The sequence below is a fragment of the Pseudomonas sp. TUM22785 genome (genome assembly GCF_028198105.1).
Classification (GTDB): Bacteria; Pseudomonadota; Gammaproteobacteria; order Pseudomonadales; family Pseudomonadaceae; genus Metapseudomonas; species Metapseudomonas solani.
Genome location: NZ_CP116239.1, coordinates 5,860,203 through 5,915,996 on the forward strand (window position 1 = coordinate 5,860,203; position 55,794 = coordinate 5,915,996).

At 67.0% G+C, this 55,794-nt stretch carries 54 protein-coding genes, 1 pseudogene and 1 riboswitch (2 of these 56 running past the window's edge); of the genes and pseudogenes, 27 read left to right on the plus strand and 28 right to left on the minus strand.

The features are described from left to right. Positions 1–411, minus strand: partial view of a TetR/AcrR family transcriptional regulator gene (locus PI990_RS26680; protein ID WP_021222286.1) — the 5' portion only. It extends 255 nt beyond the left edge of the window; 411 of the gene's 666 nt are visible here — the first part of the coding sequence; its start codon is at positions 409–411; its stop codon lies beyond the left edge, outside the window. An 89-nt stretch (positions 412–500) separates the two neighbouring features. On the opposite strand from PI990_RS26680, the gene PI990_RS26685 reads away from it, so the two are divergent. After that, positions 501–1,355, plus strand: coding sequence for a hypothetical protein (locus PI990_RS26685; RefSeq protein ID WP_043239871.1), 855 nt, complete (start codon positions 501–503; stop codon positions 1,353–1,355). 3 nt (positions 1,356–1,358) lie between these two features. On the opposite strand, the gene PI990_RS26690 is transcribed toward PI990_RS26685, so the two are convergent. The 4 genes from PI990_RS26690 to PI990_RS26705 all read right to left on the minus strand — a co-directional run bounded on the left by PI990_RS26690 (position 1,359) and on the right by PI990_RS26705 (position 9,464). Further along, complete coding sequence (locus tag PI990_RS26690; protein ID WP_271658979.1) at positions 1,359–4,097, minus strand: LuxR C-terminal-related transcriptional regulator; 2,739 nt, start codon at positions 4,095–4,097, stop codon at positions 1,359–1,361. A gap of 148 nt (positions 4,098–4,245) precedes the next feature. Continuing rightward, on the minus strand, positions 4,246–5,613 hold the full coding sequence (locus tag PI990_RS26695) for a DUF1329 domain-containing protein (protein ID WP_021222283.1): 1,368 nt from the start codon (positions 5,611–5,613) through the stop codon (positions 4,246–4,248). A gap of 25 nt (positions 5,614–5,638) precedes the next feature. Beyond that, entirely contained in the window at positions 5,639–7,537 is a 1,899-nt protein-coding gene (locus PI990_RS26700; RefSeq protein ID WP_271658980.1) for a DUF1302 domain-containing protein, read from the minus strand. Positions 7,538–7,781: 244 nt separating this feature from the next. Further along, entirely contained in the window at positions 7,782–9,464 is a 1,683-nt protein-coding gene (locus tag PI990_RS26705; protein ID WP_271658981.1) for a fatty acid--CoA ligase, read from the minus strand. A 181-nt stretch (positions 9,465–9,645) separates the two neighbouring features. Here PI990_RS26705 and PI990_RS26710 point away from each other — a divergent pair, with 181 nt between their 5' ends. Continuing rightward, on the plus strand, positions 9,646–10,821 hold the full coding sequence (locus PI990_RS26710) for a thiolase family protein (protein WP_271658982.1): 1,176 nt from the start codon (positions 9,646–9,648) through the stop codon (positions 10,819–10,821). 81 nt (positions 10,822–10,902) lie between these two features. On the opposite strand, the gene PI990_RS26715 is transcribed toward PI990_RS26710, so the two are convergent. After that, on the minus strand, positions 10,903–12,087 hold the full coding sequence (locus PI990_RS26715) for an MFS transporter (RefSeq protein WP_271658983.1): 1,185 nt from the start codon (positions 12,085–12,087) through the stop codon (positions 10,903–10,905). Between the two features lie 89 nt (positions 12,088–12,176). Here PI990_RS26715 and PI990_RS26720 point away from each other — a divergent pair, with 89 nt between their 5' ends. Then, on the plus strand, positions 12,177–12,959 hold the full coding sequence (locus PI990_RS26720) for an AraC family transcriptional regulator (RefSeq protein ID WP_271658984.1): 783 nt from the start codon (positions 12,177–12,179) through the stop codon (positions 12,957–12,959). 109 nt (positions 12,960–13,068) lie between these two features. Here PI990_RS26720 and PI990_RS26725 read toward each other — a convergent pair whose 3' ends face one another. Beyond that, positions 13,069–13,698: a LysE family translocator gene (locus PI990_RS26725; protein WP_271658985.1), complete on the minus strand. Its 630-nt coding sequence runs from the start codon at positions 13,696–13,698 to the stop codon at positions 13,069–13,071. A 79-nt stretch (positions 13,699–13,777) separates the two neighbouring features. Here PI990_RS26725 and PI990_RS26730 point away from each other — a divergent pair, with 79 nt between their 5' ends. The 5 genes from PI990_RS26730 to PI990_RS26750 all read left to right on the plus strand — a co-directional run bounded on the left by PI990_RS26730 (position 13,778) and on the right by PI990_RS26750 (position 18,752). Next, positions 13,778–14,743, plus strand: coding sequence for a 2-hydroxyacid dehydrogenase (locus PI990_RS26730; RefSeq protein WP_271658986.1), 966 nt, complete (start codon positions 13,778–13,780; stop codon positions 14,741–14,743). 49 nt (positions 14,744–14,792) lie between these two features. After that, positions 14,793–15,788: a class I SAM-dependent methyltransferase gene (locus PI990_RS26735; protein WP_271658987.1), complete on the plus strand. Its 996-nt coding sequence runs from the start codon at positions 14,793–14,795 to the stop codon at positions 15,786–15,788. Positions 15,789–15,951: 163 nt separating this feature from the next. Continuing rightward, entirely contained in the window at positions 15,952–17,349 is a 1,398-nt protein-coding gene (locus PI990_RS26740; RefSeq protein WP_271661362.1) for an amino acid permease, read from the plus strand. Between the two features lie 50 nt (positions 17,350–17,399). Beyond that, positions 17,400–17,519, plus strand: a riboswitch (yybP-ykoY riboswitch). 94 nt (positions 17,520–17,613) lie between these two features. Then, a complete protein-coding gene (locus PI990_RS26745; RefSeq protein WP_271661363.1) occupies positions 17,614–18,192 on the plus strand; it encodes a TMEM165/GDT1 family protein in 579 nt (192 codons plus the stop codon). A gap of 113 nt (positions 18,193–18,305) precedes the next feature. After that, positions 18,306–18,752 (plus strand): ketosteroid isomerase-related protein, encoded by a 447-nt coding sequence (locus PI990_RS26750; RefSeq protein WP_184487395.1) that lies wholly within the window; start codon positions 18,306–18,308, stop codon positions 18,750–18,752. A gap of 57 nt (positions 18,753–18,809) precedes the next feature. Here the strand turns inward: PI990_RS26750 and PI990_RS26755 are convergent, their stop codons facing one another. Next, the gene (locus PI990_RS26755) at positions 18,810–19,793 is read right to left on the minus strand and encodes an NAD-dependent epimerase/dehydratase family protein (RefSeq protein ID WP_271658988.1); all 984 of its coding nucleotides are present in this window, start codon (positions 19,791–19,793) and stop codon (positions 18,810–18,812) included. Positions 19,794–19,870: 77 nt separating this feature from the next. Continuing rightward, the gene (locus tag PI990_RS26760) at positions 19,871–20,686 is read right to left on the minus strand and encodes a M48 family metallopeptidase (RefSeq protein ID WP_271658989.1); all 816 of its coding nucleotides are present in this window, start codon (positions 20,684–20,686) and stop codon (positions 19,871–19,873) included. Positions 20,687–22,032: 1,346 nt separating this feature from the next. Between PI990_RS26760 and PI990_RS31655 the strand changes: the two are divergent. Together PI990_RS31655 and PI990_RS31660 are read left to right on the plus strand one after the other, a co-directional pair. Further along, positions 22,033–22,089, plus strand: a pseudogene (locus PI990_RS31655) (hypothetical protein); the annotation flags it as partial. A 201-nt stretch (positions 22,090–22,290) separates the two neighbouring features. Then, entirely contained in the window at positions 22,291–22,995 is a 705-nt protein-coding gene (locus tag PI990_RS31660) for a methyl-accepting chemotaxis protein (RefSeq protein WP_442969352.1), read from the plus strand. A gap of 685 nt (positions 22,996–23,680) precedes the next feature. Here PI990_RS31660 and PI990_RS26770 read toward each other — a convergent pair. Genes PI990_RS26770 through PI990_RS26780 form a run of 3 tightly spaced genes read right to left on the minus strand, consistent with a single transcriptional unit; the run spans position 23,681 to position 24,760 of the window. Continuing rightward, complete coding sequence (locus tag PI990_RS26770; protein ID WP_271658991.1) at positions 23,681–24,295, minus strand: SOS response-associated peptidase; 615 nt, start codon at positions 24,293–24,295, stop codon at positions 23,681–23,683. A gap of 22 nt (positions 24,296–24,317) precedes the next feature. Further along, positions 24,318–24,578, minus strand: coding sequence for a DUF2007 domain-containing protein (locus PI990_RS26775; protein WP_265169714.1), 261 nt, complete (start codon positions 24,576–24,578; stop codon positions 24,318–24,320). Next, complete coding sequence (locus PI990_RS26780) at positions 24,578–24,760, minus strand: CPXCG motif-containing cysteine-rich protein (RefSeq protein ID WP_271658992.1); 183 nt, start codon at positions 24,758–24,760, stop codon at positions 24,578–24,580. Before PI990_RS26780 ends, PI990_RS26775 begins: the two co-directional genes overlap by 1 nt. Positions 24,761–24,864: 104 nt before the next feature. Here PI990_RS26780 and PI990_RS26785 point away from each other — a divergent pair, with 104 nt between their 5' ends. Next, a complete protein-coding gene (locus PI990_RS26785) occupies positions 24,865–26,028 on the plus strand; it encodes a 1-acyl-sn-glycerol-3-phosphate acyltransferase (RefSeq protein WP_271658993.1) in 1,164 nt (387 codons plus the stop codon). A gap of 79 nt (positions 26,029–26,107) precedes the next feature. On the opposite strand, the gene PI990_RS26790 is transcribed toward PI990_RS26785, so the two are convergent. Further along, the gene (locus PI990_RS26790) at positions 26,108–26,395 is read right to left on the minus strand and encodes a hypothetical protein (RefSeq protein WP_043246545.1); all 288 of its coding nucleotides are present in this window, start codon (positions 26,393–26,395) and stop codon (positions 26,108–26,110) included. Between the two features lie 178 nt (positions 26,396–26,573). Continuing rightward, the gene (locus tag PI990_RS26795; RefSeq protein ID WP_021222263.1) at positions 26,574–27,158 is read right to left on the minus strand and encodes a YajG family lipoprotein; all 585 of its coding nucleotides are present in this window, start codon (positions 27,156–27,158) and stop codon (positions 26,574–26,576) included. Positions 27,159–27,331: 173 nt separating this feature from the next. Between PI990_RS26795 and PI990_RS26800 the strand changes: the two genes are divergently transcribed. After that, the gene (locus PI990_RS26800; RefSeq protein ID WP_271658994.1) at positions 27,332–27,565 is read left to right on the plus strand and encodes a hypothetical protein; all 234 of its coding nucleotides are present in this window, start codon (positions 27,332–27,334) and stop codon (positions 27,563–27,565) included. A 337-nt stretch (positions 27,566–27,902) separates the two neighbouring features. After that, a complete protein-coding gene (gene mqo, locus PI990_RS26805; RefSeq protein WP_271658995.1) occupies positions 27,903–29,426 on the plus strand; it encodes a malate dehydrogenase (quinone) in 1,524 nt (507 codons plus the stop codon). 121 nt (positions 29,427–29,547) lie between these two features. On the opposite strand, the gene PI990_RS26810 is transcribed toward mqo, so the two are convergent. From PI990_RS26810 to PI990_RS26820, 3 genes are all read right to left on the minus strand, one after another. Further along, entirely contained in the window at positions 29,548–30,855 is a 1,308-nt protein-coding gene (locus tag PI990_RS26810; RefSeq protein ID WP_271658996.1) for a WD40 repeat domain-containing protein, read from the minus strand. Between the two features lie 94 nt (positions 30,856–30,949). Continuing rightward, positions 30,950–31,237 (minus strand): PA4642 family protein, encoded by a 288-nt coding sequence (locus PI990_RS26815; protein WP_271658997.1) that lies wholly within the window; start codon positions 31,235–31,237, stop codon positions 30,950–30,952. A 63-nt stretch (positions 31,238–31,300) separates the two neighbouring features. Beyond that, a complete protein-coding gene (locus tag PI990_RS26820; protein ID WP_271658998.1) occupies positions 31,301–31,825 on the minus strand; it encodes a hypothetical protein in 525 nt (174 codons plus the stop codon). Positions 31,826–31,954: 129 nt separating this feature from the next. Between PI990_RS26820 and dauA the strand changes: the two genes are divergently transcribed. Beyond that, a complete protein-coding gene (gene dauA / locus PI990_RS26825; protein WP_271658999.1) occupies positions 31,955–33,679 on the plus strand; it encodes a C4-dicarboxylic acid transporter DauA in 1,725 nt (574 codons plus the stop codon). Here dauA and PI990_RS26830 read toward each other — a convergent pair. Further along, complete coding sequence (locus PI990_RS26830) at positions 33,667–34,137, minus strand: WbuC family cupin fold metalloprotein (RefSeq protein WP_184487383.1); 471 nt, start codon at positions 34,135–34,137, stop codon at positions 33,667–33,669. The genes dauA and PI990_RS26830 overlap by 13 nt on opposite strands. Positions 34,138–34,141: 4 nt before the next feature. After that, positions 34,142–34,699: a hypoxanthine-guanine phosphoribosyltransferase gene (locus PI990_RS26835; protein WP_021222255.1), complete on the minus strand. Its 558-nt coding sequence runs from the start codon at positions 34,697–34,699 to the stop codon at positions 34,142–34,144. 267 nt (positions 34,700–34,966) lie between these two features. Here PI990_RS26835 and upp point away from each other — a divergent pair, with 267 nt between their 5' ends. Both upp and PI990_RS26845 read left to right on the plus strand, forming a co-directional pair. Beyond that, positions 34,967–35,605, plus strand: coding sequence for a uracil phosphoribosyltransferase (upp, locus tag PI990_RS26840; RefSeq protein WP_021222254.1), 639 nt, complete (start codon positions 34,967–34,969; stop codon positions 35,603–35,605). A gap of 3 nt (positions 35,606–35,608) precedes the next feature. Then, positions 35,609–36,886: a uracil-xanthine permease family protein gene (locus tag PI990_RS26845; RefSeq protein ID WP_021222253.1), complete on the plus strand. Its 1,278-nt coding sequence runs from the start codon at positions 35,609–35,611 to the stop codon at positions 36,884–36,886. 57 nt (positions 36,887–36,943) lie between these two features. Here the strand turns inward: PI990_RS26845 and PI990_RS26850 are convergent, their stop codons facing one another. The 3 genes from PI990_RS26850 to PI990_RS26860 all read right to left on the minus strand — a co-directional run bounded on the left by PI990_RS26850 (position 36,944) and on the right by PI990_RS26860 (position 40,361). Next, a complete protein-coding gene (locus tag PI990_RS26850) occupies positions 36,944–38,302 on the minus strand; it encodes a spinster family MFS transporter (RefSeq protein WP_271659000.1) in 1,359 nt (452 codons plus the stop codon). Positions 38,303–38,427: 125 nt separating this feature from the next. Beyond that, complete coding sequence (hemH, locus tag PI990_RS26855; protein WP_271659001.1) at positions 38,428–39,453, minus strand: ferrochelatase; 1,026 nt, start codon at positions 39,451–39,453, stop codon at positions 38,428–38,430. Beyond that, positions 39,450–40,361 carry a TIGR01777 family oxidoreductase gene (locus PI990_RS26860; RefSeq protein ID WP_271659002.1) on the minus strand — a complete coding sequence of 304 codons (912 nt, stop codon included), beginning with the start codon at positions 40,359–40,361 and terminating at the stop codon, positions 39,450–39,452. The genes hemH and PI990_RS26860 overlap by 4 nt, the downstream gene beginning before the upstream one ends. Positions 40,362–40,561: 200 nt before the next feature. Between PI990_RS26860 and PI990_RS26865 the strand changes: the two genes are divergently transcribed. From PI990_RS26865 to PI990_RS26915, 11 genes are all read left to right on the plus strand, one after another. Then, positions 40,562–41,545 (plus strand): NAD(P)/FAD-dependent oxidoreductase, encoded by a 984-nt coding sequence (locus tag PI990_RS26865; protein WP_271659003.1) that lies wholly within the window; start codon positions 40,562–40,564, stop codon positions 41,543–41,545. A 142-nt stretch (positions 41,546–41,687) separates the two neighbouring features. After that, positions 41,688–42,650 carry a YbgA family protein gene (locus PI990_RS26870; protein WP_271659004.1) on the plus strand — a complete coding sequence of 321 codons (963 nt, stop codon included), beginning with the start codon at positions 41,688–41,690 and terminating at the stop codon, positions 42,648–42,650. Between the two features lie 2 nt (positions 42,651–42,652). Further along, positions 42,653–43,612: a MerR family transcriptional regulator gene (locus PI990_RS26875; protein ID WP_184487380.1), complete on the plus strand. Its 960-nt coding sequence runs from the start codon at positions 42,653–42,655 to the stop codon at positions 43,610–43,612. Next, positions 43,600–45,033, plus strand: a complete 1,434-nt coding sequence (phrB, locus tag PI990_RS26880) for a deoxyribodipyrimidine photo-lyase (RefSeq protein ID WP_271659005.1) — start codon at positions 43,600–43,602, stop codon at positions 45,031–45,033. The genes PI990_RS26875 and phrB overlap by 13 nt, the downstream gene beginning before the upstream one ends. Further along, the gene (locus PI990_RS26885; RefSeq protein WP_021222245.1) at positions 45,030–45,452 is read left to right on the plus strand and encodes a nuclear transport factor 2 family protein; all 423 of its coding nucleotides are present in this window, start codon (positions 45,030–45,032) and stop codon (positions 45,450–45,452) included. The genes phrB and PI990_RS26885 overlap by 4 nt, the downstream gene beginning before the upstream one ends. Further along, positions 45,449–46,213, plus strand: coding sequence for an SDR family NAD(P)-dependent oxidoreductase (locus PI990_RS26890; protein ID WP_021222244.1), 765 nt, complete (start codon positions 45,449–45,451; stop codon positions 46,211–46,213). Before PI990_RS26885 ends, PI990_RS26890 begins: the two co-directional genes overlap by 4 nt. Beyond that, positions 46,210–47,457: an NAD(P)/FAD-dependent oxidoreductase gene (locus PI990_RS26895; RefSeq protein ID WP_021222243.1), complete on the plus strand. Its 1,248-nt coding sequence runs from the start codon at positions 46,210–46,212 to the stop codon at positions 47,455–47,457. Before PI990_RS26890 ends, PI990_RS26895 begins: the two co-directional genes overlap by 4 nt. Next, positions 47,454–48,254, plus strand: a complete 801-nt coding sequence (locus tag PI990_RS26900) for a DUF1365 domain-containing protein (RefSeq protein WP_271659006.1) — start codon at positions 47,454–47,456, stop codon at positions 48,252–48,254. Before PI990_RS26895 ends, PI990_RS26900 begins: the two co-directional genes overlap by 4 nt. Then, positions 48,241–49,512, plus strand: coding sequence for an SAM-dependent methyltransferase (locus PI990_RS26905; protein WP_271659007.1), 1,272 nt, complete (start codon positions 48,241–48,243; stop codon positions 49,510–49,512). Before PI990_RS26900 ends, PI990_RS26905 begins: the two co-directional genes overlap by 14 nt. Then, entirely contained in the window at positions 49,505–50,014 is a 510-nt protein-coding gene (locus PI990_RS26910) for a DUF2878 domain-containing protein (protein ID WP_271659008.1), read from the plus strand. The genes PI990_RS26905 and PI990_RS26910 overlap by 8 nt, the downstream gene beginning before the upstream one ends. A 47-nt stretch (positions 50,015–50,061) precedes the next feature. Then, positions 50,062–50,385 carry a YkgJ family cysteine cluster protein gene (locus tag PI990_RS26915; RefSeq protein WP_184487373.1) on the plus strand — a complete coding sequence of 108 codons (324 nt, stop codon included), beginning with the start codon at positions 50,062–50,064 and terminating at the stop codon, positions 50,383–50,385. A gap of 678 nt (positions 50,386–51,063) precedes the next feature. Here PI990_RS26915 and PI990_RS26920 read toward each other — a convergent pair. From PI990_RS26920 to hemA, 6 genes are all read right to left on the minus strand, one after another. Then, the gene (locus tag PI990_RS26920; RefSeq protein WP_031287208.1) at positions 51,064–51,579 is read right to left on the minus strand and encodes an acyloxyacyl hydrolase; all 516 of its coding nucleotides are present in this window, start codon (positions 51,577–51,579) and stop codon (positions 51,064–51,066) included. A gap of 111 nt (positions 51,580–51,690) precedes the next feature. Next, positions 51,691–52,488, minus strand: a complete 798-nt coding sequence (murI, locus tag PI990_RS26925; RefSeq protein WP_271659009.1) for a glutamate racemase — start codon at positions 52,486–52,488, stop codon at positions 51,691–51,693. Beyond that, positions 52,481–53,236 carry a molybdopterin-synthase adenylyltransferase MoeB gene (locus PI990_RS26930; protein ID WP_043245626.1) on the minus strand — a complete coding sequence of 252 codons (756 nt, stop codon included), beginning with the start codon at positions 53,234–53,236 and terminating at the stop codon, positions 52,481–52,483. Before PI990_RS26930 ends, murI begins: the two co-directional genes overlap by 8 nt. Then, on the minus strand, positions 53,230–54,060 hold the full coding sequence (gene prmC / locus PI990_RS26935; RefSeq protein ID WP_271659010.1) for a peptide chain release factor N(5)-glutamine methyltransferase: 831 nt from the start codon (positions 54,058–54,060) through the stop codon (positions 53,230–53,232). Before prmC ends, PI990_RS26930 begins: the two co-directional genes overlap by 7 nt. A 1-nt stretch (position 54,061) precedes the next feature. After that, positions 54,062–55,144, minus strand: a complete 1,083-nt coding sequence (gene prfA, locus PI990_RS26940; protein WP_021217947.1) for a peptide chain release factor 1 — start codon at positions 55,142–55,144, stop codon at positions 54,062–54,064. After that, positions 55,141–55,794, minus strand: partial view of a glutamyl-tRNA reductase gene (gene hemA, locus PI990_RS26945; protein ID WP_031287209.1) — the 3' portion only. The gene runs 621 nt beyond the window's last position; only the last 654 of its 1,275 coding nucleotides appear in the window; its start codon lies off the right edge, out of view — the gene reads right to left on this strand; its stop codon occupies positions 55,141–55,143. Before hemA ends, prfA begins: the two co-directional genes overlap by 4 nt.

Consider the following 55,794-nt stretch of genomic DNA (forward strand, 5'->3'; position numbering starts at 1 on the left):
TTCCTGCATCAGGCGGATGATGGGCCCCACGGCCAGGTGATAGTCGAAGAAGCAGCGCACCATGTCGCGCAGCCAGGCCTCGTCGCTGCCGGCCGCGGCGCGCATGCCACGGAAGCGATTGAGCAGCAGCACCACGGCGGTCTGGTAGATGCTTTCCAGCACATCCATCTTGTTGGAGAAGTGCTTGTAGAAGGTGCGCCGCGAGACCTGGGCCGCTTCCAGCAGGTCATTCACCGTGGTCTCGCCGATGCCCTTGCGGGCGAACACCGGAATGGCCGCCAACTGGATGTTGGTGCGCAGCAGATGCCCCACCAGCGGGCCTTCCGCCTCGGCCTGCTGGCGCGCCACGGCACCGTAGCCACCGAGGTCTTCGAATACCGCGAAGATCGCCCCGCGCTCGCTCTCGTCCATCACCCTCACCCCAACCAAGGCGCGGGTGACGGGGCGCCACCGCCCCGCTACTCTTGGCGCGCCCCTTCCCGCTGGAATCTTCCGTGTCGATGAAGCTATCACGCCGCCTGCCCTGGCCGCTGGCCATCCTTTTGCTGGTCCTGGCGCTGCCTGCCCCGGCCGCCGAGCTGTTCTACCTGGGGCAGAAGATTCCCGACATCCAGCGCCCGTGGAACAGCCACGACTACCAGCAATTGATCGATGCCCTGGACAAGGTCGACCGCACCCAGGTCAACGCCCTGCCCCGCCGCAGCGGCGAGTTCACCGGGCCCATCTACACGCGGATGATCAGCGAGGAGAACTTCAAGCCGCAGCTGAACATCTACGCGCCCCTGGAGCTGCGCCAGAACGAGGCACGCGAGGTGCTGTTCCGCCTCAAGGAATTGATGCGCCTGTACTTCGACTTCAAGGCCGCGCAGCAGCCCTACGGGGCCGAAGCCCTGGGGCTGATGAGCTATTCGATGCGCCAGCAGGCGATCCTCTTCACCCTCACGGTGGAGTTCTGGATGACCCTGTCGGAGAGCGAGCAGAGCAAGCCGGTGCGCTTGCAAGGCCTGCAGGAAACCAAGGACGCCGCGGCGATGCTGACCTCCAGCGCGCTGGACTACCTGGGGCTGACCAAGCAGTTCAACCGTGAGGACCTGGTGCTCTACGCCGCCGAACTGGGCAAGCAGATGCCCGAGCTGTTCATCCACCTGCGCAGCGACGTGCGCGCGCAACTGATGGCTCGGGTGGGCGAGTTGGCGGAAAAGCACCCCTACGCGGAGGTGCGCAGCAGCATGGCCGACCTGCTGCCGATGCTGGCGGCCATCCAGCAGGATGTGGAGCGACAGCTGGCCCAACCACTGCCGGCCGGCAAGCCCAAGCCGGCGCTCGATCTCTCGGCACCGGCTGCGCCGCAGTAGCCCTCAGCGCAACAGGCCGAGGGCCTTGGCCCGCGCCACCGCCTGGGTGCGCCGCTCCACGCCGAGCTTGCCGTTGATGTGGCGGGCGTGGGTCTTGACCGTGTGCAAGGAGATGAACAGCCGCTCGCTGATTTCCTGGTTGGAGCAGCCCTGGGCGATCAGTTGCAGCACCGCCAGCTCACGCGTACTCAACGCATCGCTCCCGGCCAGTGGCGCCTCGCTGGCAGCCGGCGCTTGCGCTTCCGGCAACAATGCCAGCAATGCCGCGGCCTCAAGGGCCGAGCGCACCAGCAGTTGCTCACGCAGCCAGGGGCCTTGGTGCGACAACAGCTCATGGAAGGGCAGCAACGCGCCACCGGGCAGGGATTCCAGGGCACTGCCCAGCAATGCGAGAGCGTCCTTGTCGCGCCCTCCGACACGCAGCAATTGCGCCAGGTGCAGCTGTGCCACCTGCGCCATGAGCGCGCCGCCACTTTCCTTGGCCCGCTGCACCAGCGCACGTAAACGCCGTTCGGCTTCGCCGCTGCGCCCTTCGATCCGGGCCAGGGCGGCCTGCTGCAATTCGATGTGCAGCGGCAGCTGCGGATGGAATTCGGGGGCAGCGGCGGCCTGCTCGCCGCTGTAGGTTTCCGCCAGGCGCGAAAGCCAGGCCGAGGCCAGCTCGACCTGCCCCTGCACCAGCCAGAGTTCGCACTTCACCAGGGTGATCATGGCCAGGTAGTACACCGGCGGCACGTCCCAGATGTGCATCAACCGCTCCGCTTCGGCGAGCAGGGCGAAGGCCGCCGACAGGCGCCCTTCACGGCCTTCCAGGCTGGCCAGCACGCTGTAACCGATCAGCAGGCTGATGTCGCGGCAGGCACGCGCCTCGGCGATCCCGGCCAGCAGGCGGCTGCGCGCCGCCTGGGGTTGCAGGCGCACGCAGAGCAGGTAGCCCTCGTAGATGGCCAGCCGCGCCCGGGCGGCATAGAAGCGCTGGGACGGCAGGCCGCGCAGGCGCTCCTGGCCCTGGCGCACCTCATCCAGCGCACGAAGGATTTCGCCACGGGCCTGCAACACCCGCGCGCGGTCGTAATGGGCCAGGGCTTCGAACAGCGGGTTGCCAACCCGTTGCGCCAACTCCAGCGCCTCGCGGTTGAGGCCCCGGGCACGCCACAGGTCGCCCCGGGCGACGGCGATGTTGGCCAGGGTGGACAGGCACAGCAGGCGCTGGCCATAGCGCTCCTGGGACAGCGCGGTCAGCGCCTCGGCGCAGTGCCGCTCGGCCAGGACGATATCGCCACGGCCCCGGGCGATGACCCCGCTCAAGGCCAGCCACTGGGCGATCAGCCCCTGCTGCGCCTGGGCGTTGGGGGCTGGCAGGAAGCGTACGAGCTGGGCGCCTAGCTCCTCGGCGGCGTCCAGTTGGCAAGCCAGGGCCAGGGCCAGGCTGTAGAGCATGATCAGCCGCGGCGTGCTGACCAGCAGGCTATCGGGCAGGTCCATCTTCCAGCGCAGCAGCATGGCGATGTTCTGCTCGGCCAGCAGTTGTTCTTCGGAGAGGTTCTGCACCAGGCTGGCAGCGACGTCCGGCTGACCGGCGCGCAGGGCCTGTTCGATGGCTTCGTCCAGCAGCCCCTGGGCACTGAACCAGCGGCAGGCGCGCAGGTGCAGGCTGGCCTGGGGAATGGTCGCCGCGTGGGCCGGCCGGGCCCGCAGCAAATCGGAAAACAGGTGGTGATAGCGGAACCAGTGGCCGTGCTCGTCCAGCGGTACCAGGAACACCTGGTGGGCCTGCAGGTGCTGGAGGATGCCGGCGCTGCCATGGCCGTCACGCACCGCATCGCACAGCTCGGCACAGAAGCGGTCGAGGCAGGCGGTCTCATAAAGGAAGGCCTGCACCTCGGCACTCTGCCGTTCGATCACCTCTTCCAGCAGGTATTCGCGGATCAGCCCCTCGTCACCGTGGGGGCCACGCGCCAGGGCATCGGCGTCGCCTTCGTCCTGGCTGGCCAGCAACCACAGGCGCAGGCCGGCGGCCCAGCCCTCGCTGCGTTGCAGCAGGTTCTCCAGGTGGGCGCCATCCAGGCGCGCGCCCTGGGCCTGGAGCAACGCGGTGCTTTCGGCGTCGGTCAGGCGCAGGTCATGTTCGTTGAGTTCCACCAGTTGCCGCGACAGGCGCAGGCGCGCCAGGTGCCAGTCGGGGCGCTGACGGCTGGTGACCAGCAGCACCAGGCCTTCCGGCAGGTGGTTGAGGAAGAACTGCAGGCAGCGGTCGAGCACCGCGCCCTGGGCCAGGTGGTAGTCGTCGAGCACCAGCAACAGTGGCTGCTGGCGGTCCAGGCGCTGGCCAAGCTCGTCGAGCAGGCCGTCGATCCACTCCTCGAAGGCGAAGGGCTGGTGGCGCTGGCGCATCTTCAGCAGGCCCATGGCCTCCTCGCCCATCCCCGGGAAGAACTGGCGCAGCCCTTCCAGCAGGCGTTCGAGGAAGCGCCCGGGGTCGTTGTCACGACGCCCGAGCCCGAGCCAGAGCGCCTGCCAGCCCTCCGGCAGGCCTTCGCAGAATTCGATGGCGAGCGAGCTCTTGCCGAAACCGGCGGGGGCGCTGACCAGCAGCAGGCGGCCGCCCAGGCCGGCGGCCAGGCGGTCGCACAGGCGCGGGCGCGAGAGGTGCCCGGCCGGCAGCGGAGGGCGGAAAAAGCGTTCGCCGGCTACCGGTACGGCAGCGGGCGCGAAGGAACGCGAACTGGATAGATCGGTCATCAACCCGGCTTCTAGGAATGGTTATGCCGCGGGGGCGTGAGCGCTGAGGCAGCCTAGCCTTTCGGTCCGCCCATTTGTAGTCCCTTGGGAAAGTACAGACAAGAAAAAGCCGGCCCGAAGGCCGGCTTGTTTACGCGGTATTACAGGATCAACGCACGCCAGCCTGACGCAGAGCGGCCGGGGTGTAGTCGCTTTCCGATGCGCTGTAGTTGAAGTCGTAGGATTGTTTCTCCTCGTTCTTCATGCCCAGGGCCAGGTAGCGACCGGACAGCAGGTCGTACAGAGTTTCCACGGCGTACCAGGGTACTTGCTTGTCGTAGTAGTACTCCGAGTGGGCCTCGGCTACGCGCCACAGGGTGCCACGGCCGTCGTAGTGGTCGATGGCGGCGGCTTGCCAGGTGTCTTCGTCGATGTAGAAGTCACGCTTGGCGTAGATGTGGCGCTCGCCGGACTTGAGGGTCGCGACGACATGCCACACGCGGTGCAGCTCGTAGCGGGTCAGGTCCTGGTTGATGTGGCCGGCCTTGATGATGTCGGCGTACTTCAGCTTGGGCGAGTCCAGGCGGTAGCTGTTGTAGGGGATGTAAATCTCCTTCTTGCCTTCCAGCTTCCAGTCGTAGCGGTCCGGCGCACCGTTGTACATGTCGAAGTTGTCGGAGGTACGCAGGCCGTCGGCGGCGGTACCCGGGCCGTCGTAGGACACCTGCGGGGCGCGGCGTACGCGGCGCTGACCGGCGTTGTACAGCCACGCCAGGCGAGGTTCCTTCACCTGGTTGAGGGTCTCGTGCACCAGCAGCACGTTACCGGCCAGGCGCGACGGAGCGGTCACACGCTGCTTGAAGTAGAACAGCACGTTGCTCGGCTTGCTCGGGTCGTAGTCCTTCAGCTTGTCGCGGAAGGTGAACTCGTCCTGGAAGTACACCAGGCTGTAGGAGCCGTTGGGCTGCGGGGTCGCCTGGGTCACCAGACGGCGCACGCTGCCACCGCGGTAGCGGGTGATGTGGTTCCAGATCGCTTCCAGGCCGTTCTGCGGGATCGGGAAGGGGTTGGCGGTCTTGAAGTTCTCCAGACCGTTACCGCCCTCCACCAGCTTGGTGTTGGCCGCGTTTTCCTTGGCTGCCGCGATCACGTTCGCCGGTACGGTGGCCGTACGGTGGGTGGTGAACACCGGCATCTTGTAGGTTTCCGGGTAGCGCTTGAACATCGCGTACTGGCCGGGGGTCAGCTTGTCCTTGTACTGCTCGACGTTCTGCGCGGTGATGGTGAACAGCGGTTGCTCACTGGCGAAGGGATCGGAAACGAAGCCCTTGTCGTCCACCGGGCCGGCGTTCTGCGGCAGGCCGCCGGTCCACTCGGGGATGCTGCCATCGGCGTTACCGGCCTTCTCGGCGCCCAGCGGGGTCAGGGTGGTGCCGATCTTGGCCACCTGGTCGGCCGGGGCCGCCGCCATGACGGCGGTGGCCAGCAGGGACAGCGCCAGCGCACCGGTTTGCAGCAGGTTCTTTGTTGTTTTCATAGGTGATTCCTTAGTTCCGGGCCGCTTAGAAGTTCACGCCAAAGCTGAGCGCGAGGAAGTCGCGATCGGTCAGGGTGTTGTACTTGCCGTCGAAGAAGTCGGTGTAGGCAACGCTGGCGGTGTAGGTGTTCTGGTACTCGGCATCCAGACCTACGCTGACGGCTTTGGCGCCCTCGGTGAACAGGCCGTTGGGGCCGTAGCCATTCACGTCATGCGACCAGACGATGTTCGGCTTCAGGTTCACACCAGCGAAGGCATCGTTGTAGTCCCAGACAGCGCGGATGCGATAACCCCAGGAGGTGCTGGTGGTGAAGCCATCGTCTTCGCAGTACTTGCTGACGTTGGCGCCCGAGGTGCCAGCGCCGGAACCGTTCAAGGTGCCTTTGTTCAGACCCACACAAGTCGCGTTCGCCGCGCTGGCACCGAATACCGGGCCAGCAGTGTTGCCCAGGCTGCCAGGCAGCGGGCCGGGGCCGAACACGGGGTCACGGCCGTAGCGAACATCGGAGCTGCTTTCCAGCCCACCGACGTGAACAACACCGACCTCACCGATCAGCGTCATCCGGGAAGCACCCATGACTTGATCGAAGAAGTGAGTGAAGGTGGTCTGGAACTGAGTGATTTCCTTGCGGCGGTAGCCGTGCTGGTCCTGCCCAGGCGTTCCCTGCAGCAGGGAAACGTTACCCCGGCCCGGCAGTGGCGTCAGACCGGAATACAGAATGTCGGTGCTGTTCAGCTGTACCGGAGCATTCGGGCGATAGCTCAACTCGCCACTCCACGCGGTACCGGTGGGCAGGGTGGTGGAGAAGCTCAGGCCGTAGAGCTGGATGTCCTCGGGGTACTCCATGAAGTACTGCGATCTGCCTGCCACGACCAGCGGAGTGAACGCACCACCCGGACCTGCGGAGGCGTATGCACTGGCAGGTGCGCCCGTTGCGCTAAAGATCGGCGCACGGCTGTGGTAGTTCATGAAGTAGGCGCCGAATTCGGTATCCAGCGGCTCGAAGAAGTAACGGAACGCGGTGCCCCACTGGCCACCATCCCGTGCATCACGGTCAGCACCACGGCGAACAAGAACACCTTCCTGGTTGATGTCCACACCCAGTGCAGTTAGAGCGGGAATGGCGGCAGACAGAGTCGAGGCCGTGTTGAGCACGCGGAGATTGTTGCTGCAACCGTCAGCGACGATATCCGGCTGAGCGAAGAAGGTGCCGCAGTTGTCCACTACGGTCTGGTCCCACTCCAGCTGATAGAAGGCTTCAGCCGAGAGGTTCTCGGTCAGGCTCTGGGAGATGTAGAACATGTTGACCGGAATCAGGCCTTCCTTGATCTCGGCGCCAGGGCGACGGAACGCGGAAACGTCGATCGGGTTGATCGAGTTGATGCTGTTGCCGATGAAGGTGCTCTCACCCCAACTTACGACCTGCTTGCCGAGACGCACCGAGCCGGGCATGTCTGCAATGTCGTAGTTGTGATAGACGAAGGCGTCGAGAATCTGCGCGCCGGAGGACTGAGCGCCTTCCTTGCGGTTGTGATCGTCGATGTCCTTGAACAGACGGCTTTCGTCCTTCAGCTCGAAGTCGTACCAGTACTTGCCACGGACGAAGACGCCGGTGTCACCGTACTTCAGCTCGAGGTCGTGGATGCCCTTGAAGATCTTCGAGAAGGTTTCGCCCTTCTTGAAGTTCAGGTGGGAGTCATCGGAGGTCTGCGACAGGCCGCGACCGCCGTTGTTGGAACCGATCAGGTCCTTGTCCGGGCTTGCCATGGACCAGCTTGCACCGACCGACAACGAGGAATCGAACTGCCCCTCGATCTCGCCGATATTGAACGTTACGCCGAATGCCGGGGCGGCGAGAGTGGATGCGAGGCTGACGGCCAGTGGCAGTCGTGCCAGGCGCCAGAACGGTTTTCTTGTTGTCATCGACGCTACTCCATGTGTGTTTTTTTGTTATGGATTGGTGCGGACTATAGCCAGGAGGTAGTAGTGCTTGATCCCTCTAAAGTGTGATTTGCAGTCCGGCGAGCACTCTGGCTCGCAGGTTTGCAGACTAGCCCGATCTGGCGATTGGTAAAGCCGGGGTGAGCTGGCGCGGAGCCAGCAAATAACAAGCCAAGCGTTTGCTTGGTAGACAGGCCGGGCCTTGCGGGACCCGGCCAAAAGCGGCTCAGAGAGCGGAGAGGAAGGTGCTGCCCGTGGCCTGCCACTGGGCGATATCGACGCGGATGCGTTTCTTGTCCAGCTTGCCTACGCTGGTCTTGGGAATTTCAGTAACAACGGCGATCTGGCTGGGAATAGCCCACTTATTGATGTGACCTTGCTCTACGAAAGGCTTGAGGTGCTCCTTCAGCGTCTTGGCATCCAGGGCCTGCCCGTCACGCAGCACCAGCAGGGCGAAAGGCCGCTCGCCCCACTGCGGATCGGGCACCCCGACCACCGCCACTTCGCGCACCGCCGGGTGGCGGCTGACCAGGTCCTCCAGCTCCAGGGAGGAGATCCATTCGCCGCCGGTCTTGATCACGTCCTTGATGCGGTCGCGGATGTCGATGAAGCCCATGCCGTCGATGGTGGCGACGTCGCCGGTGTGCAGCCAGCCACCCTCCCACAGCTCCTGGCTCTTCTCCGGTTCGCGGAAGTAACCCTGGGTCAGCCAGGGTGAACGCAGCACCAGCTCGCCCTGGGACTCGCCATCCGCCGGCAGGAACTTGCCCTCGGCGTCGATGATCGCCGCGTCCACCAGCGGCACTGGTACGCCGGCCTTGATGCGGTAGGTGGTGCGCTCGTCTTCGCTGCCGGCCAGCAGTTCGTCGTTCATGTGCGCGCAGGAGATCATCGGGCAGGTCTCGGACATGCCATAGGCCGCCGTCAGGTGGATGCCCCGCGCCTTGGCCGCTTCATACAGCGAACGGTTCAGCGAGCTGCCACCGATGATCAGCTTCCAACCATTGAAATCCACGCCCTGGGCGGCCTTGGCGTTCATCACCATCTGCAGGATGGTCGGCACGCAGTGGGAGAAGGTGACCTTCTCGCGACGCCACAGCTCCACCAGCAGTTCCGGATCGTAACGCCCGGGGTAGACCTGCTTGACCCCCAGCATGGTGGCCACATAGGGCACACCCCAGGCATGCACGTGGAACATCGGGGTGATGGGCATGTACACGTCGTCGTTGGCCATCAGGCTGGGGCTGTGCACCGAGCCCATCATGCTGGCCATGGCCATGGTGTGCAGCACCAGTTGGCGGTGGGTGAAGTACACGCCCTTGGGGTTGCCGGTGGTGCCGGTCGTATAGAAGGTGGTGGCGAGGGAGTTCTCGTCGAAGTCGGGGAAGTCGTAGCGGGTGGAGGCGGCGGCCATCAGGCTTTCGTATTCGCCGACGAGGTTCGGCAGGTCGGCACTCTTGTCGGCGGCGTCGGTCAGCAGGAGGGTCTTCTCGACCGTGGTCAACTGGCCCTCGATGGCCTTGTAGATCGGCACGAACTCGCTGTTGACCAGCACGAAGCGGTCCTCGGCGTGGTTCATGGTGTAGAGGATCTGGTCCGGGGACAGGCGGATGTTGATGGTGTGCAGCACCGCGCCGATCATCGGGATGGCGAACATGCATTCCAGGTAACGGTGGCTGTCCCAGTCCATCACCGCCACGGTGTCACCCGCCTTTACGCCGGCATCGGTCAGCAGGTTGGCCAGGCGCGCGACGCGCTCGTTGAAGGTGGCGTAGTTGTAGCGGACCAGATCGCGGTAGACGATTTCCCGGGTCTTCTCGTAGCGGCTGCCGGAGAGCAGCAGGCCTTTGATCAGCAAGGGGTACTGGTAGGCGTTGTCGGCCGGTTTGATGACTCGGGTCTGCACCATGGAAATGCACCTGCGCGCGAGGGATGTAGTTATTGATTTCTCCGCACTCTAGGGCCCTGCGTCCAGGCATAAATCAGTCAAAAGAATGATTTGCACGTGACCCTTTGGCCACTTTCGGTCACGAGATAGAATCCGCCCCATCGGCCAGTCTCGGCCCATCACCCGAAGAGGTAGGAACAAGATGTCTGAGATCGTAATCGTCAGCGGCGCCCGCACCCCGATGGGCGGTTTCCAGGGCAGCCTTTCCGGCGTTTCCGCCGTGGACCTGGGCGCGGCGGCGATCCGCGAAGCGGTGGCCCGTGCCGGCATCGACGCCGCCGACGTGCAGGAAGTGATCATGGGCTGCGTGCTGCCCGCCGGCCTCAAGCAGGGCCCGGCCCGCCAGGCCTCGCTGAACGCCGGCCTGCCCGCCGCCACCGGCTGCACCACCATCAACAAGCTGTGCGGCTCCGGCATGAAGGCCGTGATGCTGGCCCACGACCTGCTCAAGGCCGGCAGCAACAGCGTGATGGTCGCCGGCGGCATGGAGAGCATGTCCAACGCCCCCTACGTGCTGGAGAAGGCCCGCACCGGCCTGCGCATGGGCCACGGCGAGATCAAGGACCACATGTTCCTCGACGGCCTCGAAGACGCCCGCACTGGCCGCCTGATGGGCTCCTTCGCCCAGGAAACCGCTGACACCTACAAGGTCACCCGCGAGGAGATGGACGCCTACGCCATCGAGTCCCTCAAGCGCGCCCAGGCCGCCATCGCCGACGGCTCCCTGGCCGCCGAGATCGTGCCGATCACCGTCACCACCCGCAAGGGTGAGACCCTGGTGAAGGACGATGAGCAGCCGCTGACCGCCAACCTCGACAAGATCCCCGGCCTGCGCCCGGCCTTCCGCAAGGACGGCACCATCACCGCCGCCAACGCCAGCTCCATCTCCGATGGCGCCAGCGCCCTGGTGCTGATGACCGCCGAGGAAGCCCAGCGCCGTGGCCTCAAGCCCCTGGCCAGGATCGTCGGCCACGCCACCCAGAGCCAGGACCCGAGCGAATTCACCCTCGCACCCATCGGCGCCATGACCAACCTGTTCAGGAAGACCGGCTGGAGCAAGGACGACGTGGACCTGTTCGAAATCAACGAAGCCTTCGCCATGGTCACCATGCTCGCCATGCGTGAACACGGCCTCGACCACGCCAAGGTCAACGTCTACGGCGGCGCCTGTGCCCAGGGCCACCCGGTGGGCTCCACCGGCTCGCGCATCATCCTCACCCTGATCAACGCCCTGCGTAACAAGGGTGGCAAGCGCGGTGTCGCCTCGCTGTGCATCGGCGGCGGCGAAGCCACGGCCGTGGCGGTCGAGCTGCTGTAAAGCGCTTCCTCGGGAAACGCAAAGGGGCTCCCGGACCACGGTCCGGGAGCCCCTTTTCATTCAGTCTTCATGTCGGCACGCTCAGGCGGGTACCGCCTTCGGCGCATGGGCCGGCGTCCTCGGGAAGACCAGCGCCGCCGCGAAGGTCAGCGCACCGAACACCGCCAGCACCAGGTACAGCCCCACCAGCCCGTGGCGAGGTTCGATGAAGGCGATCATCGGGATGGCCGCCGCACTGGCGCCGAAGGACAGGAAGTAGCGCAGGGCGAAGACCCGCGCCTGCCACTGCGGCGCGACGAAGTTCGCCACCATCGCATCGTTCACCGTCACCTGGCCGAACACCGCGAACATGAAGGCGGCGCCCAGGGCGATCACCGCCCAGCCATCGGCATAGGCCATGGCCACCAGCAATGGCCCCTGGCAGAGGGTCATCACCACGAAGGGCAGTTTCAGGCTGCAACGGTCCAGCACCCGCCCCATCAGCAGTTGCGCCACGGCGCCGAAGGCATAGGCGATGCTGACCACGATGCCCAGGCTCTCGGGCGACGAGAACAGCTCCACCAGGCGCTCCTGGAACAGCTTCGGGTAGGTCATGGTCGAGGCGTTGAAGATCACCCCGCCGGTGGCGGTCACCAGCGCCAGCACGCCGAACACCAGGCGCATCGACACCTGCCCCGTACCGGCACCGCGCTTCGCCCCGGCGGCCGCGACGGGGGCTGCCTCGTCCCGCACGCAGAAGGCGAACCAGACACCGATGGCCACGGCCAGCGCCCCGGGCAGGATGAAGGCCGCGCGCCAGCCGAAATGGGCGGTGAGAAAGCCCGTCAGCAGCGCGGAGAAGGCCACGCCCAGGTTGCCCCACATGCCATTGATGCCGATCTCGCGGCCACGGTTCTGCGCATGGGCCACCAGCATCGCCGTACCCACCGGGTGATAGATGGCGGCGAACACACCCACCAGCGTCAGCCCCAGCACCAGCATCGGCGTGCTGTTGCTCAGCCCGGTGAAGATGGCGGCGGCACCGATACCGATGAAGAACGCCAGCATCATCTGCCGGCGGCTCCATTTGTCCCCCAACCAGCCGGCCGGTAGCGAGCAGGCCCCGAAGGCGATGAAGCCCCCCAGGGACAGGCCGATCAACTCGGCATAGGACAGCCCGAAGGTGGCGGTCATGCCCAGCACGGCGGCGGGGAAGATGAGCATGAACATGTGGTCGATGATGTGGGCGGCGTTGATGAAGCGGATGACGGTACGCGGTCGGTTCATGGCAGTTTCGCTGCTGTTTGGTTGTTGTGGACCGCCATGCTAGGTTGGCCGACCAGCAGCTTTCTGCCAAAAAGATCATCGGATCAGCCATGTTCATCGATCATCTACCGCTGGGCCGGATCGGCGCCGTTGCCCTGGACTATCCCGACAACGCCCATGTCGACCTGCACCTGCACAGCCAGGCGCAGTTCCTCTATGCCGCCCAGGGGCTGATGCGCCTGGTCACCGAGGCCGGCGCCTGGGTCATCCCGCCGACCCGCGCGGTGTGGATTCCGCCGGGCATCGAGCACCAGATCTTCATGTCCGGGCAGGTGCAGATGCGTACCCTGTTCATCGCCGCCGAGGCCGCGCCGCCAGCGCTGGATACCTGCTGCGTGCTGGCGGTGCCGCCGCTGTTGCGCGATTTGATCCTGCGCCTGGTGGAACTGGAGGCACGCGACGCCGACGACGAGCACCGCACCCTGGTGCAACGCCTGATCCTCCACGAGATCGCCGCCCTGGAGCGCATGCCGCTGCACCTGCCGATGCCCCGCGACCGCCGCCTGCAGGCCATCTGCCTGGCACTGCTGGAAACCCCAGAGAGCAGCCGCACCCTCGACGACTGGAGCCTGCAGGTAGGCGCCAGCACCCGCACCCTGTCCCGCCTGTTCGCCCAAGAACTGGGGATGAACTTCAACGACTGGCGCCAGCAGCTGCGCCTCACCGAGGCCCTGCCGCGCCTGCTGGCCGGGCACAGCGTGCAGAAGGTCGCCAGCGACCTGGGCTACGGCAGCGGCCGCGCCTTCAGCGCGATGTTCCGCCGTCTGTTGGGGGAAAACCCGAGGGAATACGTCGCCAGCCTGGGCTTGCTGGCGACGCTGGAGAAGGAGTGAAGCCTGGACTTCGGAGGGTTCAGTGCGGATCGCGGTGATGGGTTTCGCGGAGCTCTACCCATCCTACGAATACGTGCGCCGTGCGGTGCGATGATCGGAGCGCGCTCCCTTACTTCATCGAAGTGAACGCCAGCTTGACGCCGAACCCCACCAGCACCGCGCCCATCAGCCGGTCGAACCAGTGGCCCATGCGGGCAAAGCCGCTACGCACCCGTTGCTGGCTGAACAGCAGGGCCACCAGGCAGAACCAGATGGCCGTGGCGCAAGCCAGGTAGAGGCCGTAGCCGGCCTGGATGGTCAGCGGCGTGTGCGGGTTGATGACCACGGTGAACAGCGAGAGGAAGAACAGCGTCGCCTTGGGGTTCAGGCCATTGGTGATGAAGCCGGTGACGAAGGCCCCGCGCGGGCTGCGCTCGGCGACGGTGAGGTCGGCCTCGGTGGCGACCGGGTCCATCGGCTTGGCGCGCAGGGCCTTGATGCCGATGTACAGCAGGTAGGCCGCCGCCAGCCATTTCAGGGCGTTGAAGGCGACGATGGACTGGGACACGATCAAGCCGATGCCCAGCAGCGAATAGGCCACGTGGACGAAAATGCCGGTGCCCACGCCTATGGCCGTCCAGGTGCCGGCGCGGCGACCGTGGGCAACGCTTTCGCGCACGACGATGGCGAAATCCGGGCCGGGGCTGGCCACGGCCAGCAGGTGGATCAGGGCAACGGTGAGGAATTCCGCCCAGTACATGGGACCTCCGAATAATGGGAAAGGCTCTGATAGGCTGGCAACCTTACGCCTACCTCTGCTTTGGAAAAAGGTACAGCTGATGACCAACAGCCTCCGCGCGGTCTTCCTCGACCACGCCTCCCTCGACCTCGGCGATCTCGACCTCGCGCCGTTGCGCCAGCAGTTCGCCGACCTGCAGCTGCACGACCAGACCGGCCACAAGGATGTCGTCGAGCGCCTGCGCGGCGCCCAGGTCGCCATCAGCAACAAGGTGACCATCGATGCCGCCGCCATCGCCGAGCTGCCGGAGCTGAAGCTGATCCTGGTCAGCGCCACCGGCACCAACAACATCGACCTCGCCGCCGCCCGCGCCCACGGCATCACCGTGTGCAACTGCCAGGGCTACGGCACGCCCTCGGTGGCCCAGCACACCCTGATGCTGCTGCTCAACCTGGCCACCCGCTTCCCCGACTACCGCCACGCCGTGCGCCACGACCAGTGGCAGAAGGCGACCCAGTTCTGCCTGCTGGACTTCCCCATCGTCGAGCTGGAGGGCAAGACCCTCGGCCTGCTCGGCCATGGCGAACTGGGCGGTGCCGTGGCGCGCCTGGCCGAAGCCTTCGGCATGCGCGTGCTGCTCGGCGCCCTGCCCGGCCGGCCGCCTCGCGAAGACCGCCTGCCCCTGGCTGCACTGCTGCCCCAGGTGGACGCCCTGACCCTGCACTGCCCGCTCAACGAGCACACCCGCAACCTGATCGATGCCGAGCAACTGGCACTGATGAAGCCCGGCGCCTTCCTGGTCAACACCGCGCGCGGCGGCCTGGTCAACGAACACGCCCTGGCCGACGCCCTGCGCAGCGGCCACCTGGGCGGTGCCGCCACCGACGTGCTGACCCAGGAGCCACCGAAGGACGGCAACCCATTGCTGGCCGTGGACATCCCGCGCCTGATCGTCACCCCGCACAACGCCTGGGGCAGCCGTGAAGCGCGGCAGCGCATCGTCGTCCAGATGGCGGAGAACCTGGATGCCTGGCTGAAGGGAACACCTCGCCGCACGGTCAGCTAAGGCCTAAAAGATTCTGATAAAATTCGCGGTTTTTATCAGGATCTACCCAATGGACCCGCGCAGCGAAGTACTGCTCCGACAGGCCGACCTGTTCCTTGGCCCGCTGCTTCTGGCGGGCCTTCCCGCTGACGACCTGCTGGGCGAACTGCCCCAGGCCCGCGGCTGGACCTGGCACATCGGCGAGCAGACCGCCCTGGAAGCGCGCTTCCCCGGGCGCTGCGAATTCAGCGTCAACGCCCCCGAAGCCCCCTTCGAAGCCGCCGTGCTGTTCCTGCCCAAATCCCGCGAACTGACCGACTACCTGCTTACCGCCCTGGCCGCGCGCCTGCCCGGCAAGCCGCTGTACCTGGTGGGCGAGAAGCGCGCGGGCATCGAACGTGCCGCCCGCCAGCTGGAGCCCTTCGGCAAACCGCGCAAGCTCGACAGCGCCCGCCACTGCCAGCTCTGGCAGGTGCAGGTGGAGCAGGCGCCGGCGGTGCCGGACCTCGAAGCCCTGGCCCAGCGCTACAGCCTCGACCTGGCCGACGGCCCGCTGCAGGTGGTGAGCCTGCCCGGCGTGTTCAGCCACGGCCGCCTGGATCGCGGCAGCGCCCTGCTGCTGGACAACCTGGCCAAGCTGCCCACCGGCAAGGTGCTGGATTTCGGCTGCGGTGCCGGGGTGCTCGGTGCGGCGCTCAAGCGACGTTATCCACAAAGCCAGCTGGTGCTGCTGGATGTCGATGCCTTCGCCATCGCCGCCAGCCGGCTGACCCTGGCCACCAATGGCCTGGAAGCCGAGGTGATCGCCGGCGACGGCATCCACGCGGCGCCCAAGCTGCTCTCGGCCATCGTCAGCAACCCGCCCTTCCACCAGGGCGTGCACACCGACTACCAGGCCAGCGAAACCCTGCTGCGCGAATCCGCCCGCCACCTGCTGGTGGGCGGCGAACTGCGCCTGGTGGCCAACAGTTTCCTCAAGTACCAACCCCTGATCGAACAGACGCTCGGCGGTTGCCGCACCCTGGCCGAAGGGGAGGGTTTCCGCATCTACAGCGCCCGCCGCTGACGGGCGGGCACCCGCGCACCATCCATACTCGAGCGGCACCCGATAGCCGCAACACGCCCGGCGAAGCACCGGGCACCTGGAGTTTTTCTTGACTGACCTCGACACTGCCGCCCCTACCGCCAGCAGCGGCCTGCACCGTTCGCTGAAGCCCCGCCACCTGAACATGATCGCCATCGGCGGCTCCATCGGTACCGGCCTGTTCGTCGCCTCGGGCGCCACCGTGGCCACAGCCGGCCCGGGCGGTGCCCTGCTGGCCTACGCGCTGATCGGCGTGATGGTCTACTTCCTCATGACCAGCCTCGGCGAGATGGCCGCGCACATGCCGGTTTCCGGCTCGTTCAGCACCTATGGCAGCCGTTTCGTCGACGATGGCTTCGGCTTCGCCCTGGGCTGGAACTATTGGTACAACTGGGCGGTGACCATCGCCGCCGAGCTGGTGGCCGCGCAGCTGATCATGAGCTTCTGGTTCCCCGACACGCCGGGCATCTACTGGAGCGCACTGTTCCTGGCGCTGATGTTCCTGCTCAACGTCATCTCGGTGAAGGGCTTCGGCGAGAGCGAGTTCTGGTTCGCGCTGATCAAGGTGGTCACGGTGGTGATCTTCATCATCATCGGCCTGGCCACCATCTTCGGCGTGATGAGCGGCATGGAATCCCCCGGCTTCAGCCACTTCACCCAGGGCGAGGCGCCCTTCGTCGGTGGCCTGCAGGCCATGGTCGGGGTGGCGATGATCGCCGGCTTCTCCTTCCAGGGCACCGAGCTGATCGGCATCGCCGCCGGCGAGTCGGAGAACCCGCGCAAGAACATCCCCATCGCCATCCGCCAGGTGTTCTGGCGCATCCTGATGTTCTACATCCTGGCGATCTTCGTGATCGGCATGCTGATCCCCTACACCGACCCGAGCCTGCTGCAGAACGACGCCAGCGACATCAGCGTCTCGCCCTTCACCCTGCTGTTCGAGCGCGCCGGCTTCGCCGCCGCCGCCGGGGTGATGAACGCGGTGATCCTCACCGCCATCCTCTCGGCCGGCAACTCCGGGATGTACGCCTCCACGCGCATGCTCTACACCCTCGCCACCCAGGGCAAGGCCCCACGCCTGTTCGCCCGCGTCTCCGCCAGCGGCGTGCCGCGCAACGCCCTCTACGCCACCACCCTGGTGGGCGCGCTGTGCTTCTTCACCGCGGCCTTCGGCGAGTCGACCCTCTACACCTGGCTGCTCAACACCTCGGGCATGTGCGGCTTCATCGCCTGGCTGGGCATCGCCATCTCCCACTACCGCTTCCGCAAGGGCTACCTGCTCCAGGGCGGGCGCCTGGAAGACCTGCCCTACCGCGCCAAGCTGTTCCCCTTTGGCCCGCTGTTCGCCTTCGCCCTGTGCCTGGTGATCACCCTCGGGCAGAACTACGAGGCCCTGGTGGGCGAGCGCATCGACTGGGCCGGGCTGACCGCCACCTACATCAGCCTGCCGCTGTTCCTCGCCATCTGGTTCGGCTACCGCCTGAAGAACGGCAGCCGCACCGTGCGCTACGCCGAGATGGACGTGCGCGCCACCGACAGCTGACGAACAGCGCAACGGCGGGCTTGCCCGGCACGCCCGCCTTGTGCAAAATGCGCCCCGTCCTAGGGGAGTAGTCTCCCGCGAGCGCCCTGCTCGCCAGGCACGCGTCAACATACTTGGTCCACAGACCATGGCGCGTGCGACCCAAGCCTGCCTAGACAGGCCAGCGGTTTGACAAGACCTATGACACGAACAACCTGGCCCGGGGCGGGCAGGCTGTACGTGTCATGGTGATTAGTCGAACCCGCCCCCGTAGGAACCCTGATGCTGGAATCCCTGTTCGTCCCCACACTGATCGTCGCCCTGGCGGAAATCGGCGATAAGACCCAATTGCTCGCCCTGCTCCTGGCCGCGCGTTTCCGCAAACCCTGGCCGATCATCTGGGGCATAGTCGCTGCCACCCTGGCCAACCACTTCGCCGCCGGCGCCGTGGGCAACTGGGTCGCGAGCTTCTTCTCCGCCGCCACCCTGAGCTGGATCCTCGCTGCCTCCTTCGTCGCCGTGGCGCTGTGGACCCTGGTGCCCGACAAGCTGGACGACGACGAAGAATCCGGGCTGAAGAAATACGGCCCCTTCCTCACCACCCTGATCGCCTTCTTCCTCGCCGAGATGGGTGACAAGACCCAGGTCGCCACGGTGATGCTGGCCGCCCAGTACCCGCATTTCATCCTCGTGGTCGCGGGCACCACCCTGGGCATGCTGGTGGCCAACGTGCCGGTGGTGCTGGCCGGCAACTTCGCCGCCGACAAGCTGCCTCTGACCCTGATCCGCCGCCTCGCCGCCCTGGCCTTCGGAGCCCTGGCCCTCTACGCCGTGTACAAGGCGCTGACCCTCGGCGCGGCCTGAACCGCGTCACCGGCCTGACGCCAGTTCGCTGGCGTTTCGGCCAATGGCAGCGCCGCGCCAACTGGTAGATTCCTCGCCCTACTGCCGGCCCGGCCAGGGAAGAGGAAAAGCAGATGACGTCGACCGACGACCGCAAGCGCGTGGCGCGCCAGCATATCGACCTGTCCTGGAACAAGGGGCGCGTGGCGCTGGCCGAGCAGCTGCAGAGCAAGGACTTCCTCTACAAGAGCTCATTCATGCCCGGCCCGCTGGACGGCGAGGGCTACCGCGAGATGGTGCTGAAGATCCGCGACGCCATGCCCGATCTGGAAGTGGTGGTGGAGGAATGCATCGCCGAGCAAGCCCACGTCTTCACCTGGTGCACCCTGATCGGCAGCATCCACAAGCCGGCCCTCGGCTACCCGCCCAGCGACCGCATCCTCAGCATCTCCGCCATGGCCTTCTGGACCTTCAACAGCCGGGGCGAAGTGCAGGAGATCTGCACCATGTTCGACATGGAAAGCTTCCGCGCCCAACTCGGCCTGAGCAACCGCGCCTATGCGGAAAAAGCCCTGCCCTGATCAGCCCTCCACGGGAAGCCCGGGCTTCAGCCCGGGACGCACCTGACGAGCCCTTCCTCAGAGATACCCGTTCTCACCGAACCAGCGGATGGCCCGGCGCAAGGTGTCGTCCAGCGCCACCTCCGCCTGGAAACCCAGCTCGGCTGCAGCCTTGGCGCCATCTAGAAACTGCCCGCCGGCCATGGCGGCGATGCTGGTCGGGTCGATTTTCGGCGCCTCGCCGCTCATGCGCTGGCGCAGGCGCTGCAGGGCCGCCATGCCCCGGGCCACCGCCAGTGGCATTGGCGTGGGCGCAGCCACCTCCAGCAGCCGGGCGATGTGCGCGGTCAGCTCGGCCATTTCGATGTTGGTCCCGGTGATCAGGTAGCGCTCACCGAGACGGCCCTTCTCCAGGGCCAGCAACAATCCACGCCCGGCCTCACCCGCATCGATGACATTGCGCTGACCCTCCACGTAGCGGCTCATGGCGCCACTGGCGATGGCCGTGATCAGGCGCCCGCTGGAAGGGCCGGCATCGAACTCGCCCAGGGCCATGCCGGGAATTCCGATCACCACCGGCAAGCCCGCACGGGCCTGCTCGCGGGCCTGTCGGTCCAGCGCCCATTTGCACAGCAGGTAGGGGTTCTTCCAGCGCGGCATCTCGTCGTAGAACAACCCCTCGTGCCCCGGCTCACCGTCGGGATGGCGCGGCAACGCGACCGATGCACCGACATGGAGGATGCGCGGCACATGGGCCGAGAGACAGTCGGCGTAGAAATGGTTGGTTTCGTCGAGGGCGCTGGCCACGGCATCCTGCCAGCGCCGGTGCCGGGCGGGTGCGTCGTCGGGGCAGAACACCACGCCGTCCAGGTCGGCCAGGGCGCGGCTCAGTTGCGGGTGGTCGAACAGCGCGGCGGAACGCAGCTCCGGGTCGAGGTAGCCCAGGCGCTCGATGCGCGAGTCGGGGTGATGGATCAGCACCAGCTCGTGGCCCGCCGCACGGATGGCGCGAGCGGTGTGATGGCCCAGCAGGCCGGTGGCGCCAAGGACTGCGATCTTCACGGGAGACCTCCAGTACACGCCGCCTGCGTCATGCAGGCGGCGAGCCGCCTAGGACGGCCTTTACAAGGCCGCCGGCCTCACTTGCCCTTGGCTTGCTGATAGAACGGCATGACCTTGGGAATGGCCGCCTGGAGGGACGAAATACGCGAGCTGGAAGACGGGTGGGTGCTCATGAATTCCGGCGGCGCGCCTTCGCTGGCCTTGCTCATCTTCTGCCACAGGGTGATGGCGGCGTTGGGGTTGTAGCCGGCACGGGCGGACAGCTCGAGGCCGATCAGGTCCGCCTCGTTCTCGTTGCCACGGCTGTTGGGCAGGGTCATCAGGTATTCGACACCCTGGTTGGCCATCTGCAGGCTCTGGTCGCCGGCCCCCAGCAGGGAACCGAGCTGGGTGGCCATCTGCACGCCGTAGGCCTTGGACATGGCTTCACGGCCGTGCTCGCGCAGGGCGTGGGCGATCTCGTGGCCCATCACCGCCGCCAGTTCGTCGTCGGTGAGCTTGAGCTGATCGATCAGGCCGCTGTAGACGATGATCTTGCCGCCCGGGCCGCAGTTGGCGTTGAGCTCTTCGCTGTCGATCACGTTGGCTTCCCAGGCCCAACTGCCGGCATCGGGGCGGAACACCGTGGTCTGGGCGATCAGCCGCTTGGCGATGGCCGAGACGCGCTTGGCGTCGGCGCTGTTCTTGTCCAGCACGCCCTGCTGCGACGCCTCGGACAGGGTCTGCTGGTAGGACTGGGCGTACATCTGGTTCACCTGCTGTTCGGACAGCATGCTGAACATGTACTGCTTGCGCTCGACGCCGACTGCGCCGCCGCTGGTGGTGTTCACTGCCTGGCATCCGGCCAGCAGCAGGGACAGCGCGAGGCTGCCGAGGATGTGAGACTTCGTCACTGTGACTCTCCTGTGAAAACTGCGCCGTACTCTATGCCTGCGCCACACCCCGGAGCAACCGCAGGCCTTGCCATCCAGCGACTTGCGTTCTTTTCTTGTGAAGCAGGCTCATGCTTCGCCGACTGTCGGCCGATATGTCATGGACCAAGGCTGTACCTGAGACTCCGGGAGTTCCCATGAAATTCAGATCGATCCAGTTTTCGGTCGCGACGCTGGCCGGTGCCAGCGTGCTCGCCGTGGTGGTGGCCCTCGTCCTCTACGCGCTGTTCGCCGGCGCCCGGACCCAGGAGCTGGTACAGACACGAACCCAGGCGCTGCTCGAGCAGATCATCAGCGAGCGCCTGCTCAGCCTCGCCGCCTCCCAGGTCTCGGACATCCAGCGCGAACTGGCCTACCCGATGACCGTGGCCAGCAGCCTGGCGCAGACCAACGCCCTGGCCGGCGAGACCGACGAGAACGGCGCCGTGGCGATGGAAAGCAGCCGCAAGGAGATGATCAACCTGTTGCACCACATCCTCGCCAACAACCCCAAGCTGCTGGATGCCTATATCGGCTGGGAACCCAACGCCTTCGGCGAAGACGCCGCTTCCATCGGCCAGCCCGGGCAGAACGAGGGCGGCCGTTTCATGCCCTGGTGGTACCGCGACGCCGCCGGCAAGCTGGTGATGGAGCCCATGGGGGACACCCTGGAAAGCACCAAGGTGTTGCCCACCGGCGTACGCGAGGGCGAATACTACCTGTGCCCGCGCGACACCAAGCGCCCCTGCGTGGTCGACCCGGCGCCCTACGAGATGGGCGGGAAGATGGTGATGCTGGCGTCCTTCAACGCGCCGATCATGGTCAAGGGCCAATTCCGCGGCATCGCCGGCGCCGACCTCTCCCTCGACTTCATCCAGCAACTGCTCACCAGCGCCAACCAGAAGCTCTACGGCGGCGTGGGCGAGATGGCCCTGCTCTCCAGCAACAAGCGCCTGGTGGCCTACACCGCCGATGCCAGCAAGAACAGCGAACCGGCCGACCGCGTGCTGGGCAGCGCCGTGGCCGAGAGCCTCAAGTCCCTGCAGGGCGACCAGCCCGTCTACCGCGTCGATCGCGACAGCGGCCGCATCCTGCTGCTGGTCCCCTTCAAGGTCGCGGGCACCGACGCCACCTGGACCCTAAGCCTGAACATGCCGCTGGACACCGTGATGGCGGACCTGCACAAGCTGGAAGCCGACCTTTCCACCCAGCGTGACGAGGACATCTTCGGCATGTCGGTGGTCGGTCTGCTGATCGCCGCCCTCGGCCTGGTGGTGATCTGGTTCGTCGGCTTCGGCATCGCCAGCCCGCTGCGGCAGATGGTGGCCATGCTCGACGACATCGCCCAGGGCGAAGGCGACCTTACCCGCCGCCTGCACTCCGAGCGTGCTGACGAACTGGGCTCCATCGCCAGCGGCTTCAACACCTTCCTCGCCAAGCTGCAGACCATGATCAGCCAGGTGGTGAGCTCGGTGCAGAAGGTCAGCGACTCCTCGGAGCACACCGCCGACATCGCCATTCGCACCAACCAGGGCGTGCAGAAGCAGCTGGCGGAGATCGAACTGGTGGCCACCGCCGTCCACGAGATGACCGCCACAGCCCAGGACGTGGCGCGCAACGCCACCCTGGCCGCCGAGGCCGCCAGCCATGCCGACCAGGCCGCCAACCACGGCAAGCGCATCGTGCAGAGCACCACCGCAGCCATCACCGCCCTGGCCGGCGAGATCAGCCGGGCCGTGGGCGTGGTGCAGAACCTGGCCAAGGACAGCGAGAACATCAACGCCATCCTGGTCGCCATCCGCGGCATCGCCGAGCAGACCAACCTGCTGGCGCTCAACGCCGCCATCGAGGCCGCGCGCGCCGGTGAGCAGGGCCGTGGCTTCGCCGTGGTCGCGGACGAGGTGCGCAACCTGGCGCAGAAGACCCAGCAGGCCACCGAAGAAATCCAGACCATGATCCAGCAGTTGCAGCAAGGCACCCGCGACGTGGTCAAGGTGATGCAGGACAGCCAGGACAAGACCGACACCAGCGTGCAATCCGCCAGCGAGGCGGCCCATGCGCTGGAGTCCATCACCCAGGCGGTGTCGGTGATCAACGACATGAACACCCAGATCGCCAGCGCCGCCGAGGAGCAGAGCGCGGTGGCCGAGGACATCAACCGCAACGTCACCAACATCGGCCAGGTGGCCAATGAAGTGGCCGGCGGCGCCGACGAAGCTTCCCAGGCCAGCGCCGAGCTGACCAAGCTGGCCGAGCAGCAGCGCCGGTTGATCAATCAGTTCAGGGTGTAGATCGACTCAGTCGGGGCCCCGCGCTCGCGGGAATGACGCAGGGAGAATGGATTGTAGGGGCGACTTCAGTCGCCCAGGGCAACGCAGTTGCCCCCTTCCATTCGCCTGTCCCGCATGACTCCGCTGAGCAGCCCTTCGGCCTGCCTGGCGAATGAATTGGCTATGTCTGCGTTAAGTGTTGCTAGAGGATTTGAGCCCAGCTGATTGCCCAGCCCTGGTGATGTTTTTGGTTTCGCCCCCCCGGGCGAGTCTCTTTTGGCAGTCGCCCCAAAAGAAACCAAAAGGGCTTGCCCCATCATCCGGCCCCGGCTTCGCCGGGGTTCCCTCACTCCATCGCCGCTCTGGGGGCCGGCGCGATGGGCCATCCATGGCCTGGCGCACCTCTCGCGGCATCCATGCCGCTCGTCCCCCGGCGCAACGACTGCGTTCGGCCTCCTGGAGGGGCGTTGGCGGCTGCTCCAACTTTCTTCGCCCAGCGCATCACCACGTGGTGCGCACGGGCCTTCGTAGGATGGTGTAGAGCGAAGCGAAACCCATGCGGTGGAGGTGGCAGAAATCCTTTGGTGCCCGGAAAGCACCGTGCTTGAGCGCCTGCATTAAAACCACAACAGCTAACGCAGACAGAGCCAATGAATTCGCCCCAACAAGAGTCCTGTAGCCCGGGCTTCAGCCCGGGAAGATCCGATCACGCCGGCGTCAGGCACTCCGGCCCATCCAGCTTGGGGTCGTTGACCAGGGTGGCCAGCGCCCGCTCGCGCAACGGTGGCGAGGCGGCGGTGAGCAGCGCGCGCAGCTCTTCCGGATCACTGTCCGCCGCCAGCCACAGCTGCTGGCCGGCTTCGTCCAGCACCAGCGGCCGACGCAGGTCTGCGGCGGGACGGGTGATCATCGCCAGGCTGAGGTATTCGGCATCGCCCACCGGAAAGGGCTCCCAGAGTGCGGCGAAGTGCAGCAGCGACGTTTCGCCGCTAACCCAGTAAGGCCGCTTGCGCACCCCGCGCCACTCGTAGAAGCCGTTGGCCGGAATCAGGCAACGGCGCTGGCGGAAGGCGTCGCGGAACATCGGCTGCTCCACCAGGGTTTCGGCGCGGGCGTGGGCCGGGGTCTTCGACAGGTCGGTGAGCCAGGCCGGGGTAAGGCCCCAGCGGGCCAGGTCCAGGCGCTGCTCGCCGGCTTGCCCGCGCAGCATCAAAACCCGTGCGCCAGGCGCCAGGTTCCAGTGCGGCTGCTGCTCGGCGGGGAAACCGGGCAACGCGGCGAATGCGGGCGACCAGCGAAACAGGGCGAAGCGTCCAGACATCAGGCAAAGGGCTCGGGCAGGTTCAGCACAGCAGGGTGCCGGGGTAGCTGTCGGGCTCATCGCCCGGCATGGGTTGCGCGGCATTGTACGTGGCGATCAACAGCCGCGCCCGCTCGGCGTCCTCATCCTCCACCAGCAGGCCCAGCAGCCCCATCAACGGCAGCTCGCCGATGCCGCCCAGCAGGTGCCCGCCGGCCAGGTGGGCCTCGATGCCCTCGCTGGCCAGCATACCCAGGAGCAGCTCCGCCTCGATCAGGTCGCCGGGCTCATAGATGCGCTGCATCAGTCGTCCTCCCGCCGCACGTCGAGGCTCCAGTCCTCACCGTCGGTGGCGAGCGCGAAGACGATGGGCCGGCAGCACACCGGGCAATCCTCGATGTACTGCTGGTCGCCGGCAGAAAGGTCGAGCACCGCTTCCACCGGTTCGCCGCAGTGGGGGCATTCATAGGCCTGGGTTTCCAGCATGCGAAACTCCCGTGTGACTTGGCTGTATAATCGCCGGTCTATTTCAGGCCCCGTGATTCGGGGCGCCACCCTTATCTCCAGCCGCAGCACAACAAGAGAACCCGATGGGCGAATTCGAAGCCATCCGACCCTACGACGATGCCGAGGTGGCCGAGGTGCTCGCGCGCCTGTCCGCCGACCCGGCTTTCCTCGGCGCCCTCACCCGCTATCGTTTCCCCCGCCTGGCAGGCCCGCTCGGCTGGCTGCTCAAGCCTGTTATAGCTCATCGCCTGCGTCGCGAGTTCCGCGGCATCGCTTCGGTGACCGCGCTGCAGGACAAGATCGAGCCCTATGTCGACCACACCATCGAGCGCGCCACCGACGGCGTGACTTACTCCGGCGTGGACAAGCTCAAGCCCGGCAACCCCTACCTGTTCGTCGCCAACCACCGCGACATCGTCATGGACCCGGCCTTCGTCAACTACGCCGTGTACCACGCCGGGGTGCCCACGCCGCGCATCGCCATCGGCGACAACCTGCTGCAGAAGCCCTTCGTCAGCGACCTCATGCGCCTGAACAAGAGCTTCATCGTGCACCGCAACCTGGCGGGCCGGCGCGAGAAGCTGGCGGCCTTCCAGTTGCTGTCGGCCTACATCAACCACTCCATCCGCGTGGACGCCCAGTCGATCTGGATCGCCCAGGCCGAGGGCCGCGCGAAGGACGGCGACGACCGCACCGATTCGGCGATCCTCAAGATGTTCCACATGAGCCGCAAGGACGAGCCCTTCGCCGCGGTGATCCACGACCTGCACCTGGTGCCGGTGTCGATCAGCTACGAATACGATCCCTGCGACCTGGCCAAGGCCCGCGAGCTGTATATCCGCGCCACCACCGGCGGCTACGAGAAGGCGCCGGGCGAGGACGACACCAGCATCGCCCTGGGCATCACCGGCTACAAAGGCCGGGTGCACATCGCCTTCAACGACGAGATCCGCGAGGACATCGCTGACGCCAAGCTGCTGGCCGCCGAGATGGACCGTCGCATCCTCGGCGGCTACCGGCTGTTCCCGGTGCACTATCTGGCCTACGCCATGTGGAGCGAGCGCGACCCCGAGCTGGCGGTGCCGACGCTGGAAAGCCTGTTCGGCACGGACGAGATCGCCCGCGCCCGCGCCGAGTGGCAGAAGCGCCTCAACGCCTGCCCGGAAGAACAGCGTCCCTGGCTGGTGCTGCAGTACGCCACCCCGGTGCGCAACCAGTACCGCATCAGGGCCGGCCTGCAGCTCTGACGGTAGCGCGCAATGCAAAACGGCGACCCTCGGGTCGCCGTTTTCATGTCCAGCCGGTCACCGGCAGCGCCGGGATCGCTCAGAGCTGGGTGCTGGCCCAGGACACGCCAAGGGCCACGGCCAGGCTGAAATAGCCGAAGGCGTAGAAGAAGCGGTTCAGCCGCTGGGTGGTCTCGTCCTGCATCAGCGCCGGTTGCGCCATCCCCTCCATTTCGCTGTCGGCGGCCAGGCGCCCGGCGACGCGCTGCTCGCGCAGGCGGGTGGCGACCAGCAGCCAGGAACCGACCAGGGCGAAGAACAGCGCCAGGGCGTTGACCACCTGGTGGGGATGGGCGAGGTAGACAGACCAGAGGTCCTGCAGGGACATCTTCAACTCCGAGCAGGCGCGGCCTGCGAGGTGGAAATGCGGCCGCGCGGGGAGCGGGCCATCCGGATTCGGCGGCGAGTCTACCCGAGCGCCCCGCTCCCCTGCGGCGTTTCCGACGAATCGCGCAGGCAAGAAAAAGCCCGGCACGGGGGCCGGGCTCGTTCGCAGCGGTGCAGCCTTACTGCGCCAGCATCTGCCCGATGGTCGGGTCCTTGAAGGCGCGGGTCAGGGCGTCGCTGAGCACACCGGATACCAGCTTGGTATTGGTTTCCTGGTTCGGCGCGGTGCCGAACTGCTGGGCCAGGGAGGCGCTGTAGCGACCGCTGTAGCGACGGCTGGCGTTCTGCACGTCGACGCGGAAGGTGGCGCTGATGTCAGCCTTGGTCACGTAGACGCCTTCCTTGGGCGACTGGTACTTCAGGTCGGCCAGGGTCAGGGTCAGCTGCGGGGCGTTGAAGGCGTTGGGCGACGGCGTGAAGCCCAGCAGGCGCACGGCGGCTTCGGCTTCGGTCTGCAGGCGCGGCAGGATGTCCTGGCCCTGAACGGTGATGTTGCTGGTGTCCGCATAGAGGCCGCCACGGGTGCCGAGCACCGGCGAGGAGCGCCCATCGGCGACACGAACCACTACCGGCTGGCCCTGGCCGACGGGCGTGAGCGGGCCGGTGAGCTTGGGTTGCGGGCTGAGTTGTTGCGGGCTGAGGGCACAGCCGACCAGGGTCAGGCTGAGGCCGGCCAGCAGGCCGAGCAACGCGCGATTCAGCATGCTTGTTTCTCCAGGTTGGACGCGGAAGGCCGGGAGTATAACCAGCCGGCACGCCTACTGACAGAGCGCCATCAGTGGCCTGGAATGAGACCGTTGGGAGGCCCGGCGGGTTCCTGTAATGCCCCTGTCACGCAGGGATGGGATAAAGCGGCATACCCAAGGAGAAAGCCGTGATGATGTTCATCTGGTCCCTGTTCGCCCCTCGCCCCAAGATCCGCTGCTTCGCCCTGCTCGACGACAAGGGCCTGTGCCGTGGCTTCCACCAGGCTGCCGAGGCGCCCGCGCGGGGCCGATGGGTGCAGGTCCGCGAACAGCGCCTGTCGTGGATCGGCCAGCAACTGCCCGCCTCCGCGCTCATCCAGCAGGTCGTCCAGCAGTCACGCGGCGCGCGAGCGTTGGCGGCCTGACCGATGGATGAATAAAAGTCACGTACAAACGCTCAATTCCTCCTATTTCTTCGCTACAATCGCCCCCCGATTATAAGGTCGTCTCCTGATCGGGCCTCGCAACACCGGCCGAGCCTTCGCTTGGCACCCGCACAGCCCCACAGAGAGCCGTCCACTTTCGCTGCCATCACTGGCCTGCCGCACCTTCCGCCCGACGTGCAAATCCCTTTGCATGGACGCAGCGCCACCCGCGCTGATGGAAGCGGCCTGCCCCCGGTAGGCGATCTTTTGAGGTTCACGTCTCCAAAAGAGCGTGAGATGACGGTTTTTCACTACTTCACGAGAGAGTGGCGAGCAAATGGCGCAAGACGATTACCAAGCAGTGGACGTGTTGCTGGTCGGGGCCGGCATCATGAGCGCCACACTGGCGGTCCTGCTGAAGGAACTCGATCCAGGCATCAAGCTGGAAATCGCGGAACTCCGCGAATCCGGTGCCATCGAGAGCTCCAACCCCTGGAACAATGCGGGTACCGGCCATGCCGGCCTGTGCGAGCTGAACTACACACCCCAGGCCGCCGATGGTTCCATCGACATCAAGAAAGCGGTACTGATCAACACCCAGTTCGAAGTCTCCAAGCAGTTCTGGTCCTACCTGAGCGACAAGGAAGGCTTCGGTTCGCCCCGTGACTTCATCAACTCCGTGCCGCACCTGTCCTTCGTGCGCGGCAAGGACATCCCCTTCCTCAAGACGCGCTTCGAAGCCATCACCAAGCACCACGCGTTCGCCCACATGGAGTACTCGGAAGACCGAGCCACCCTGGCCGAATGGATGCCACTGATGATGCCCGGCCGCCCCGAGGACGAAGCGGTCGCCGCCACCCGCGCGGCCAACGGCACCGACGTCAACTTCGGCGCCCTGACCAACCAGTTGCTGCAGTACCTCGCCACCCAGGCGGATACCCGCGTCAGCTACTTCCAGAAGGTCACCGACCTCAAGCGTACCGATGACGGCTGGAAGGTCAGCATCAAGAACACCCAGAGCGGTGCCAACCGCGAAGTCGCCGCGCGCTTCGTGTTCCTCGGCGCCGGCGGCGGCGCACTGCCGCTGCTGCAACTGTCGGGCATCCCGGAAGGCAAGGGCTTCGGCGGCTTCCCGGTCAGCGGCCAGTGGCTGCGCTGCGACAACCCCGACGTGGTCAAGCACCACCAGGCCAAGGTCTACAGCCAGGCCGAAGTGGGCGCCCCGCCGATGTCCGTGCCGCACCTGGACACCCGCGTGGTCGACGGCAAGAAGTCCCTGCTGTTCGGGCCTTATGCCGGCTTCACCACCAAGTTCCTCAAGCACGGCTCGTTCCTCGACCTGCCGCTGTCGGTACGCCCGAGCAACCTCGGCCCGATGCTGGCCGTGGCGCGCGACAACATGGACCTGACCCGCTACCTGATCAAGGAAGTGATGCAGTCCCAGGAACAGCGCCTGGATGCCCTGCGCAAGTTCTACCCGGAACTCGACCCGGCCGACTGGCGCCTGGAAGTGGCCGGCCAACGCGTGCAGATCATCAAGAAGGACGCCAAGAAAGGCGGCATCCTGCAGTTCGGCACCGAACTGGTGGCCGCGGAGGACGGCAGTATCGCCGCCCTGCTCGGCGCATCTCCGGGTGCTTCGGTGACCGTTTCGATCATGCTCAACCTGATCGAACGCTGCTTCGCCGAGCAGGCCCGCTCAGCCGAGTGGTCCGCCAAGCTGAAGGAGATCTTCCCCGCTCGCGAGAAAGAGCTGGAGACCGACGCCGAGCTGTACCACCGCGTCAGCCAGCACTGCGATGCGCGCCTGGGCATCGCCACCGCCAAGCCGGCCGAAGCCAGCGCCGCCACTGCGGGCTGAGCTTCAGCGCCATGAAAGAACCGCCCCTCGGGGCGGTTTTTTCGTTCTGGGGCAGAGCCAGCCCGCAGGATGGGTAGAGCGGAGCGAAACCCATCATGCAGAGCAATGGTCTTCGCGCCGATCACCACGCCAGCGGCGTTTCCTCGCCCTTCCAGAACAGCCAGCGGCGACGCTCGCGGTGCTCACCGGTGCCGATCTGCCACTCCGGGCGGCCAGCCTCCAGGTCGATGATGGCGATGATGCCGGCGTAGCTGGAGGCCACCAGGGTTCGGCCATCGGCGGAGAGGTCGATGGCACACAGGGTCGAACCGAGGAAGTGCTGCCAGATAGGCTCACCCGTCGCATCGACGCAACGCAGGTAGCCGTAGGCGTCGCCGAGGATGAAGCGATCGCCCAGGGAGGCACCGGCGTAGACGCGCGCGCCCTCCTCCACCAGGGTCACGCCCGCCACATCCTCGTAGTAGTCCGAATCCAGGCCCGGTGCCTGGGCCAAGTCTACGGCTAGGGTGCCGCCGTTGTAGAAGTGGCAGGCGTTGAAAGCGACGCTGCGGCCATCGCCACTGAACAGGGCGTAATGCGGGTACTCGCCATGGGGCCCGATGGCCGCCACTGGTTGCAGGTCGGCATCGAACAGGTGATGGCGACCGTCCTGGCCGCCCACGGCGATCCACCGACCATCCGCCGACACCGCGCCGTGCTCCATGCTCAGGCCGGTGGAGTACGGCGGCTCGTAGTCGGTGGCCTCGGCGTATTCCTTGAGCGATGCGTTGTCCGGGTACAGGCGACGCGCGCCTTCCGGGGCCAGCACGAAGATGCCCGAGCCGCTCACCAGCAGCACCCGGCGCCCGTCCGGGAAGGGCTGCAGACGCGTGGGGCGCGGCGTCTCGGCGAAGATTTCCAGCTCCACGCCCTCAGGTGCATCCTCGGTGCCCAGCGGCCAGGGGCAGTGCAGCACCACCGGGCCGTCCCAGCCGTCCCGCACCTCCACGCCCGTCTCCCGCGCCAAGGCGTAGAAACGTCGATTGGGGCAGGCGCCGAAGAACGCCAGGCCCGGTACCTCCTCGACCCGATCACCGACGATGCGCACCACGTGCCCCGGCTCCCAGGTGGCGCCGATGCGCGCGACGATGGAGCCATCATCCAGCAGCGCGAGCATGGGAATGGCCTGGCCCTGTTCGTCGAGCACCTCGTGCAGCGGCGCATGGGCCGGTGGCCAGGCTTCCTGCAGCCCTTCCAGGTGGCCACTGCGGTTGGCCTCGCGCAGGGCTTCCAGCAGCGCGGGAACCAGCTTCTCGCGCCCGGCGGAACTGGGCTCCTTGCCCGCGTTGTCCCAACCCTCGCGCAGGCCTTTCTCGACATAGGCGTTGATCGCGCGGGCATAGGCAATGGTCTTCTGCTGCCAGCGTTGCGATGCGTCTTCCTTGCTCATGTGCACCTCCTCGTTCGTGCGTTGGGTCACTGTTTTTGCCAGGCCCAGAAAAGCAGAAACCCGCTCGAAGGCGGGTTCCTGTGGATAACTCGGGTCAGCCCCGGGCGGCCTGAACGGCCTCGATATAGGGTTCGGCCAGGCGCTGATCCTTGATCAGGGCGACGAAGTCATTGCCCTGCGCGTCCTTGGCGCCGAGGTCGTAGCCGGCCTCGAGGAAGAACTGCAGGAAGCGTTCGAAGTCATCTATGCGCAGGCCGCGATAGGCCTTGACCAGCTTGTGCAGGGACGGCGGCGTGTCGTCGGCCGGCTCCACCGTGAGGAACAGCTTGATCGAGTCCTCGGTGATTTCTTCGCCGATCACCTGCTTCTTGTCTTTGCGCATCGCTCACTACTCTCTGGCCGGAACACACGGGGCCCGAAGTTTACCCCCGCAGGCCGACGCGGCTCAACGCAGGCGTACGGGCCCCAGGTGCAGGTCGGCCCAGACATGGCCATTGGGGTAGGCGGCGAACTGGCAGAACACCGTGCCGCTGCGCAGCAGGTCGAGCACCGCGCGGTACTGGGCCTGCGGATAGTGCAGCGTCAGCTTGCGGGCGGCCTCGTCGTAGGTCGCCTTCTTCAGGCTCTTGCCGTCGACCTCGAAGTCGATCTGCACCTCGACCGCCTCCGAGCCCTTGCCAACCGTCTTGCCTACGGGCGTGGCACGCAGCTGGATCAGCATCGGCGTGGTGATGGGGATCGGCTGCTGGTTGGACTGGCGCTGGTTGCCCAGGGTGACGCGGTAGCTGGCCACCTTCACCACCAGTTGCTGCTCGGGCTGCTCCTGGCGCAGGCCCTGTTCGTCGGGGGGCAGGAAGTCGGTCTGCAGGAGTGTGGTCGCCGCCCCCTTCGGGGCCCCGCTCGGGGCCGCGGCCAGGGGCAGGCTGGCGGCAAGCAGGAAGACGGCGGCGAAGCGGGTACGGCGAGACATCGGCAACTCCCGGCAGAAACGAGCGCAGCACTCTAGCATGGGCCCTTGGCCTGTAGTCATTGGACTCAGGTCAAGGTGGCAAGGGCCACGCAGCCCCTATAATCGGTGCCTTCCACCAAGGAGCCCGCCATGTCATTGCCCATGCCGCCACTGTTCGCCGCCCTGCGCCAGAGCCTGCGCAGCGGCTATTCCTGGAGATCCCTGCGCAGCGACCTGGGCGCCGGCCTGACGGTGGGCATCGTCGCCATCCCGCTGGCCATGGCCCTGGCCATCGCCGTCGGGGTCGCGCCGCAGCATGGCCTCTATACGGTGCTGGTGGCCGCCCCGCTGATCGCCCTCAGCGGCGGCTCGCGCTTCAACGTCTCCGGCCCCACCGCCGCCTTCGTGGTCATCCTCCTGCCCATCACCCAGCAGTTCGGCCTCGGCGGCCTGCTGCTGTGCACCATGATGGCCGGGACGATCCTCCTCGCCATGGGCCTGGCACGCTTCGGCCGGCTCATCCAGTTCATCCCCTACCCGGTGACCCTGGGCTTCACCGCCGGCATCGGCATCGTCATCGCCACCCTGCAGATCAAGGACGTGCTGGGCCTGGAGCTGGCCCACCCGCCGCAGAACTACGTCGAGCAACTCGGCCTACTGGCCCAGGCCTTGCCCGGTGCGCACCTGGGCGACGCGCTGGTGGCGCTGGCCTGCCTCGCGGTCCTGCTGCTGTGGCCGCGCCTGGTGCCCAAGGTGCCGGGGCACCTGGTGGCCCTGGCGGTCGGCGCCCTGCTGGGCCTGGCCCTGGACCACCTGGGCCTGCCGGTGGCGACCCTGGGCGAACGCTTCACCTATGAGCTGGATGGCGTGGTGCACCCGGGTATCCCGCCCTTCCTGCCCAGCTTCGCCTGGCCCTGGCAACTGCCAGGGGCCAGCGGCGCGCCGCTGGTGATGTCCTTCGAGCTGGTACGCCAGCTGCTCGCCCCGGCCTTCGCCATCGCCATGCTCGGCGCCATCGAGTCGCTGCTCTGCGCCGTGGTCTCCGACGGCATGGCCGGCACCCGCCACGACCCCAACGCCGAACTGCTCGGCCAGGGCCTGGGCAACCTGGTGGCGCCGCTGTTCGGCGGCATCACCGCCACCGCCGCCATCGCCCGCAGTGCCGCCAACGTCCGCGCCGGCGCCGTCTCGCCCATCGCGGCGGTGATCCACGCCGGCGTGGTGCTGCTGGCCATGCTGCTGCTCGCGCCGCTGTTCAGCTACCTGCCGATGGCCGCTCTGGCGGCGTTGCTGCTGATGGTGGCGTGGAACATGAGCGAGGCGCGCCACGTCGCACACACCCTGCGCATCGCCCCGCGCAACGACGTGCTGGTACTGCTCACCTGCCTGTTGCTGACGGTGCTGTTCGACATGGTGCTGGCGGTGGGGGTCGGCCTGCTGCTGGCCGCCGCCCTGTTCATCAAGCGTATGAGCGACCTCACCGACGCCCAGCCCCTGCCCGCGCACCTCGGCCAGGCGCTGGAGGGCCTGCCGGAACAGGTGGTGCCCTATGTGATCCGTGGCCCGCTGTTCTTCGGCGCCGCGGAAAAGGCCCTGAGCGTGCTGCGCCGGCTGAACCCGCAGGTGAAGGTGGTGATCGTGGAAATCAGCGCGGTACCGCTGCTGGACATGACCGCACTGGCGGCCATCGAGAACCTGCTGAACGACTACCACAAGCAGGGGATCGGCCTGGTGCTGGTGGGCACCACGACGCGGGTGCGGCTGAAGCTGCGCCGTGCCGGCATCCGTCGCGAGGACGGCCGCCTGGCCTATGTGCGCGACCTGGAACAGGCGCGGGCCAAGGCCCTGCGCTGGCTGGAGCCTCAGCCGAACTGAGCGCGCATCCAGGCCAGGTAGTCGAGGGCGGCGGCCTCGCCTTCGCGGGGCGCCCAAGGGGCGAACTCCCCATCCACCAACGGGCGATAGGGGCCGGCCTTGCACTCGAAGAGCAGGCTGTCGGCCTCCAGCACCACCAGGGCGTGGAACTGGCCGGGCGTGAGATCGACCCCGACGCACTCGCCCCCGGCACGCAGCTCGCGAGTCTCCTGCACGGCACCGTCCTCGCTGAACAGCAGCAGGCCCAGGGCGCCCTTGAGCACCAGCAGGGTCTCGGCCTTGTCGGCGGACAGGTGGCGATGGGGGGCGATGTAGGTGCCGGGTTGCAGCCCCACCGCCATGCGGTGGCAGGGCTCTTCCATGCCGTGGAAGTTGTGGTGCAGCCGCTGGCGCGGGCTGGCCGCGGCCCCTGCGGCCAGGTCGGCGAACAGAGCCTGGTCGAGGAAGCGCACAGCCACGGGCTTAGAGCCCTTTGACGGCGAAGATGCCGGCGGCGTTGCGCCAGTAGCCCTTGTAGTCCATGCCGTAGCCGAAGATGTAGCGGTCCACGCAGGGCAGGCCCACGTAGTCGGCCTTGAGGTCCGGGCGCGCCTTGCGGTCGTGGGTCTTGTCGATCAGCACGGCGGTGTGCACGTGGGCGGCGCCGGCGTGTTTGCAGAAGTCGATGATCGCCGCGAGGGTGTGCCCTTCGTCGAGGATGTCGTCGATGATCAGCACGTCGCGGTCGATGAAGGAGATTTCCGGCTTGGCCTTCCAGAACAGCTCGCCGCCGCTGGTTTCATTGCGGTAGCGGGTGGCGTGCAGGTAGGACAGCTCCAGGGGGAAGTCGAGCTTCGGCAGCAGCTTGCCGGCGAAGATCAGGCCGCCGTTCATCACGCAGAAGACCACGGGGTTGCGCTCGGCCAGCTCGCCGTTGATGGCGCCGGCGATCTGGTCGATGGCGGCTTCGACCTGGGCATCGGTGTACAGGCAGTCGGCTTCGGCCATTACCTGGCGGATGTGGGCGAGATCGGCGGGCATGGCTTTTCCTCTGTTTTTGAGCGGCGTTGGCCCTGGCTTCCGTGGGAAGTTGATCGGGGCGTCAAGATAAAAGTCGGCAAAGGTACTCATCCGTCTGTCCGGGAGCAAGCCCTGCCGGACGAGTGTCGAGGATAGTTTGTCGCAGCCCCGCAGGCCTCGTCATGCAACGCCCCAAAGGTCGCGCGACCGGCCAGTCAGTCACGACATGGCACAGGCAATGCTTTAATCTAACGCAATTTTTTTGCCAGCCCGCCGGAGTAACACCCCATGCCTATCCGAGAGATCCGCCACCCGCTGATCCGCCACAAAATCGGCCTGATGCGCCGCGCCGACATCAGCACGAAGAACTTCCGCGAACTGGCCCAGGAAGTGGGCGCCCTGCTCACCTATGAAGCGACCAACGACCTGCCCCTGGAAAACTACGAGATCCAGGGCTGGGCGGGCCCGGTGCAGGTGGAGAAGATCGCCGGCAAGAAGATCACCGTGGTGCCCATCCTGCGTGCCGGTATCGGCATGCTCGACGGCGTGCTCAGCCTGATCCCGGGCGCCAAGGTCAGCGCCGTGGGCGTGGCCCGCAACGAGGAAACCCTCGAAGCGCACACCTACCTGGAAAAACTGGCCCCCGAGATCGACGAGCGCCTGGCACTGATCATCGACCCGATGCTGGCCACCGGCGGTTCCCTGGTCGCCACCATCGAGCTGCTCAAGCGTGCCGGCTGCAAGGAGATCCGCGCCATGGTGCTGGTGGCCGCGCCCGAAGGCATCAAGGTGGTCAACGATGCCCACCCGGACGTGATGATCTTCACCGCCTCCATCGATGAAAAGCTCAACGAGCATGGCTACATCATTCCGGGCCTGGGCGATGCCGGCGACAAGATCTTCGGCACCAAGCAGAAGGACACCTGATCCATGAGCGATGAATTCAACGAACCGCTATGGCGCCAGGTGCTGTCCGGCGCGCAGATGCTCTTCGTGGCCTTCGGCGCCCTGGTGCTGATGCCGCTGATCACCGGCCTGGACCCGAACGTGGCGCTGTTCACCGCCGGCATGGGCACCCTGCTGTTCCAGATCGTGACCGGTCGCCAGGTGCCGGTGTTCCTCGCATCGAGCTTCGCCTTCATCACCCCCATCATCCTCGCCAAGGGCCAGTTCGGCCTGGCCGCGACCATGGGCGGCGTGGTGGCGGCGGGCTTCGTCTACACCTTCCTCGGCCTGGCGGTGAAGATCAAAGGCACCGGCTTCATCGACCGTCTGCTGCCCCCGGTGGTGATCGGCCCGGTGATCATCTCCATCGGCCTGGCCATGGCCCCCATCGCCGCCAACATGGCCATGGGCAAGGCCGGTGACGGCACCGAGCTGATCCCCTACGCCACCGCCATGTGGATCTCCATGCCGGCGCTGCTGACCACCCTGGTGGTGGCGGTGTTCGGCAAGGGCATCTTCCGCCTGGTGCCGATCATCTCCGGCGTGCTGGTGGGCTTCGCCCTGTCGTTCTGGTTCGGCGTGGTCGACACCGCCAAGATCCTCGCGGCACCCTGGCTGGAACTGCCGGCCTTCACCGCCCCCGAGTTCAACTGGCAGGCCATCCTGTTCATCGTCCCCGTGGCCCTGGCCCCGGCCATCGAGCACATCGGCGGCGTGATCGCGGTGGGCAGCGTCACCGGCAAGAACTACCTGAAGACCCCCGGCCTGCACCGCACCCTGCTGGGCGACGGCCTGGCCACCTCGGCCGCCGGCCTGTTCGGCGGCCCGCCGAACACCACCTACGCCGAAGTCACCGGCGCGGTGATGCTGACCAAGAACTACAACCCGAAGATCATGACCTGGGCAGCGCTGTTCGCCATCGGCCTGGCCTTCATCGGCAAGTTCGGCGCCATCCTGCAGAGCATCCCGGTGCCGGTGATGGGCGGCATCCTCTGCCTGCTGTTCGGCTCCATCGCCGCGGTGGGCATGAACACCATGATCCGCCACAAGGTGGACCTGGCCGAAGCGCGCAACCTGGTGATCGTTTCGGTGACCCTGGTGTTCGGCATCGGCGGCGTGCTGATCGGCACCGGCACCGGCCCGGACGACTTCGGCCTCAAGGGCATCGCCCTCTGCGCCATCGTCGCCATCGCCCTCAACCTGGTCCTTCCCGGCCACGACGCCTGGAAGCACAAGGCGGCGGACGACGCGCCGGACATCTGAGCCCCGCGCCACAAAAAAAGCCCCGCAATCGCGGGGCTTTTTCATTGGGGCCGCCAGTCAGGCATCCGCCAGCTTGGCCGCCGGCAGCGGGCTCGGCGCCACCCACTGCTTCAGGCGCTCGATGCTTTCGCGGTAGGGCTTGAGCCCCATCCACAGCAGCACCACCGAGCTGAACACCGCCAGCGAGGTGACGATCAGCAGCGAGTAGCGCAGCGCCTTGTCGTCGGCGAACACGTAGTCGGTCACCAGAGCCACGGCGGTGGGGCCGAGGCCCAGGCCGATCAGGGTGATGACGAACAGGTAAATGGCCGAGGCCTGGCCACGCATGGAGTTGGGCATGATTTCCTGGATCGCCGCCGGCGCCACGCCGAAGGGCATGCTGAGGAAGAACACGGTCGGCGCCATCAGCACGGTCACCCAGTTGGCGTTGTCCAGCAGCGGGAACACCAGCACCAGCGGCAGCGCCCCGATGGCGGCGATGAGGCCGACGCGCATGTTGGCGTCGCTGCGCCCGCGCTTGGCCATGCGGTCCGCCAGGCGGCCGCCGAAGACGATGCCGAGGCAACCGAACACCGCGACGATGCTGCCGTAGACCACGCCCACGTGGCCGGCGTCCCAGCCGTAGGTGCGGATGAAGAAGGTGGGGATCCACGCCGCGCTGCCGTAGCCGGCGAAGGCCAGCCCGGCGAAACCGAAGTTGTGGCAGAGCACGGTGCGGCGGTTGGCGCGGATGTAGCGCCCCACCTCAGAGAAAGGCACCGCGACACCGGCGCCCACGCCGCGCCGGGCCGGCTCACGCACCGCCAGCATCAACAGGGTGAAGAGCACGCCGGCACCGCCGAGGATGAGGAAAATCAGCTGCCAGGGGCGCACGTCGCCCAGCAGCGGCAGGTGCACGTCACCCTGGGCCGAGGCGAACTTGATCACCAGCCCGCCGAGCAGGAAGGCCAACCCCGAGCCGAGGTACACGCCCATGGAATACACGCTGATGGCGGTGGCGCGGCGCTCCTGGGGGAAGCTGTCGGCGATCAGCGAATAGGCCGCCGGCGACAATGCCGCCTCGCCCACGCCCACGCCGATGCGGCAGACGAGGAACTGCCAGTACAGCTTGGCCATGCCGCAGGCGGCGGTGGCGGCGCTCCAGAACAGTACGCCGATGGCGATCAGCCCGCGGCGACTGCGGGTATCGGCCAGGCGCCCGAGGGGGATGCCGCAGACGGTGTAGAACAGCGCGAAGGACAGGCCCATCAGCAGGCTCATCTGCGTATCGCTGATGACCAGATCACGGCGGATGGGCTCCACCAGCAGGTTGAGAATCTGCCGATCGATGAAGGAAAGCACGTAGGCCACCATCAGGATGGCGACGGTGGTCCAGGCTCGCAGGCCCGAGGGATAGCCATTGTTGTTGTTCTGCATGGGCTCTCCTCGGCGCCGCCGGTGCGGCGCACGACGGTGGAAGAAGCGCCCAGCTTAGGTGCAGGCGGGATGAAGCAGCGGCTTTATAGGCCAGGCGAATGCCCGGGCTGTCCCCGGGCTGATGCTCAGAGCAGGCGCTGGGCCTTGCCGGAAAGGCTGGCCAGTGCCTGGGCCCATTGCGGGTGATCGTTCATGCAGGGCACCAGTACCAGGTCCTCGCCGCCAGCGGCGATGAACTGCTCGCGCCCGCGGTCGCCGATCTCTTCCAGGGTCTCGATGCAGTCGGCGACGAAGGCCGGGCACATCACCAGCAGTTTCTTCACCCCCTGGGCCGCCAGTTCGTCGAGACGGCTCTCGGTGTAGGGCTCGATCCATTTGGCGCGGCCCAGGCGCGACTGGAAGGACACCGACCACTGCCCCGGCTGCAGCCCCATGCGCGCGGCGAAGCCTTCGCTGGTGCGGTAGCACTGGGCACGGTAGCAGCGGGCGAGCACCTGGCCCTCGGCACGCTGGCAGCAGTCCGCGCCCTTCAGGCAGTGGCTGCCACTGGTGTCGGCCTTGTGCAGGTGGCGCTCGGGCAGCCCGTGGTAGCTCATCAGCAGGTGATCGAAGCCCTGCTCCAGGTGCGGGCGGGCGCTGGCCACCAGGGCATCGAGGTACTCGGGCTGGTCGTAGAAGGGGTCGAGCACCTGCACCTGGAGCTTGAAGCCATGGGCGGCGATAACCCGGCGCGTCTCCTGTTCGACGGTGGTGGTGGTGCTGTCGGCGAACTGCGGGTAGAGCGGTGCCAGCGTCACGCGCTTGACGCCCTGGCGCACCAGTTCCTGCAGGGTGTTCTCGATGGAGGGCTCGCCGTAACGCATCGCCAGAGCCACCGGCCCATGGGGCCAGAACGGCTGGGTGGCGTTCTGCAAACGGCGGCTGAGGGCGACCAGCGGCGAGCCTTCGGGCCACCAGATGGAGGCGTAGGCATGGGCCGACTGCGCGGGACGCTTGATCAGGATCAGCGACACCAACAGGCGCCGCAGCGGCCAGGGCAGGTCGATGACGTAGGGGTCCATGAGGAACTGGTTGAGGTAGCGGCGCACGTCCCCCACCGAGGTGGAAGCGGGTGAGCCCAGGTTGGCCAGCAGCAGCGCGTGATCAGTCATGCAACGTCCTTAGGCCTCAGCACATCGGCGAGCGCCGTATCCAGATCGGTGAAACGAAAGATGAAACCGGCGTCCAGCAGCCGCGTCGGCACGGCGCGCTGGCCGCCCAGCAGGAGGATCGACATCTCCCCCAGCAGCAGGCGCAACGCGAAGGTCGGCGCCGGCAGAACGGCCGGCCGCCCCAGCGCGCGGCCCAGGCTCCGGGTGAAATCACAATTGCGCGCGGGGTGAGGAGCGCACGCATTATAGGGACCACTGGCCCCCTCCAGCCGCAAAAGAAAATCCATCGCGGCGATTTGATCCTGCAGGTGAATCCACGGCATCCACTGGCGGCCACTGCCCAGGCGACCACCGAGGCCGAGGCGGAATGCCCGGAGCATGTCGCGGAGGAAACCATCATGGGCCGCGAGCACCAGGCCGGTGCGCAACAGCACCACGCGGATGCCCAGTGCCTCGGCGCGTTGCGCGGTCTCTTCCCAGGCGATGCACAGGGCGCTGGCAAAATCGCCGTTGCCGGGTGGCGCGTCCTCGCGCAGCTCGCGCTCGCCGGCGTCGCCATACCAGCCCACCGCCGAGCCGGACAGCAGCAGCGCCGGGCGTTGCTCGCGGGTCTCCAGCCAGGCCAGCAGGCGCTCGGTGAAGGCCACCCGGCTGTCGAGAATCTTCGCCTTGCGGTTGCGCGTCCACAGCCCGCCGGCCACCGGTTCGCCCGCCATGTTGACCAGTGTATCCAGGGGCCCGTCACCGTATTCGTCGAGGCTGCCGATGGCCCGCACCACGGGCCCGCAAAGCCCCGCCACGCGCTGCGGCGTGCGGCTGAGCACGGTGACCTGGTGGCCCTGCCCGCTCCACAGCCGGCAGAGCTCACGGCCGATCAGGCCAGTACCGCCGGTCAGCAATATGTGCATGGCATCCTCCTCGCATGGTGCTAAGTGGAGATATCGCCCTAGTCTGAATCAAGACAGGGCACGGGTTGAGTCCGCCATGGTCACACCTTTATGAGCGGCACTCGAATTGGAACCGATAGCCCTGTACAACGCAACAAAAGTGTATAGGTTTATCGAACACCTGATCAGCAGTCGCTACAGCACAAGGTAACGAGGTAACCATGAGCACTCCCATCGCCATCATCGGAACCGGCCTCGCGGGCCTTTCCGCCGCCCAGGCGCTGCATGCCGCCGGGCACGCCGTGCAGCTCTTCGACAAGAGCCGCGGCAGTGGCGGTCGTATGGCCAGCAAGCGCAGCGACGCCGGTTCGCTCGACCTCGGCGCGCAGTATTTCACCGCCCGCGACCGCCGCTTCACCGAAGTCGTCCAGCAATGGCGCGACCGCGGCTGGGTCGCCGAGTGGACGCCCACCCTCTACAACTTCCGCAACGGCACCCTCTCGCCCTCCCCGGACGAACAGGTGCGCTGGGTCGGTACCCCACGCATGAGCGCCATCACCCGGGCCCTGATGGGCGCGCTGCCGGTGAATTTCAGCTGCCGCATCACCGAGGTGTTCCGCGGCGAGCAGCACTGGAGCCTGCTGGACGCCGAGGGCCAGAGCCACGGCCCCTTCAGCCACGTCATCATCGCCACCCCCGCGCCCCAGGCCACCACCCTGCTGGCCGCTGCCCCCAAGCTCGCCGGAGTCGCCGCCAGCGTCGCCATGGAGCCCACCTGGGCCGTGGCCCTGGCCTTCGAGAAGCCGCTGGAGACACCCGTCGAAGGCTGCTTCGTGCAAGGCAGCGGGCTCGACTGGGTAGCGCGCAATCGCACCAAGCCCGGTCGCGACAACAGCCAGGACACCTGGGTGCTGCACGCCACCAGCGCCTGGAGCCGCCAGCACCTGGACCTGCCCAAGGAAGCGGTGATCGAGCAGCTCTACGGCGCCTTCGCCGAGCTGATCGGCTGTGCCGTACCGCCGCCGGCCTTCACCCTGGCCCACCGCTGGCTCTACGCGCGCCCGGCCCAGGCCCACGAATGGGGCGCCCTGGCCGATGCCGACCTGGGGCTCTACGCCTGCGGCGACTGGTGCAGCTCCGGCCGCGTGGAAGGCGCCTGGCTGAGTGGGCAGGACGCCGCCCGCCGCCTGCTCGAACACCTCTGACGGTCGCAAGCCGTCCCACCGGCGACCCCGGGCAGATCGCCGGAAAAGTTGTACAAGACTATTGATTTGTACAACGACACGCCTATGATGAACACAGGTTGTACAAATAACAGAACCTGTACAAGTTCATCCGAGGCACCGCATGTCCAGCGCCCCCACTGCCCAGCCCCCCAAGATCGGCATCAGCGCCTGCCTGATGGGCGAGGAAGTCCGCTTCAACGGCGGGCACAAGGAATCCCGCCTGTGCAGCCAGTTCCTCGCCCGCCACCTGGAATTCGTCCGCGTCTGCCCGGAGGTCGGCATCGGCCTCGGCACGCCGCGCCCGACCCTGCGCCTGGTGGGCGACCCCGCCGCCCCGCGCGCCGTGGGCAGCCGCGACGAGCGTGACGTCAGCGATGCCCTGCGCGACTACGGCCGGCAGACCGCCGAGCGCCTGGACGACCTGGACGGCTTCATCTTCATGCAGAAGTCACCTTCCTGCGGCCTATACCGCGTCAAGGTCTACCAGGACAACGGCTACCCCGCCGAAGGCGGCGGGCGCGGCCTGTTCGCCGAGACCTTCTGCGCCGCCCGCCCCGACCTGCCGGTGGAGGAAGAAGGCCGCCTGTGCGACCCGGTGCTGCGGGAGAACTTCCTCACCCGCGTCTACGCCCACGCCGATTGGCGCGCCCTGCTGGCCGAGGGGCTGACCCGGCGCGGCATCCTCGAATTCCACGCCCGCTACAAGTACCAGCTGATGGCCAGCGACCCCGCGCGCTACCGCGCCCTCGGGCGGATGCTCGGCAGCATTGGCGAGCACCACCCCGAGGAGCTGGCCCCGCGTTACTTCAGCGAGTTGATGAAGGGCCTCAGCCGCTGCGCCACCCGGGGTACCCACAGCAACGTGCTGCAGCACATCAGCGGTTACCTGAAGGGCGCCCTGGGGCGTGACGAGAAGGCGGAGATGCAGCGCCTGATCGAGCAGTACCGCACCGGCATCGTGCCGCTGGTGGTGCCGCTCACCCTGCTCAAGCACCACTTCGCCCGCCACCCGCATCCCTACATCGCGCAGCAGGCCTACCTGCAGCCGCATCCCGAAGACCTCAGCCTGCGCAACGCCATCTAGCCATGGACGATTACGACGACACGCCGCTCGACGGCGACTTCCAGGCCGCACTCGCCCGGGGCCTGCTGCCCATCCGCGAGGTGGCGCGGCTCACCGGCGTCAACCCGGTGACCCTGCGCGCCTGGGAACGCCGCTACGGCCTGGTGCTGCCCCAGCGCACCGCCAAGGGCCACCGCCTGTATGCGCCGGAGCATGTGGCGCGCATCCACGCCGTGCTCACCTGGCTCGACCGTGGCGTACCGGTGGGCCAGGTGAAGGGGTTGCTGCGGGGCGGTCAGCACGCCGGACTCTCGTCTTCCTCGCTGTGGGACGAGCAGCGTCATCAGTTGCTGGAGGCCATCGGCGCCCTGGCAGAGCGCCGCCTCGACGAGCGCTTCAACGCCGCGTTGTCGATCTACCCGCCGCTGACGCTGTGCCAGCAACTGCTGCTGCCCCTGCTCGAAGCACTGGAAACCCGCTGGGGCGATGCCTATGGCGCGCGCCTGGAGCGGGTGTTCTTCAACGCCTGGCTGCGCAGCAAGCTGGGCGCGCGCATCTACCACAACAACCGCCAGCACGGCGGCGCCCCGCTGTTGCTGCTCAACCCCTGTGAACAACCCATGGCGCCGGGCCTGTGGATAAGCGCCTGGCTGGCCAGCAATGCCGGCTGCGCGGTGGAGGTGCTGGAGTGGCCGATACCCGCCGCCGAGCTGCCCCTGGCCATCGCCCGTATCGAACCCCGCGCCCTGCTGCTGTATGCCGAACAGGCCCTGGCCGGCCCCAGCCTGGCACGCCTGCTGGCCGACCACGGCTGCCCGCTCGTGCTCGCCGGGCCCGCCGTGCGCATCCACCAGCGCGAGCTGCAAGAGCTGGCCGCACAAGGCATCCGCCCCCCTCTCGCCGACGACCCGGTCGCGGCCCTGCAAACCCTGTCCAGCCTTGGTGTGCTGGCCAGGCCCGAGGATCTTCCATGCGCCAACTGATGTGGTTCCGCTGCGACCTGCGCGTCCAGGACAACACGGCCCTGTCCGCTGCGATGGCCGCCGGGCCGACCCTGGCCCTCTACCTGCTCAGCCCCGGCCAGTGGCAGGAACACGACGACGCCCCCGCCAAGGTGGACTTCTGGCTGCGCAACCTGGCCTCGCTGCAGGCCGAGTTGGCGCGCCTCAACGTGCCGCTGCTGATCCGCCGCGCCGACCACTGGGACGAAGCCCCCGAAGCCATCGCCCGCCTGTGCCACGAGCATCAGGTCAGCGCCGTGCACGTCAACGAGGAATACGGCATCAACGAGGCCAAGCGCGATGCCGCCGTCAAGGCGCGCCTGCAGGCCGACGACCTGCGCCTGCGCAGCCATCTCGACCAACTGCTGTTCAAGCCGGGCAGCGTGCTGACCAAGAGCGACGGCTACTTCCAGGTCTTCAGCCAGTTCCGCAAGGCCTGCTACGCGCGGCTGCACAGCGCCCTGCCCCCCAGCGCGCCGCTGCCGAAAAAGCAGGAGCCGCTGGGTATCGAAAGCAGCGCCGTACCCGCCACGGTGAAGGGCTTCCACACCCCACCCGCCAGCCTGCAAGCGCTCTGGCCCGCCGGCGAAGAGGAAGCGGGCCGCCGCCTGGAGGCGTTCGCCGACCAGCAGATCGAGCACTACCAGGACGAACGCGACTTCCCCGCACACCCCGGCACCAGCCAGCTGTCGCCCTACCTCGCCGCCGGCGTGCTGTCGCCACGGCAATGCCTGCATGCCGCGCTGCGCAGCAACCAGGGCGAGTTCGAGTCGGGCAACGCCGGCGCCGTCACCTGGATCAACGAACTGCTCTGGCGCGAGTTCTACAAGCACATCCTCGTGGGCTACCCACGCGTCAGCCGCCACCGCGCCTTCCGCGCCGACACCGAAGCGCTGCGCTGGCGCGATGCCCCAGAAGACCTGGAAGCCTGGCAGCAGGGGCGTACCGGCATCCCCATCGTCGACGCGGCGATGCGCCAATTGCTGGCCACCGGCTGGATGCACAACCGCCTGCGCATGGTGGTGGCCATGTTCCTCACCAAGAACCTGCTGATCGACTGGCGCGAGGGCGAGCGCTGGTTCATGCGCCACCTGATCGACGGTGACCTGGCGGCCAACAACGGCGGCTGGCAGTGGAGCGCCTCCACCGGCACCGATGCCGCGCCCTACTTCCGCATCTTCAATCCGGTCAGCCAGTCCCAGCGCTTCGACCCGCAAGGGGTGTTCATCCGCCAGTGGCTGCCGGAGCTGGCAAGCCTGGACAAGAAGGACATCCACGACCCGGCCGCCCGTGGCGGGCTGTTCCTGCCGGAAGGTTATCCACAGCCGATGGTGGACCTCTCCTCCAGCCGCGACCGGGCCATCGCCGCGTTCCGCAGCCTGCCCAAGGCGGTCACGGCATGAGCGCCTTCCTGCAACGTTTCGCCGAGGACTTCGCGCGCCTGGGCCGCGACAACCTCGACCTGCTCGCCACGCTGTACAGCGAGGACGCCCAGTTCACCGACCCGCTGCACCATGTCGAAGGGTTGCCCGCCATCCGCCGCTACTTCGCCGGGCTCTACGAGAACGTCAACGACCTGAACTTCGAGTTCCACGGCTATGACCAGGCGGGTGAAGGCCAAGGCTACCTGCGCTGGACCATGACCTATCGCCACCCACGCCTGGCAGGCGGCCGCCCGATTGCGGTGGAAGGCTGCTCGCACCTGCGCTGGAACGAACGGGTGTACTACCACCGCGACTACTTCGATGCCGGCGCGCTGCTCTATGAACACGTGCCGCTGCTGGGCGGGGTGGTCCGCTTGCTAAAGGGGCGACTGGCATGAACGACTCCCGACGCATCTGGCTCACCGGCGCCAGCAGCGGCATCGGCGCCGAACTGGCCGAACTGCTGCTCCGGGACGGGCACCGTCTCGCCCTCAGCGCCCGCCGCAGCGGCCCGCTGGAAACCCTGCAGCAGCGCTTCCCAGAGCAGGTACTGCTGGTGCCGGGCGACCTGACCGACGCCGCCCAGGTCACCGCCATGGGCGAACGCATCGCCCGACACTGGGGCGCGCTGGACTGCGCGATCCTTAACGCCGGCACCTGCGAATACCTGGAGGCCGGGCGTTTCGACGCCGACCTGGTCGAGCGCGTGGTAGCCGCCAACCTGCTCGCCCCGGCGCGCTGCATCGAAGCCGCCCTGCCCCTGCTGCGCAAGGGCGAACGGCCGCACCTGGTCGGCGTGGTCAGCGCCGTCACCCACTTCGCCCTGCCTCGCGCCGAAGCCTATGGCGCCTCCAAGGCCGGCTTGCGCTACCTGCTGGAATCCCTGCGCGTGGACCTGGCCCACGAAGGCCTCGACGTCACGCTGGTGAGCCCCGGCTTCGTCGACACGCCGCTGACCCAGCGCAACGACTTCCCCATGCCCATGCGCTGGTCGACGCAACGTGCCGCGCACCACATCGTCCGGCGGCTGCAGCGGCGGCCGCTGGAAATCGCCTTCCCGGGCCCCTTCATCCTCGCCCTGCGCCTGCTCGCCCGGCTGCCGGCGCGGATGCGCCTGGCCCTGGGCCGACGCCTGGCCCGTAACGGAGCTCCCCAATGAAAGTCGCCATCATCGGCAGCGGCATTTCCGGTCTCACCTGCGCCTGGTTGCTGGCCCGCCAGCACGATATCCAGCTGTTCGAAGCCAGCGACTGGATCGGCGGCCACACCCACACGGTGGACGTGCACCTGCAGGGGCGTGACTACGCCGTGGACACCGGCTTCATCGTCTTCAACGACTGGACCTACCCCAACTTCATCCGCCTGATGGAGCGCCTGGGCGTGGCCAGTCAACCCACCGAGATGAGCTTCTCGGTGCACGACCCGGCCAGCGGCCTGGAGTACAACGGCAACAACCTCAACAGCCTCTTCGCCCAGCGGCGCAACCTGCTCTCGCCGGGTTTCTGGGGCATGCTGCGAGAAATCCTGCGCTTCAACCACGACGCCCAGGCGGACCTCGACGCGGGCCGCATCAACCCCGCCATCACCCTCGGCGACTACCTGCGCATGGGCGGTTATGGCGAGCGCTTCCGCGATCACTACCTGGTACCGATGGGGGCAGCTATCTGGTCCATGCCGCTGGACGACATGCTGGCCTTCCCGCTGCAGTTCTTCGTGCGCTTCTTCAAGAACCACGGCCTGCTCTCGGTCAACGACCGCCCGCAATGGCGGGTGATCAGCGGGGGCTCGCGCAGCTACGTGGCGCCACTGACGGCCAGCTTCGCCGACCACATCCGCCTGTCCTGCCCGGTGACCTGGGTCGAGCGCGATGCCGAGGGCGTGACCCTGCACAGCGCCGCCGGCAGCGAGCGCTTCGACAAGGTGGTATTCGCCTGCCACAGCGACCAGGCACTGGCCCTGCTGGCCCAGCCGAGCGCGACCGAGGCCGAGGTACTGGGCGCCCTGCCCTATGCCGACAACGAGGTGGTGCTGCACACCGACACGCGCCTGCTGCCGCGCCGGCCACTGGCCTGGGCCAGCTGGAACTACCGCCTGGGCGGCCCTCGCCAGCGCCCGGCGGCCGTGACCTACAACATGAACATCCTCCAGGGCATCCAGGCGCCGGAGACCTTCTGCGTCAGCCTCAACCAGGGCGAAGCCATCGACCCCGCGCGCGTCCTCGCCCGCTTCAGCTACGCCCATCCGCAGTTCAGCCTCGAGGGCGTCCGCGCCCAGGCGCGCTGGGAGGAGATCAACGCCAAGCAGCACAGCTACTTCTGCGGTGCTTACTGGGGCAACGGCTTCCACGAGGATGGCGTGGTCAGCGCCCTGCGCGTGGCCCGCGAGTTCGGGGAATCCCTGTGAACAGCGCCCTCTACAGCGGCTGGGTCAGGCACCGGCGGCACCAGCCCCGGGCCCACGCCTTCCGCTACCGCATCGGCCTGCTTTACCTGGACCTGGACGAGCAGGAACAGGTGCTCGGTCTCTCACCCCTGGCCGGGCACGGCCGCTTCGCGCCCTTCGCCTTCCGCGAGCGGGATTTCCTGCCGCAGTTCACCGGCGCCGGCATGACCTTGGCCGAGGCGGTGCGCCAACGCGTGACCGAGGCGCTGGGCGTTCGCCCCGAAGGCTCCATCCGCCTGCTGGCCCAGGCGCGCAGCTGGGGGCTGGCCTTCAACCCGGCGAGCTTCTTCTACTGCCATGACGCCGACGGAACGCTGATGGCGATCCTCTGCGAGGTGACCAACACGCCCTGGCGCGAGCGCTACCACTACGTGGTGCCGGCGCAGGGCGAGGGCCACCAGCGAGTGCGGGTGGACAAGGCCTTCCACGTGTCGCCATTCCTGCCCCGCGAGCTGGAGTACCGCATGGCCTTCAGCCCGGTGGGCCCACGCCTGGCGGTGCACATGGAGGACTGGCAGGGCGACACCCGGCTGTTCGACGCGACCCTCGACCTGGAGCGCCACGAACTCGACCGCGCCAGCCTGCACCGCTACCTCGCACGCTTTCCCTGGATGACGGCCAAGACCGTCCTGGGCATCTACTGGCAGGCCCTGCGCCTGCTGCTCAAACGCCTGCCTCTGTTCTCCCACCAGGCGGCGGACGGCGCCTACCGCGTCGCCACCACGCATTCGAAGGAGCATCACCATGAAGAGCACTAGTCTCGGCATCAAGCCGGGCCTGTTCGGCACCACCGGCCTGGCCGGCGGCCTGTTGCGCCGGCTGGTGCTGGCCCAGCTGGAAGGGCTGCGCCACGGCCAGTTGACCGTGCTGGAGGACGGCGAGGAACGGGTCTTCGGCGACGCCCAGGCTGAACTCAGGGCACGTATCGAGGTGCAGGATGCGGCGGTCTGGCCGCTGGTGGCGGCCAACGGCTCCATCGGCTCGGGGGAGGCCTATATCCACGGTTACTGGACCACGCCGGACCTCACGGCGGTGATCCGCGTGTTCGTCGCCAACCTCGATGTGCTCGACGGCATGGAACGCGGCCTGGCTTTGCTGGGAAGGCCCCTGGTGCAGGGCCTGCACTGGCTCAACCGCAACACCCGGGCCGGCTCGCGGCGCAACATCGCCGCCCATTACGACCTGGGCAACGACCTGTTCGAGCAGATGCTCGACCCCACCATGATGTACTCCGCCGCGCAGTTCGCCAGCCCCGAGCAGAGCCTGGAGCAGGCCCAGTTGAACAAGCTGGAACGCATCTGCCGCAAGCTCGACCTCAAGCCCGACGACCACCTGCTGGAGATCGGCACCGGCTGGGGCAGCATGGCGCTCTACGCCGCCACCCACCACGGCTGCCGGGTAACGACCACTACCCTGTCCCGCGAGCAGTACGAGTACACCCGCCAGCGCATCGAGGAGCAGGGCCTGCAATCACGCGTCACCCTGCTGCTGCAGGACTACCGCGACCTAGACGGGCGCTTCGACAAGCTGGTCTCCATCGAGATGGTCGAGGCGGTGGGCCACCGCTTCCTGCCCACCTATTTCAAGCAGTGCGCACGCCTGCTCAAGGACGACGGGCTGATGCTGCTGCAGGCCATCACCATGCGCGACCAGCGTTACGAGCAGGCCAAACGCAGCGTCGACTTCATCCAGCGCTACATCTTCCCCGGGGGCGCCCTGCCCTCGGTGCAGAAGATGCTGGAGGTGATCACCCGCGACAGCGACATGAACCTGCTCCACATGGAGGACTTCGGCCCCCACTACGCGCGCACCCTGCGCCACTGGCACGACAACCTGCGCGCAGCGCGCGGGCGCCTGGAGCAACTGGGCTACGACGAAACCTTCTACCGGCTCTGGGAGTTCTACCTGTGCTACTGCGAGGGCGGCTTCCTGGAGCGCGCCATCGGCACCGCGCAGTTGGTGCTGGCCAAGCCCGGCGCGCGCCCGCCGTCACTGCTCGGCCGCCTGGATGCCTAGGCAGCTGTCCAATGCGGTGCTGTTCCAGCTGGGCTGGTTCGCCTGCCTGTTCGCCGCCAACCAGCCGCTCCTGCTGCTGGTGGCGCCGGCGATCCTGGCGCTGCACTTCCTCTGCATCGGCTCCTGGTCGGAGGATGGCCGCCTGGTGATCGCGGTGACGCTGCTGGGCAGCCTGCTGGACTGCCTGTTGCTCAACCTCGGCCTGTTCGACTTCGGCTACGGCGGGCACCTGATCCCGCCCTGGCTGGTATTGCTCTGGGCACTGCTGGGCACCACGCTCAACCATTGCCTGGCCTGGACTGCCCGGCCCTGGTGGCTGGCCAGCCTGCTGGGCGCCATCGCCGCACCGCTGTCGTACCTGGCCGGCGCGCGCGTGGCCGGGGTCGGCCTGCCCTTCGGCACGCTGCCGAGCCTGTTGGTACTGGCGCTCATCTGGGCGGCGCTGCTGCCTCTGCTGCATCGCCTGGCGAGGCAGTTGAAGCGGCCAAGGCCGAGCACCTGATCGCCCCGGCAACCGGAGCGCATGCCTTTGCCGTAAACTCAGCGCCCATGAGCCCTTCGCTGATTCCCGTCCAACAACTGCCTGCCGCCCCCGAGATCACCTGCGCCACCTGCGCCGCCTGCTGCTGCCAGCTGGAAGTGATGCTGATCACCGACACCGGCGTGCCCGAACGCTTCATCGAAACCGATGACTGGGGCGGCGACGTCATGGCGCGCCTGGACGACGGCTGGTGCGCCGCGCTGGACCGCGACACCATGCTCTGCACCATCTACGAGAATCGCCCGCTGATCTGCCGCGAGTTCGAGATGGGCGAAGCCGATTGCCTGGATGAACGCCGGGGCATCGACAGCGCCTACGGACGCGTGGTCTGACCGGTACCTGGCCCCCGGAATGGCCCCGGGCTGAAGCCCGGGCTACGCGGGGCAGCACCCGTCGCGAATGAATTGGCTCTGTCTGCGTTAGCTGTTGTGGTTTTAATGCAAGCGCTCAAGCACGGTGCTATCCGGGCATTTATGGATTTCTTCCACCTCCACAGCATGGGTTTCGCTTCGCTCTACGCCATCCTACGAAAGCCGCCGCTACGTGCACGTTGGGTTGGTGCGCACATCAATGCGTGGATTTGAGCAGATAAAGTTGGAGCAGCCGCCAACGCCCCTCCAGGAGGCCGAACGCAGTCGTTGCGCCGGGGGACGAGCGGCATGGATGCCGCGAGAGGCGCGCCAGGCCATGGATGGCCCATCGCGCCGGCCCCCAGAGCGGCGATGGAGTGAGGGAACCCGACGCAGTCGGGCCGGATGATGGGGCAAGCCCTTTTGGTTCCTTTTCTGTGGTTCGGCATCCCGACGACTGAGAAAAGGGACTCGCCCGGGTGGGCGAAACCAGAAGCATCACCAGAACTCGGCAATCAGCTGAGCTCAAATCCTCTAGCAACACTTAACGCAGACAGAGCCAATGAATTCGCTCCTACGGCCGCACCGCCAGGTGCTCAGGGTTATCCACAGGCCATAAAAAAACCGGGCGCTGGGCCCGGTTCTTCGTGTCACTCGCGCTTAGAAGGAAACGCGGTAGTGCAGGCTGTACGCCTCGACGCCATCGTTCGGCTGCTTGATGCCGGCGTTGGAGTAGTGGATGGCGCGAACGCCGACTTCCTGGTTGCTGAAGCGCAGGCCGGCGCCGATGCGGTCTTCGAACTGGAAGGAGGAGCCCAGCTCGTTGTCTTCCAGTTCGGTATTGGCGAACAGGGCGACACCGATGCCGGCTTCGACATAAGGCTTCACGGTTTCACCAGCGAACTCGTAGACGAACACCGGGGCGAAGGAAATGCTGTGGTTGCTGGAGGTCTTGTCGCCGTCCCAGTAGGTGTAGCCGGCATCCCAGTAGCCGGTCAGGCGACCGACGTCGGTCTGGAACCAACTGCTGGAGAAATCGAACTGGGTAGCGAGGCGATAGACCATGGTCGATTCGCCGGTCTGACCAACATCGAGAGAAACATCAGCTGCCTGCGCTGCAACAGCTTGCCCTACGCAAATGGCTGCAACGGCAGCCAAAGAGAACAGTTTCTTCATGGAAACTTCCTTATTCAGACTTAATCGACAGGTTCAAAACGTACGATTTGTAGCGATTATAGATACGTTTGGACTAAGAGAAAGACGGCCCCTGGCAAGTTCAAGGTATTTTTAAAAGCCGAGATCCGCCACGCAAACGCTCTCGTTTCCCCATAGCGCAGGCAGCACATTCTGCATCGCTGCAGGCTCGCCACTGCTCCAGAAACGACAGGCTTGAGCCGGCCCACGCGCCAGCAGGTCACGGGCCTCGAGCAGGCGTTGCAGCTGCCGCGCCACCGCGGCACCGGTGTCCACCAGGCGCACCGACTCGGGGACCATGCCAACCAGCAACGGACGCAGGAAGGGGTAATGGGTGCAGCCGAGGATCAGCGTGTCGCAGCCCTCGGCCAACAGCGGTTGCACGTAGCCCCAGAGCAGCGCACGGGTCGCTTCGCTGTCGAGGTCACCCAGCTCGATGCGCTCCACCAGGCCCGGGCAGGGCTGGGTGACCACACGCACGTCATTGGCGAACCGGTCGAGCAGCGCGGCGAACTTGGCGCTTTTCAGGGTACCGGTGGTGGCGAGCACGCCGACCACGCCGGAGCGCGTGGCGGCCGCTGCGGGCTTGACCGCCGGCTCCATGCCGACGATGGGCAGCTGTGGATAACGCTCTCGCAAGTCAGCGACCGCGGCCACCGTGGCGGTGTTGCAGGCCAGCACCAGTGCCTTGGCGCCACGCTCCAGCAGGAAGCTGGTGATCGCCTGGCTGCGCTCGCGGATGAAGTCCTGGCTCTTCTCGCCATAGGGGATATGGCCGCTGTCGGCCACGTACATCAGGGATTCGTTGGGAAGCAGGCTGCGGATCTCACGCAGCACCGAAAGGCCGCCGACGCCGGAGTCGAAGACACCGACGGGGGCCTGGTCAGGCATGCCCATTCCCACAGACGGCACAGCCCGGATCGCGCTTGACCCGTAGCTCGCGGAAGCGGCTGCCGAGGGCGTCCACCAGCAGCAGGCGGCCCACCAGGGGCTCGCCGAAACCGGCCAGCAGCTTGAGTGCTTCCAGGGCCTGCAGGCTGCCGACCATACCCACCAGCGGCCCGACCACACCGGCTTCGCTGCAGGTCAACTCGGCTTCGCTGCCGTGGCCATAAAGGCAGTGGTAGCAGGGGCTGTCGTCGCGTCGCGGGTCGAACACCGAAAGCTGGCCTTCGAGGCGGATCGCGGCGCCGGAAACCAGCGGCTTGCGCGCGGCCACGCAGGCGGCGTTGACCGCCTCGCGGGTGCCGAAGTTGTCGGTGCAGTCGAGCACCAGGTCCACGGCCGAAACAGCGGCAGCCAGGGAGTCGACATCCAGCGCGGCACGGTGAGGCACCAGGCGCACCTCGGGGTTGAGCGCGGTGAGACGAGCCATGGCCGAGTCGACCTTGGGCTGCCCGACGCTCTGGCTGTCGTGGATGATCTGGCGCTGCAGGTTGGTCAGGTCGACGCTGTCGAAGTCCGCCAGGTGCAGCTCGCCGACACCGGCAGCGGCCAGGTAGAGGGCAACGGGCGAGCCGAGGCCACCGACGCCGACGATGAGTACACGGGCCTGCTTCAGGCGCAGTTGGCCATCGACGTCGATCTGCGGCAGGAGGATCTGCCGGCTGTAACGCAGAAGTTCTTCGTCGCTCAGCATGGCAGGCGGCCCAGGCTGATGCGTTCGTGGCCGCCCAGGTCGCGACGGCTTTTCACCGCCTCGAAGCCTTGGCGGGACAGCAGCTCGCGCACGGCGGCGGCCTGGTCGTAGCCATGTTCCAGCAGCAGCCAGCCACCGGCATTCAGGTGTACGGGGGCTTCGCTGATGATCAGGCGGATGTCGTCCAGCCCGTCGGCACCGGAAACCAGTGCACTGGCCGGCTCGAAGCGCACGTCACCTTCGCTCAGGTGCGGGTCGCGGGCGGCGATGTAGGGCGGGTTGCTGACGATGAGGTCGAAGCGCTCGCCAGCCAGCGCGGAGAACCAGTGGCTCTCGCGGAATTCGACGTTGTCCAGCTTCAGGCGCACGCGGTTGCGTTCGGCCAGGGCCACGGCATCGCCGATGCGGTCAACGCCGATCAGGCGCCAGCCCAGGCGCTCGCTGGCCAGGGCCAGGACGATGGCGCCGCTGCCGGTGCCCAGGTCGAGCACGCGGGCGGGGGTGGCCGGCACCAGGGCCAGGGCGCTTTCCACCAGCAGCTCGGTGTCGGGACGCGGGATCAGGGTGTGCGGGGCGACCTCCAGGTCCAGGCTCCAGAAGCCCTGCTGACCGAGGATGTAGGCCACTGGCTCGCCGTTGCGCCGGCGCTCCAGGTAACTGGCGTAAAGCTCGGCGGCCTCGCCACTGACCACACGCTCGGGCCAGGTGTGCAGGAAGCTGCGCGGCTTGCCCAGGGCGGCGGCGAGCAGCAGCTCGGCGTCCAGGCGGGCGCTCGGCGAGCCCGGCAGGCGGGCCTCGCTGAGCAGGCTGGCGATGATGGTCACGTCAGTCTCCCAGGGCGGCCAGCTGGTCGGCCTGGTATTCGGCGAGCAGCGGTTCGATGACCGCTTCGACGCCACCGGCGAGCACATCGTCCAGGGCGTAGAGGGTCAGGTTGATGCGGTGATCGGTGACCCGCCCCTGGGGATAGTTGTAGGTGCGGATGCGCTCGGAACGGTCGCCGGAACCCACCAGCAGCTTGCGGGTGTCGGAGATTTCCTTGTGCGCGGCGGCTTCCTGCTGGTCGTTCAGCCTGGCCGCCAGCCAGGCCATGGCCTTGGCGCGGTTCTTGTGCTGCGAGCGCTCTTCCTGGCACTCGACCACGATCCCGGAGGGGATGTGGGTGATGCGCACGGCGGAGTCGGTCTTGTTCACGTGCTGGCCGCCGGCGCCGGAGGAGCGGTAGGTGTCCACGCGCAGGTCGGCCGGATTGATCTCGATGGCGGCCTGTTCGTCCGGCTCGGGGAGCACGGCGACGGTGCAGGCGGACGTGTGGATGCGGCCCTGGGATTCGGTTTCCGGCACCCGCTGCACGCGGTGCGCGCCGGACTCGAATTTGAGCTTGGCGTAAACGTTGTCGCCCTCGACGCGGGCAATCACCTCTTTATAGCCACCGTGCTCGCCTTCGTTCTCGGAGAGGATCTCCACCCGCCAGCCCTGGCGCTCGGCATAGCGCGAGTACATGCGGAACAGGTCGCCGGAGAAGATCGCCGCCTCGTCGCCACCGGTGCCGGCGCGGATTTCGAGGAACACGTTGCGACCGTCGTTGGGGTCCTTGGGCAGCAGCATGCGCTGCAGGCGCGCCTCCAGCTCGACCAGCTGCTCGCGGGCCTGGGCGACTTCCTCTTCGGCCATCTCGCGCAGGTCCGGGTCGCTGTCCTTGAGCAGCGCCTGGGCGCCTTCGAGATCGGACTGCACCTTGCGGAATTCACGGAAGGCCAGGTAGACGGGCTCGACCTCGGCGTATTCCTTGGAATACGCGCGGAACTTGCTCTGGTCGCTGATGACTTCGGCATCGCCGAGCAGGGCCGTGAGTTCCTCGAAACGATCCTGGAGGATGTCGAGCTTGTTGAGCAGTGACGCTTTCATTGGGCTTGCTTGTCCGTGCCCTCGTCGAGGGCGAAGAGTTCCTGGGCCACGGCCAGCGCATCGAAGCGACCGTCGGCGGAGAGTTTTTTCAGCTGCACGCTGGGGGCATGCAGCAGCTTGTTGGTGAGCCCGCGGGCGAGCTGGGCCATGACGTCTTCGGCGGAACTGCCGTTGGCCAGCATGCGCTGCGCCTTGGCCAGTTCCTCGTCACGGGTGCGTTCGGCCTGCTGGCGGTAGGCGCGCAGCACGTCCACGGCAGCCAGTTCGCGCAGGCGCTGCATGAACTCGACCACGCCGCCACCGACCAGCTCCTCGGCGGCCTGGGCGGCGCCCTGGCGACTCTTGAGGTTTTCGGCGACCACTTCGTGGAGGTCGTCGACGGTATAGAGGTAGACGTCGTCCAACTCGCCGACTTCGGGTTCGATGTCGCGCGGCACGGCGATGTCGACCATGAAGATCGGCTTGTGCTTGCGCTGCTTCAGCGCGCGCTCGACTGCGCCCTTGCCGAGGATCGGCAACTGGCTGGCGGTGGAGCTGATGACGATGTCGCTGTTGACCAGCTCGTCGGGGATATCGGCCAGCAGCACGGCGTGGGCACCGAACTGCTCGGCGAGCATGCTGGCGCGTTCGAGGGTGCGGTTGGCAACGAC

Coding starts and splice junctions, on each gene's coding strand:
- PI990_RS26820 (WP_271658998.1), bottom strand. CDS start 31,825: ATGTCTCGCCGTACCCGCTTCGCCGCCGTCTTCCTGCTTGCCGCCAGC.
- PI990_RS26905 (WP_271659007.1), top strand. CDS start 48,241: ATGAAGAGCACTAGTCTCGGCATCAAGCCGGGCCTGTTCGGCACCACC.
- PI990_RS26780 (WP_271658992.1), bottom strand. CDS start 24,760: ATGCTGGAAACCCAGGCCTATGAATGCCCCCACTGCGGCGAACCGGTG.
- PI990_RS26770 (WP_271658991.1), bottom strand. CDS start 24,295: ATGTCTGGACGCTTCGCCCTGTTTCGCTGGTCGCCCGCATTCGCCGCG.
- mqo (WP_271658995.1), top strand. CDS start 27,903: ATGGCGCAAGACGATTACCAAGCAGTGGACGTGTTGCTGGTCGGGGCC.
- hemH (WP_271659001.1), bottom strand. CDS start 39,453: ATGACTGATCACGCGCTGCTGCTGGCCAACCTGGGCTCACCCGCTTCC.
- PI990_RS26850 (WP_271659000.1), bottom strand. CDS start 38,302: ATGCAGAACAACAACAATGGCTATCCCTCGGGCCTGCGAGCCTGGACC.
- PI990_RS26695 (WP_021222283.1), bottom strand. CDS start 5,613: ATGAAAACAACAAAGAACCTGCTGCAAACCGGTGCGCTGGCGCTGTCC.
- PI990_RS26870 (WP_271659004.1), top strand. CDS start 41,688: ATGTCCAGCGCCCCCACTGCCCAGCCCCCCAAGATCGGCATCAGCGCC.
- PI990_RS26705 (WP_271658981.1), bottom strand. CDS start 9,464: ATGGTGCAGACCCGAGTCATCAAACCGGCCGACAACGCCTACCAGTAC.
- PI990_RS26845 (WP_021222253.1), top strand. CDS start 35,609: ATGAGCGATGAATTCAACGAACCGCTATGGCGCCAGGTGCTGTCCGGC.
- upp (WP_021222254.1), top strand. CDS start 34,967: ATGCCTATCCGAGAGATCCGCCACCCGCTGATCCGCCACAAAATCGGC.
- PI990_RS26885 (WP_021222245.1), top strand. CDS start 45,030: ATGAGCGCCTTCCTGCAACGTTTCGCCGAGGACTTCGCGCGCCTGGGC.
- PI990_RS26920 (WP_031287208.1), bottom strand. CDS start 51,579: ATGAAGAAACTGTTCTCTTTGGCTGCCGTTGCAGCCATTTGCGTAGGG.
- PI990_RS26785 (WP_271658993.1), top strand. CDS start 24,865: ATGGGCGAATTCGAAGCCATCCGACCCTACGACGATGCCGAGGTGGCC.
- PI990_RS26750 (WP_184487395.1), top strand. CDS start 18,306: ATGACGTCGACCGACGACCGCAAGCGCGTGGCGCGCCAGCATATCGAC.
- PI990_RS26735 (WP_271658987.1), top strand. CDS start 14,793: ATGGACCCGCGCAGCGAAGTACTGCTCCGACAGGCCGACCTGTTCCTT.
- PI990_RS26815 (WP_271658997.1), bottom strand. CDS start 31,237: ATGCGCAAAGACAAGAAGCAGGTGATCGGCGAAGAAATCACCGAGGAC.
- PI990_RS26800 (WP_271658994.1), top strand. CDS start 27,332: ATGATGTTCATCTGGTCCCTGTTCGCCCCTCGCCCCAAGATCCGCTGC.
- PI990_RS26685 (WP_043239871.1), top strand. CDS start 501: ATGAAGCTATCACGCCGCCTGCCCTGGCCGCTGGCCATCCTTTTGCTG.
- prfA (WP_021217947.1), bottom strand. CDS start 55,144: ATGAAAGCGTCACTGCTCAACAAGCTCGACATCCTCCAGGATCGTTTC.
- phrB (WP_271659005.1), top strand. CDS start 43,600: ATGCGCCAACTGATGTGGTTCCGCTGCGACCTGCGCGTCCAGGACAAC.
- PI990_RS31660 (WP_442969352.1), top strand. CDS start 22,291: ATGACCGCCACAGCCCAGGACGTGGCGCGCAACGCCACCCTGGCCGCC.
- PI990_RS26865 (WP_271659003.1), top strand. CDS start 40,562: ATGAGCACTCCCATCGCCATCATCGGAACCGGCCTCGCGGGCCTTTCC.
- PI990_RS26915 (WP_184487373.1), top strand. CDS start 50,062: ATGAGCCCTTCGCTGATTCCCGTCCAACAACTGCCTGCCGCCCCCGAG.
- PI990_RS26740 (WP_271661362.1), top strand. CDS start 15,952: ATGATCGCCATCGGCGGCTCCATCGGTACCGGCCTGTTCGTCGCCTCG.
- PI990_RS26725 (WP_271658985.1), bottom strand. CDS start 13,698: ATGTACTGGGCGGAATTCCTCACCGTTGCCCTGATCCACCTGCTGGCC.
- PI990_RS26795 (WP_021222263.1), bottom strand. CDS start 27,158: ATGCTGAATCGCGCGTTGCTCGGCCTGCTGGCCGGCCTCAGCCTGACC.
- dauA (WP_271658999.1), top strand. CDS start 31,955: ATGTCATTGCCCATGCCGCCACTGTTCGCCGCCCTGCGCCAGAGCCTG.
- PI990_RS26890 (WP_021222244.1), top strand. CDS start 45,449: ATGAACGACTCCCGACGCATCTGGCTCACCGGCGCCAGCAGCGGCATC.
- PI990_RS26910 (WP_271659008.1), top strand. CDS start 49,505: ATGCCTAGGCAGCTGTCCAATGCGGTGCTGTTCCAGCTGGGCTGGTTC.
- PI990_RS26835 (WP_021222255.1), bottom strand. CDS start 34,699: ATGCCCGCCGATCTCGCCCACATCCGCCAGGTAATGGCCGAAGCCGAC.
- PI990_RS26790 (WP_043246545.1), bottom strand. CDS start 26,395: ATGTCCCTGCAGGACCTCTGGTCTGTCTACCTCGCCCATCCCCACCAG.
- PI990_RS26710 (WP_271658982.1), top strand. CDS start 9,646: ATGTCTGAGATCGTAATCGTCAGCGGCGCCCGCACCCCGATGGGCGGT.
- PI990_RS26810 (WP_271658996.1), bottom strand. CDS start 30,855: ATGAGCAAGGAAGACGCATCGCAACGCTGGCAGCAGAAGACCATTGCC.
- PI990_RS26930 (WP_043245626.1), bottom strand. CDS start 53,236: ATGCTGAGCGACGAAGAACTTCTGCGTTACAGCCGGCAGATCCTCCTG.
- PI990_RS26715 (WP_271658983.1), bottom strand. CDS start 12,087: ATGAACCGACCGCGTACCGTCATCCGCTTCATCAACGCCGCCCACATC.
- PI990_RS26700 (WP_271658980.1), bottom strand. CDS start 7,537: ATGACAACAAGAAAACCGTTCTGGCGCCTGGCACGACTGCCACTGGCC.
- PI990_RS26690 (WP_271658979.1), bottom strand. CDS start 4,097: ATGACCGATCTATCCAGTTCGCGTTCCTTCGCGCCCGCTGCCGTACCG.
- PI990_RS26730 (WP_271658986.1), top strand. CDS start 13,778: ATGACCAACAGCCTCCGCGCGGTCTTCCTCGACCACGCCTCCCTCGAC.
- PI990_RS26875 (WP_184487380.1), top strand. CDS start 42,653: ATGGACGATTACGACGACACGCCGCTCGACGGCGACTTCCAGGCCGCA.
- PI990_RS26775 (WP_265169714.1), bottom strand. CDS start 24,578: ATGCAGCGCATCTATGAGCCCGGCGACCTGATCGAGGCGGAGCTGCTC.
- PI990_RS26860 (WP_271659002.1), bottom strand. CDS start 40,361: ATGCACATATTGCTGACCGGCGGTACTGGCCTGATCGGCCGTGAGCTC.
- PI990_RS26720 (WP_271658984.1), top strand. CDS start 12,177: ATGTTCATCGATCATCTACCGCTGGGCCGGATCGGCGCCGTTGCCCTG.
- murI (WP_271659009.1), bottom strand. CDS start 52,488: ATGCCTGACCAGGCCCCCGTCGGTGTCTTCGACTCCGGCGTCGGCGGC.
- PI990_RS26895 (WP_021222243.1), top strand. CDS start 46,210: ATGAAAGTCGCCATCATCGGCAGCGGCATTTCCGGTCTCACCTGCGCC.